Genomic DNA, 57671 nt, shown 5'->3' with positions numbered 1-57671 from the left:
CTGCTGTGATCAAAACTCTTGAAAACCATCAATAAAATTTAATCATAAGGAGAAAATAAAGATGACAGCAAAACATTATCGCTTTGAAACGCTTCAACTCCATGTAGGACAGGAAGAGCCGGATTCCGCAACCGGAGCCCGCGCAGTTCCGATTTATCAGACCGCTTCCTATGTTTTCCGGGACTGTGAGCACGCGGCCGCCCGCTTTGCCCTGGCTGACGAGGGAAATATTTACGGGCGCTTGACCAACCCCACCCAGGAGGTACTGGAAAAGAGGATTGCCGCATTGGAGGGAGGCGCCGCTGCCCTGGCGGTGGCTTCCGGCGCGGCGGCTGTCGCGTATACGTTACAGGGACTGGCCGGCGCGGGGGATCATATTGTAGCAGCTAAGACGCTTTACGGCGGAACCTACAACCTGCTGGCCCATACCCTGCGCAGTTACGGCGTGGAGGCTACCTTTGTGGAGCCCGGCGATCCGGAGAATTTTCGGAAAGCGATCCGGGAAAACACCAAAGCCGTCTATTTTGAGACTCTCGGCAACCCGAACTCCAATCTGACGGATGTGGAGGCGGTTGCGGCTGTGGCGCACGCAGAGGGAATTCCTGTGGTGGTGGATAATACCTTCGCCTCCCCTTATTTGTTCCGCCCGCTGGAGCACGGAGCGGATCTTGTGATTCACTCGGCCACCAAATTTATCGGCGGCCACGGGACCACCCTGGGAGGCGTGATTGTGGAAGGCGGCCGGTTCGACTGGAAGGCCAGCGGAAGATTCCCGCTGTTGACAAAGCCGGATCCCAGCTATCACGGCGTCTGCTTTGCCGATGTGCCGGGCGGATTTGTCACACGGATCCGGGCAGTGCTGCTGCGGGATACGGGAGCGACTTTATCTCCGTTCCACGCTTTTTTACTGCTGCAGGGATTGGAGACGCTTTCCCTTCGGGTGGAGCGCCATGTGGAGAACGCGCTTCGGGTGGTGGAATACCTAAGCCGGCATCCCCAGGTGGAGGCGGTTCATCATCCGTCATTAAAGGAAAGTCCGGATCATGATTTATACCTGCGTTATTTTCCGCACGGAGCCGGTTCGATCTTTACCTTTGAAATCAAAGGCGGAGAGGAGAAGGCCAGACGGTTTATCGATCATCTGGAGCTGTTTTCCCTTCTGGCAAACGTGGCGGATGTGAAATCTCTGGTCATTCATCCGGCCAGCACGACCCATGCCCAGCTCTCGGAGGAAGAATTAAAGGACCAGGGAATCGGGAAAAATACCGTTCGTCTGTCCATCGGAACGGAGCACATTGACGATATCCTGGAAGATTTGGAACAGGCATTTGAAAAAATCAAATAAGGAGGAAATTCCTATGTCATATTATGAATCCGCGGCGGAGCTGATCGGCAAAACTCCGCTGCTGGAGCTTCAGCGATACGGAAAAACCAAAGCGCTGAAAGCAAAACTTCTGGCAAAGGTGGAGGGGCAAAATCCAGCCGGTAGCGTAAAGGACCGGATCGCTCTCGCCATGATCGAAGCGGCAGAACAAGAAGGAAAGCTGAAAGAGGGTTCGGTGATCGTGGAGCCCACCAGCGGAAATACCGGGATCGGGCTGGCGGCTGTGGCCGCCGCCAAGGGATACCGGATCATTCTTGTGATGCCGGATACCATGAGCATGGAACGACGAAATTTAATGAAAGCTTATGGAGCCGAGCTGGTGTTGACCGAGGGGGCAAAAGGCATGAAGGGGGCAATCGCCAAAGCGGAAGAATTAGCTGCCGGGCTGCCGGGAGGCTTTCTCCCTAGGCAGTTTTCCAATCCTGCCAACCCGGAGATTCACCGCAGAACCACCGGACCGGAGATCTGGAAGGATACGGACGGAAAAGTGGATATTCTGGTGGCCGGCGTGGGAACCGGCGGGACAGTCACAGGAACCGGATCATATTTAAAGGAAAAGAACCCGGACTGCCTGGTGGTGGCCGTGGAGCCGGCTGGATCGCCAGTTTTAACCAGCGGGGAAGCGGGGCCTCATAAGATTCAGGGGATTGGGGCCGGGTTTGTCCCGGAAAACCTGGATATTAACATTTGCGACAAAGTTCTGACCGTGACGGACGAGGAGGCCTTTGAGACCGGCCGTTTGATTGCAAGGACCGAAGGGCTGCTGGTGGGTATTTCATCGGGAGCAGCGGTTCACGCCGCGACTCGTCTGGCGCTGCAGCCGGAGCATGAAGGAAAAAATATTGTGGTCATTTTGCCGGACAATGGAGACCGGTATCTGTCCACCCCGATGTTTCAAGAATAACTGAAATTGGCATTCGCCGGATCGAGAGAAAAGTGGGATGATTGGAATCGTCCCGCTTTTTTCTTGCCTTTCCCCAATTTTTTACAGAGCGGAGTAAAGCAAAAAAAGACAAAGTAGCGCAACCTTTGGCTTCGTGCTATAATGGAAAAGATATCAGGGAATCCTTGGATATCTTGCAAATGAAAAGGAAAAGAAAGAGCCTATCAATCCGCAGCGGTGCGGACCGTCAGGCCCGGAAAGGAACGGGTTATGAAACATTCAGAAGAACTTCGCCGCGAGCTCCTTGCGATACACCGGAAGAGCTACCCGGCATATAAATCGCTGAAGGGGGTCTTTGATTTTGGATCCTATCAGCTCTCCATTGATCACGTCCAGGGGGATCCTTTTGCCTCCCCCTCCAAACTGAGCGTCCGGATTGCGCAGGAAAAAGCGGGGTTTCCGGAGTATCTATACCGGGAGCGGCACACCCGTATTGCCTTACAGGACTATCTGACCAGACGCTTCCGGGCGCAGACCGACCGGTTTTGTTTTCAGGCCAAGGGATCGGGGAAAAGCGGAATGATCGCGGTCAGCGGCTGCGGTCAGGAAATTCTGGAGCGGACGGCCTGCGAGATCCGGCCGGACGGCATTTTAGCCCGTTTCGACGTCGGGTTCCCGGCCAACGGGAGAACCATTCAGGCTTTGGAATTGGAGAAAATCCTGTTCGAATTTCTTCCGAAAAGTATCGAACAGACCTTCTTTTACCGCCGTCTACCGGCCGCGGAGGTAGAGCAGGTGTTTTTTCTGGCAGAGGACCAGCAGGCCATCCGAAGAGAACTGACCAGCCGCGGCCTGGTGGCATTTATCGCCAACGGCTCTATTTTGCCCAGGGAGAGCGGCGTGTCCGACCGGCCGATGAAGGGAGCGGTTTTGTTCCAGTCGCCCCCATCCATGGAGGTCACTCTGACTCTTCCTCATAAAGGGGAACTTTCCGGCATGGGAATCCGGGAGGGGATCACTTTGATTGCGGGCGGCGGATACCACGGAAAATCCACGGTATTGCAGGCGCTGGAGAAAGGTGTCTACAACCACATTGCCGGGGATGGGCGGGAATACGTAATCACCGAGGATTCTGCGTGGAAACTCCGGGCGGAGGATGGAAGAAAAATCAGCAGCGTGGATATCTCCCTGTTTATCAACGACTTGCCGAACGGCCGCGATACCAAAGATTTTTCTACTCTGGATGCCAGCGGAAGCACGTCGCAGGCTGCCAATATCATGGAAAGCCTGGAGGCGGGAAGCCGCCTGCTTCTGATCGATGAGGATACCTCGGCGACGAATTTTATGGTGCGGGACGAATTGATGCAAAAGGTGATCACCAGGGAGAAAGAGCCGATCACACCGTTTTTGGAGCGGGCGGCGGAGCTGTATCAGAAAGCAGGCGTCTCCACGATCCTCGTGGTGGGCAGCTGCGGCTCCTATTTCTATATCGCGGACACGGTTTTGCAGATGGATCACTACCGGCCGGTGGACATCACGGCGGAGGCCAAACGGATCATGGCCGGTTATCCGGCTCCCCAGACCGAAGCGCCGAACTTTTGCCTGCCGGAGAGGAAACGCCATTTCCAGCCGGGGACAACCGTACAAAAGAGGAAAAATTACCGCGGGACCGGCATGGTTACCGAGCGCTTGAAAATGAAGCTGCTGGGAAAAGATTCCTTCCTGCTGGGGAAAGACACGGTGGACCTGCGCTATGTGGAACAGTTGGTGGACCGGGAGCAGACCGCGGCACTAGGCTGCATCTTGCAGTACATCAAAGAAAAATCCGAGGGACGGGAACCGGAACTGGCCGGTGTGGTGCGGGAGGTTGCCGCAAAGATTGAAAGGGAGGGGCTGGCCTCCATTAGTGACCTGTCTTATCTCCCGTTCGGATTGGCGATGCCCAGGATCCAGGAGATCTATGCCTGCCTGAACCGGTATTGAAAGACACGGGGAGGGCAGCCGAAAAGACAAAACGGGGAAACCGGGAAAGGCCGATCTGCAAGCCTGGAAAAACGGTTGACAGCCTGTATAAAATCGAGTAAAATAAGGCGATGGCGAATGAATCGCCTTATTTCTTGCCCAGATAGCTCAGTTGGTAGAGCAGAGGACTGAAAATCCTCGTGTCGCTGGTTCGATTCCGGCTCTGGGCAGGCTCTTTTTTTATAGTAACGAGCTGGACAAGCTTCCGGCAGAACCGCCGGAAAAGAGGCAGGGAGGGGAGACTTTGAATTCCGATGAAGCATTTATGAAGAAGGCTCTGCAACAGGCAGAGAAAGCAGCTGCCCTCGGCGAGGTTCCCATCGGCTGCGTCATCGTATGCGGGGATCGGGTCGTGGCCCGCGGATTCAATCAGCGCAACACGAAGAAGACTACCCTGGCCCACGCGGAACTGATCGCGATTGATAAAGCGAGCAAGAAGCTGGGAGACTGGCGCTTGGAGGGCTGTACCATGTACGTGACTTTGGAGCCCTGCCAGATGTGCTCCGGCGCGCTGGTTCAGTCCCGGATCGACCGGGTCGTGATCGGCGCCATGAACCCGAAAGCCGGGTGCGGCGGCTCTGTTTTGAATATTTTGGAAATGCCCCAGTGGAATCATCAGGTACAAGTTGAGACCGGGGTTTTGGAGCCGGAATGTCAGGAAATTCTAAAGCGCTTTTTCCGGGACTTGCGGCGGCGCAATAAGAAGGAAAAGGAAGAACAACGGCAGCGTCTGGAGAGGCCTTCCGACCTATCCGCGCTCAGCGAGTAGGTGTTTAGGGTCAATCTCAGAAAGGTTTCGCATATGTCTCAAATTCAATTTGGAAGAAATTCCCGGAGCTTTGAAAAGTTTTACGATTGGTTTCATATTGGAGCCTGCGTCATCGCTGTTTTGCTGGCGGCGGTTTCCTTTTTGGACCCGGAGCATTCGATGAAGCTGTTTCCCTTGATTTTTCTGGATGCGGCAGCCTTGAACGGCGTGCTGGCTTTTGCCCGTTTCCGGGGGGATGCGCGGAACACCCACCGGATGTCCGGTTTGGCTTTCGCACTGCTTGGTCTGATTTTGTTGGCGTTGGCCTTTGTCTGCGGAAAGGTGGTTTGGGCATAACAATGAAGCGAAAAGTATTGCTGCTGCTGCGCCAGAGCGGGGACTACGTGTCGGGACAGGAGATCTGTGACGCTCTGGGCGTTTCAAGGACCGCGGTCTGGAAGGCAATCAACAGTCTGAAAGAGGAAGGATATCAGATTGAAGCGGTGCAGAACAAAGGGTATCGCCTGGTCAGCGCGCCGGATGTACTGACCGGTGCAGAAATCGGAAGCCTTCTCAAAAGCCGATGGGCCGGACAAGAGCTGGAAACCCATGAACGCATTGCTTTTTCTACCAATTTGCGGGCCAAGCAGTGGGCGGACGACGGCGCCCCCCACGGCGCGCTGGTGGTGGCTGACGTGCAGGAGGGCGGAAAAGGACGCCGCGGGCGGGCTTGGGTGACGCCGCCTCCGGGAGCGGCGATTGCGATGAGCGTGGTGTTGCGGCCGAAATTTTCGCCGTTGAAGGCTTCCATGCTTACCTTATTGGCGGCCCTGGCCGTGCGGGACGGTGTCTTTCAGGTGACCGGCTTATCGCCGGTGATCAAATGGCCCAACGATCTGGTGTTGAGCGGAAAGAAAATCTGCGGGATCCTGACTGAGATGATACTGGAGGAAGAGTATATCCAGTACGTGGTTGTGGGGATCGGCATCAACGTCAATCAAGTGGAATTTCCGGAGGACGTCAGGGAGAAGGCGACTTCTCTTTTCCTGGAAACGGGAAAACATTTTTCCCGTGCGGAGCTGACGGCCCGGACCGCGGAAGCTTTTGAGAGATACTATGAAATATTCCTTCAGACTGAAGATCTGTCCGCGCTGCAGGAAGATTACAACCGGTCTCTCGCCGGGATGAACGGACCGGTGCAGGTGCTTGCCCCTTCCGGCGGATGGGACGGCACATCCCTTGGCATTGATGCGGGAGGCTCACTGTTGGTGAGGGATGCGGAAGGAAAGATTCAGTCCGTGAACGCCGGCGAGGTCAGCGTCCGCGGTTTATATGGATATGTGTAAGGAGAAGCGATGGAAGAAGAACGGATCGTGCTCTGCGGAGCCAATTCCTACAAGCAGAAATATTATTTCAACGAGGACTTTTCCGGCCTTCCGGAGCAGGTCAAGCAGGAGCTGAAAATCCTTTGCGTGCTCTTTACCGAGGAGATCGGCGGAACGCTGACCCTGGAATTTTTGGAGGACGGGACGCTGACTTTAAACGTTTCCCATGAGGATGCGGATTATCTTTTTGACGAGATTGGAAGCGAACTGAAAATCAGGGAAATCCAGCGGGAGCAGTCGGAACTGATGTTAGCCCTGGAACGCTATTTTCAGGTGGTGTTTCTGGGTGAGATCCCGGATGACGATGAGGATGAGGAACCGTGAGGCTGGGTGAGTTTTGCCGGGAGCATCCGGTTTTTCTGGCTCCGATGGCGGGGGTGACGGATCTTCCTTACCGGCTTCTCTGCAAGGAGCAGGGCTGTGACGTAATGTGCACGGAGATGATCAGTGCAAAAGCCCTCTTTTATAAGAGTAAAAATACCAGAGCTCTCCTGATGTCCGAGCCGGAGGAACGGCCGATAGCGGTTCAGCTATTTGGTTCGGAACCGGAGCTGATGGCGGAGATGGCAGCGTCCATCGAGGAAGAGTTTGACTGGATCGATGTGAATATGGGCTGCCCGGTGCCGAAAGTGGTAAACAACGGCGAGGGATCGGCTCTGATGAAAAACCCGTCTCTGGTCAGTCAGATTGTGGAGGCTATGGCGAAGAAACTGAAAAAGCCATTGACCGTGAAGATACGGGCCGGGTTCGACGATTCCTGCCGCAACGCCGTGGAGATCGCCAAAAGGATTGAGGCAGCGGGCGCGGCGGCGGTGGCAGTCCACGGACGGACCAGAGAACAATACTATTCGGGGAAAGCGGATTGGACGATCATCCGCCAGGTAAAGGATGCCGTGTCGATCCCTGTCATCGGAAACGGGGATATTTTTTGCGCTGCGGATGCGCTGCGCATGACGGAGGAGACCGGCTGTGACGGCGTGATGGTGGCCCGCGGGGCAAAGGGAAATCCCTGGCTGTTCCGGGAGATCCGGGCGCTGTTTTCCGGAGAACCGTTGCCGGAGCGTCCGACTCACCTCGAAATTCGGGAGATGATTCTGCGCCATGCCCGGCTGCAGCTTCGCTATAAAGGCGAGTACACCGGAATGAGGGAGATGCGGAAACATCTGGCCTGGTATACGACCGGGTGTCCCCACGCTTCCGCGCTTCGGGGGCGTGCTAATGCGGTGGAGACCATGGAAGATTTGGAGCGTTTGGTGGAAGAATTTTTTCCGGAAAAACCCATTAATATATGAAGGAATACTTCCGGAAAATTTTCATATACTAGCACAGAAATTTGCCTGAAACTTGCGGAATATCAGGGGTTTCGGCTGGTTTCGATAAAATAGGGAATGCAGTTGACAAGGCAAAAGCTTTAGAGTATAATATTTGCCATGTCATCCAGGCTTAGACTGGGAAAGGGTGAAGGAATTATGGCGGAGAAAAAAATACTGACGTATACCGGCTTGAAAAAACTGGAAGATGAGCTGTCAAATCTGAAGGTTGTGAAACGCAGAGAGATCGCAGAAAAGATCAAAGAAGCGAGAGAACAGGGAGACCTTTCGGAGAACGCCGAGTACGATGCGGCGAAGGACGAACAAAGAGATATTGAAGCCCGAATTGAAGAATTAGAAAAAATCCTGAAAAACGCTGAGGTTGTCGTAGAGGACGAGGTGGAACTGGACAAGATCAGCATCGGCTGCCGTGTAAAGGTGCACGATAAAGAGTTTGACGAGACCATGGAGTTTTCGATCGTTGGTTCTACCGAGGCCAACAGCCTGAAAGGGAAAATTTCCAATGAATCCCCGGTGGGCCGCGCGCTGCTCGGCAAAAAGATCGGAGAAGAGGTCGTAGTGGAAACCCAGGCTGGTACGATTACCTACGAGGTTTTGGAAATCGATAGAGGATAATTTTTCGGGCGGCCTTTTGGGGTCGCCTGATTCCTGTAAAAAGAACGCGGAAACGCGAAACGATAAGACGGAGGAAAACCATGGCAGAGAACAAGAATATGCCCCAGGAACAGGACATCGGCCATCTGCGCCAGGTGCGCCGCGAGAAGCTGGCCAATTTGCAGGCAGAGGGCAAGGACCCTTTTGTGATCACGAAATTTGACGCAACCCATCACACAAAGGAGATCAAAGATCATTTTGAGGAGATGGAAGGCAAAGAAGTGACTGTGGCCGGCCGTCTGATGTCCAAACGTGTCATGGGAAAGGCTTCCTTCTGCAATGTGATGGACCGGGACGGCAATGTCCAGTCTTATGTGGCCCGGGACATGATCGGAGAGGAGTCCTACAAGGACTTTAAAAAGTTTGATATCGGCGATGTCGTCGGCATCCGCGGGGAAGTGTTCCGCACCAATGCCGGTGAGATTTCCGTCAAGGCCCACGAGGTGACGCTTCTTTCTAAGAGCCTGCAGATCCTTCCGGAAAAATACCACGGCCTGACCAACACCGATATGCGTTACCGCCAGCGGTACGTGGATCTGATCATGAATCCGGAAGTGAAGGATACCTTCATCAAGCGTTCCCGGATCATCAGCACCATCCGGAAATATCTGGACAGCCAGGGTTTCATGGAGGTGGAGACCCCGATGCTGGTCAGCAATGCCGGCGGCGCTGCGGCCCGCCCTTTTGAGACCCATTTCAATGCCCTGGACGAGGACCTGAAACTGCGGATCTCCCTGGAACTTTATCTGAAGCGCCTGATCGTCGGCGGCTTGGAGCGGGTCTACGAGATCGGCCGGGTTTTCCGGAACGAGGGCTTGGATACGAGACACAATCCGGAATTTACCCTGATGGAACTGTACCAGGCGTACACAGACTATCATGGCATGATGGATTTGACGGAGAATCTGTACCGCCATGTGGCCCAGGAAGTGCTTGGAACCACGAAGATTGTGTACAACGGGATCGAAATGGATCTTGGCAAGCCTTTTGAGAGAATTACCATGGTGGACGCTGTGAAGAAGTATTCCGGCGTGGATTTCCATGAGATTCATACGTTGGAGGAGGCCCGCGCGGCCGCGAAGGACAAGCATATCGAATTTGAGGAGCGCCATAAGAAAGGCGATATCCTGAATCTCTTCTTTGAGGAGTTTGTGGAGGAGCATCTGGTACAGCCTACCTTTGTGATGGACCACCCGGTGGAGATCTCTCCTTTGACCAAGAAGAAACCCGACGATCCGGAATATGTGGAGCGCTTTGAGTTCTTCATGAACGGCTGGGAGCTGGCCAACGCCTACTCGGAGCTGAACGATCCGATTGATCAGAGAGCCCGGTTTGCCGCCCAGGAGGAGCAGTTTGCCCAGGGCGATGAGGAGGCAAACCATACCGACGAAGACTTCCTGAATGCCCTGGAGATCGGTATGCCGCCGACAGGGGGAATTGGTTTTGGGATCGACCGGATGTGTATGCTGCTGACCGACTCCTTGGCAATCCGGGATGTTTTGCTGTTCCCGACAATGAAGTCACTGGGCTCTGACAAGCAGGAAAATAGGGTATCTAAGAGTAATACAACAGCAAATTGCGACCAGATTGCAACCGAATCTGAAAAGATTGATTTCTCAAATGTAAAGATTGAGCCTTTATTTGAAGAAACAGTTGATTTTGAGACATTCTCGAAGTCGGATTTCAGAGCAGTTAAGGTTAAAGAATGTGAAGCAGTTCCGAAGAGTAAAAAGCTGTTGAAGTTCGTTCTTGATGACGGAACAGGTACAGACAGAGTGATTTTAAGTGGTATTCACGAACATTACGAGCCAGAAGAACTGATTGGGAAAACTTGTATTGCAATCACAAACTTACCACCTCGTAAGATGATGGGAATTGATTCTTGTGGAATGCTGATTTCAGCAGTACACGAAGAAGATGGGCATGAAGGACTGAATCTGTTGATAGTAAATGATAGAATTCCTGCTGGTGCAAAATTATACTAATTAGACAACTTCGTGAAGAGAACATGCTCAACAATTTATAATTAAAATATGGGGAGGATGGAAGGCAGCTTCTATCCTCCTTATTTCCAATATAAGCGATATGAGATTGTGAGCGTGAATATGAAAAAATGAAAGAGAAAGAAGGGATAAAAGAAATGGCATTCAATAAGTTTATTACAAGTGATTCTGACTTGGTTACAACGCATCAGGCTACACGAGCAGGTTTTTTTAGTATTGCATTAGAAAAAAATCGTGTTAGCGACCCATATGTTAAAACTGCACTGTCTTTTAAGACAATGGTAAATGGTGTTAAATCTCCAAATGACCTACTTAACATTCCTGCAATACGTCCTTTTTTAATAGCTGCTTCAGGCCTTTCAGATAAGTCGCTAAATTATTTGGATGAAGACGATAGAACAGCAGCGATTAAGGAACTAATAGATAAATTTTTGAAACCAGCAGGACAAGACTTTATTGATGAAGTAGTGTATAGATATCTTCTTATTAAGGGGGATAGTGTTGGCGGAACAATGAGAAATAGGATTGGTGCAATTGGAGAAGAAAAGCTGATAAGATGCATCCTTTCTAATTTGAGCGTTCAAGGAATAACATATGACTGGTGTGATGGTTCGCCTACTTATCGCTGGCAAAGACAGCCACAGAATGATGCGGGCTTAGAGCAATCAATAAAAGCGTTGCATTGGAAAAATTCGAATGGTGAAAGAGTATTAGCGTTTGATATGACAATTCCTCTTGTAGGAAAGAATGTTGATATATGTCTTTTTAGTAGTGATGTAGCTGGTTATGATAAAGGAAGAATAAAAAATCATCCAGATAAAGGATTAATGTTTGGAGAATTAAAATCTGGAATAGACCCTGCTGGAGCAGACGAGCACTGGAAAACAGGAAATACAGCACTCCAAAGAATAAGAAATAGTTTTGGTGATGCTAATTATTCAATTCAAACATCATTTGTTGGTGCGGCGATCGAGAAGAGTATGGCTATAGAAATATATGATCAATTGGTTGATGGAACTTTAAGCAATGCTTCTAATTTGCATGATGTAAATCAGCTTAATGAGTATTGTAATTGGGTTGTATCAATTTGACGGGAGAGATAATGCAAGAAACGTATGAACAGCTTATCTTTATTGAAGGTGTAGATACAGAAAAAAAAGCAGAATATCTTGTGGAGAATTTTTCGGCAGATGAATTCTGTGAGTCTAAAGCAAGAGTATGGCTTGAAACGCATTTTGAACCACTACTTGAAGTAACAGATAAGTTTAATAGACAAAGTGTAAGTTATCAGCTCAGCAAAAAAGATATATTACATAGCTGGTTAAAGTATAAAGAAGGGTTTTCGGCTGATTTAGTAAATACTTTGCTTGATGAAATGAATGTACCAAAGAATGGAACTATCCTTGACCCATTTTTCGGTTCTGGAACTACGGGCCTTGTGTGTCAAATGCGAGGTCTAAACAGCATCGGATATGACATAATGCCAATCTCATCAGTTTCTATTAAAGCAAAATCTTCTGTAATGGACTATGATATAGGTGAGCTAGAGAACTTATTAAGAGAAGTTAGAAACTTGGTCGTGCCTAATAATTACAGTAAGAAAACAGAATATATAAAAATTACAGAGGATGCATATCCACCAGAGAACGAGATTTTTATACAATATATCTCTGACTGGAGGGATGAATCGGATTATTCTGAACAGTCAAAAAATTTGCTTACATTATGTGTTGTCAACTCTTTAGAAAGGTGTAGTTATACGACAAAGACAGGACAATATCTTGGTTGGGACTACCGTTCACCCAAGGTAATAAAGGCGAACAAAGAGCGTGAAGCTAGTGGGAAAAAGTTACTCCCTAAGAAAGTTGTGAGAGAGGTTATAGCAGATGCTCACGAACTAATAACTGAAGAACTAGAACATGTTATTACTGAAATTAAGCTTATTCAGAAGAACAATATGGAAGCTAATACAGCACACATAAATTATGTGCAGAATACGGTTCTAAAAGAATTACCTTTGTTGGAAGATAATTCAATAAATGGAGTTATAACTTCACCTCCTTATTGTAATAGATATGATTATACGCGTACCTATGCATTGGAACTTGTATATTTAGGACTCGGAGAACAAGGCATAAAGGATATGCGCCAGACTCTGATTTCATGTACAGTTGAAAGTAAATCTAAGGTTGAACAATTGGAAGAATATTATAAAAGCATCGGTGAAGAGGACAGGTTTATAAATATAAAAAACATTATTGATAATAATAATGTACTTAATGAAGTAAAAAATGCGCTTAATAAGAGAAAAGATAATGGCGACCTAAATAATAATGGTGTTATTAGAATGGTAGAAGGATATTTTACAGAATTGGCGTTTGTATATGCAGAGATATATCGTGCATGTGTACCTGGATCGTTTGTGGCATTCGTTAATGATAATGTAAGATATGGTGGAGAAGTAATTCCTGTTGACTTCTTAAGTTCTCTTTTCGCAGAACAATTCGGATTCAAAGTAAAAAAAGTGTATTGTCTGCATCAAAAAAAAGGAAATAGTAGTCAACAGATGGCTAAGTTTGGAAAAGTATCACTTCGAAAGAGCATTACTATTTGGGAAAAAGAATAGGTAAATAAGCGAAGCAAAACTTGATATGATATTTTGACTAGAAATAGAAAAGAAAATGGATCTGTGTGGTAATGCCAGATCTATTTCCTTTTTTATTCTGTATCAAGATATTTTATGAATAATTCTGAGAATTTGGTTGAAAGCTTATTTTTCTGGATTTTAATCATCATGCTGTGTGATAACGGTTCGAATGTATGCTCTACAAGGTAGTCAATAAAAGTAGAGTAATTGAATTCTTTGTTTTTAAAGAAATTTACAGTGGTTCGTTCCCCAAACAGAAATCCAAAGATAGGAATTGATTTGGGATGTTTCCCAGGTTATAATAAGAATGTCCGTTCAGGCGGCGAGAAAGATTGATAGCAAGATTAACCATAGTTCTCATCCCAATCATTTTGGCGAGAACTTTTTTCATATTATAATGAGAGCGTATGTTAAAGGATAAAGAGATCAGAGAACCTCTATTTGAATATTTGGAGGAAATGTTTGGCAAAGTCCGTATTATAGAAGAGAAGACCATGGGAAAATCCAGGGCGGATGTGGTGATGGTCGCGGAGGACGCGCTGGTTGGGATTGAGATTAAAAGCGATGCCGACACCTACGAGCGCTTGGAGCGGCAGGTTAAGGATTACAATTCTTTTTTTGACTATAACATTGCCGCAGTGGGGACATCCCATGCCGTCCATATCGCAGAGCACATTCCAAGTTGGTGGGGGATCATCACCGTTGAAGAAATCGATGGGAAAGCGGATCTATATTATTACCGGAAGATGCAGCGAAATCCGAAACCTGTTGATCTAAAAAAACAGTTGAGTTTCCTGTGGCGGCCGGAACTGGCCCATATTCAGGAACTCAATGGGATGGCAAAGTACAAGGAAAAAAGCAAGCGGTTTGCCGCAGAAAAGATTTTGGAAAAGATAGAGCCGGAATTATTAAAGAAGCAGATCTGCAGTGAGCTGTTGGAACGGGATTACAATGAAATTGCTGAAAAAATTGCAGCTTATCGGGCTCTGCAGCCGGTCAGGCCGGTTAGGAAACGGCGGGGGAGAAGACGATGATTGATGACGCCTTATGATATCAGAGAAAATAAGAAGGGAAATCTTGGATAGCCATTGAAAATGAGAAGGCGGGATGCTAGAATCATACCATAAAGTGAGAACAGGAGGGAGACAGCATGAAACGAGCAATTACAGTCAGACTCTGCGTTGCTATTTTGCTGGGGATGCTGTTCACACTCCTGGTAAGTTGTTTTTTTCAAGTTCGAGGGACACAGGAAGGGGCTTATCAGAATTCCGTTTTAAGGATTAAGCAGGTGAAGCAGATCCTAGCTCAAAATGATACGGAGATCGAGCGTCTGAAAAACAATTTGAAAGAAGACTATATTATCCGTGCCAAGGCGGCCGCTTATATCGTAGAAAATCACTCGGAGATCGAGTATGACCTGGAGGAACTGCAGAAGGTTGCTGCGCTGCTTCAAGTGGATGAGCTTCATCTGTTTGATTTGGAGGGAACCATCTATTCCGGCACGGAGCCGAAATATTACGGATACAATTTCGAGTCAGGAGAACAGATGAGCTATTTTCTTCCTCTCCTGAAAGACACTTCGCTCCAGATGTGCCAGGACCTGACGCCCAATACCGCGGAAGGCAAGCTGATGCAGTACACGGCTCTCTGGCGGGACGATCAAAAGGGGATTATCCAGATTGGAATGGAGCCGACCCGGCTGATCGAAGCGTTGGAAAAAAATGAGATCCCCTATATTTTCTCTCATTTAACTACCGACCCTGGACATGCCATCTATGCGGTGGATGGGGAAAGCGGAGAAATTCTGGGGGCGACGGACACGGAGATTGTGGGACGTTTTGCGGAAGAATTGGGAATTCAACTGGGCAAGGCTGCTGTGGGCAGGGGATTTTCCACGGAAATCGGAGGGGAAAAATGTTACTGTGTATTCCAGCAGCAGGATACCGGCCTATGGATCGGTGTAAGCAGCACCCATGAAGTATTATATCGAAAAATTCCTGAAAACATGATGCTTTCCGCCGCCAGCATGGCGTTGATCTCAGTTGTCGTGATTTTGATTATTCTGCGCCATATCGACCGGTATATTTTAAGTGGGATTTCCACTATCATCGGGAAGCTGACACAGATTACCAATGGAAATCTGGACACGCGGATTGAGGTGAACAGTTCCCCGGAATTCACCGAGTTGAGCGATCATGTCAATCAGATGGTGCAAAGTTTGCTGGACACCACTGACAAGCTGTCTTTAATTTTTCAGAATGTAAATATTCCAGTGGCGGCTTTTGAATACAATCAGGATATGGACCGGGTTATGGCGACCAATCGTCTGGGAGATATCTTGGGGCTGTCGGCGGAGGAAGTGGACCGCCTTCTGGCGGACCGCTCCCGTTTTAGCCGGTGGATCGACGAAATCCTTGCACACCCGCTGGATCCAAAGTCACCGGGGGATGTCTATGCCCTACCGGGCAGGAACGGCCATTTTGTCAAGCTAAAGACTTATGTGGAAGGAAACAGTACCCTGGGAGTCCTGATCGATGTCACGGACGATATTGCGGAGCGGCAGAAAATCGTAAATGAAAGGGATATGGATCTTCTGACCGGCCTTACCAGCCGGCGGGCGTTTTTTCATCGAATGGAAGAATTATTCAGCCGTCCGGACGAATTGAAAACAGCTGCGATTTTGATGGCGGATGTAGATAATCTAAAATATGTGAATGATTCCTATGGCCATGAGACGGGGGACCGGCTGCTGCAGGCTGCCGCAGGTTTGCTGTCCGGATGCGAGGCTTCCTTCCAGGTTGCCGCGCGGCTGAGCGGAGATGAATTTGTTCTGGTTCTATATGGCTGTGAAAATGCGGAAGAGGCAGAAGGTTTCCTGCATCGGATCGAGGCGAGGATGCGGGAGAAAATTCTTTGTCTGCCGGATGGAAAAGAGTATCCGGTGCGCATGTCGGCGGGTTACGTCTTTTATCCGGAGCATGGGACGGATTACCACGAGCTCCTTCGCATGGCAGATCAGGCGATGTATCAGGCGAAACGGAGTGGAAAATGCCGTTTTGTCCGGTACGAATAAGGTTAAGAGTTAAGCAGAGGGAGAAGCGATGACAAGAGGAGAGGGAGCCTGCCTGGTATGCGGAAAGCCGCTGATCTATTTGAAAAGAGCGAAAGAGATGGAGTGCAGTTTCTGCCATAAAAAATACAAAAGCTATGCGGCCTGTGAGGATGGCCATTTTGTGTGTGACGATTGTCACGAAGAAAAAGGCATCCGGCTCATTTTAGAAACCTGCGCCGGGAGCACAGCTCAAAATCCGATTGCATTGATGCAGGATCTGATGGAAAATCCATACCTTTATATGCACGGTCCGGAACATCATGTACTGGTGGGAGCCGCACTCCTGACCGCTTACCGGAACTGCGGCGGAGCCATAGATCTCGCCGCGTCCCTTTCGGAAATGCGGGAGAGAGGGAGCAGTTATCCCGGAGGCGCCTGCGGCCTGTGGGGATGCTGCGGGGCTGCGGTCAGCGCGGGAATGTTTTTCAGCATTGTCACCCAGGCCACGCCGCTGACCGGAAAATCATGGGGCCTTTCCAACCAGATCACGGCCCAGGCGCTGGGAGCAATCGCAAAGCTGGGCGGCCCCAGGTGCTGCAAGCGGAATTCATTTACAGCAGTGAGGGAAGCGGTTTTATTTACGGAACATCATCTGGGAATCCGGATGGAGCTTCCTGATCAAATTCAATGCGGATTCTGGGCAGAAAATCAGCAATGCCTGAAACAGCACTGCCCCTATTATCCATACGTTCCGGAGCATCCGTAAACCGAATGCTCTGTAAGGAATGCTTCTCTGGCGGAGTATTCCTGACCGGGTTTATTCTTCTTTTACTTCATTATTCAATCTCATACTTCTTCATTCTTCTCCAAAGCGTGGAGCGGTTGATGCCCAGTTCCTGGGCGGCAGCTCCGATTTTTCCATGGTTGTTTTTGAGAGCTCTCAGGAGCTCTTCTTTTTTATGCTGTTCCCGAATGGTCTGAAAATTTTCACGTTCTTCTTCCCTCCGCGCGGTTTGGGGAAAAATGGTTTCCAGGAGATAGTCTTTGGAAACATAGTGCTGAGGGCAGGTGGCAATGATCCGCTCACAGATGTTTCGGATCTGCCGGATATTGCCGGGCCAGCGGTAAGAGTTCAAAAAATCAATGGCCTCCTCCTCAAATCGATAGGGAAGGCTGTCCGGGTCCAGATCTTTCAGGAAACATTGGGTTAGAAGATAAGGATCATTTCCCCGGTTTCTCAGAGGCGGGAGATGGAAGCGGAGCACATTCAGCCGGTAGAACAAATCTTCACGGAAAAGCTTCTCAGCCACCAACTGTTCCAGGTTCCGGTTGGTGGCGGCGATGACCCGCACGTCGATGGGGATGATCTTGGTGCTGCCCAGCCGGACAATGTATTTTTCTTGGAGCACGCGGAGAAGACGCCCTTGATTGGCATAGTCCATCTCCGAGATCTCGTCCAGAAACAAAGTCCCGCCGTGGGCCGCCTCAAAGACGCCGGCTTTCCCCTTCTTGGATGCTCCGGTGAACGCTCCTTCCACATAGCCGAAAAGCTCGCTTTCCAGCAAGTTGGTGGGGAGGGCGGCGCAGTTGATGGCGATGAAGGGCTGGCTGGACCGCCGGCTGGCGTGATGGATACTCTGGGCGAAGAGTTCCTTGCCGGTGCCGGTCTCCCCGACGATCAGTACGTTGGAATCGGTCTTCGCATAACTCTTGCCGGTGCGGATGGCGGCTTGAAGTTCATCACTGCTGCCGATCAGGCTCTCAAAGCTATACTTCACGGAAGCATTCTTTCCCAGATTTTCTTTTCTTACCATACTCTCCATGTTCTGAATCTTATCCGGCCGGTAGAGAGTGATGGCGGAACCAAGGGTGCTCTTATCCTGAGTGATCAGAGGAACTTTGTTCGCCATAATTTTTTGATCCCCGATTTTTACAATATGCGTGCCGATATCCAGCTTCTCCGGAAAAAGCTCTGCAATGGGCCTCCCAATGTAGTATCCATGGGGGGAACCGGTAATGCTCTCGGCCAGGGCATTCATGGATATGATCTGGTTCTGGTCGTTGGTGGAAATCAGCCCTTCGCCGATGGCGTCCACCAGGTGCCGGATATAGGCGTTTTTGGCGTCCTCTATCTGAAAGATCTGCTGAATATTCTGAAGTTCCCCGATCACCTGGCGCATGCTCTGTTTACCGAGAGGGATCACCTGCGCGGGGACGTCCATGCTACGGGCCAGCTGGCAGGTTTGGGAACTCCCCAGGATCAGCCGGGCCCCTTTGGCGCAGGCGTCCTCGATGGCGCTGGGGAGCTGGGCGGAAGGAACATGCAGATAGGGCAGGATCGTCAGGTCAAAGGCGGTCTTTAAGATTTCCATCCCGTAGATGTCGGCAAAACTGGTCAAAATGGCAATTTTTGCGCTGCGCAGAGGCTGCAGGGCCAGAGAGTCGATGATGTCGTAACCGGTGATGGGGATTTCGATGGTGTGCATATGAGGGCAGCGATCCCGGAAAAAATGCGCAAAGCGGGCCCGTCCGGCTACAATATCATAGTCTACCGAGATCTCGGTAATCTGTTCTTCTGTTAAATCGCTGAGATTGGAGGAGAGAAAGTCAATATCCGGATACTCGGCGGAATAGCTGTCAAAACGTTTTTGACACATGGAGTCGGTAGGTATGATCATCAATGTACTTTTCATTTCCAAGAGTCCCCCTTGATGATGTTGCACAATCGAAATAGATAAGAGAAAGCGCAACATAAATGCAACGTCTACGCAACATATGTTGCAATGGCTATGGATGAGTATAACATGACGGTTCGGGATTTTCAAGAAGGTAGAAAAATAATTTGTTTTATTTTTCACGGATTACCGAATAAAAAACGCCGGATGACAGGAAAATCTGCCGAATCAAGAGGTGCAAGCTGTAATTGGCATGAGAATTGCTTCTTAAATAGGACAGAACAAATACAAAAGGAGCCCTCATGGATTTCTCTTATCACTTACAGGAAATAAATCTGAATGATCCCTGGGACTTAGCGCAGATGACAGACCTTCTGGCAAGGTTCGGGCTGCGGCTGGAACCGGATCTGGAAGGAGCGGCAGGTCTCTTCGAGGGGGAACGGCTGGTGGCATGCGGCGGTTTCGCAGGAAATGTTCTGAAATGTTTTGCCGTGGATGAGAGCCTGCGGGGGGAAAATGCTCTGGGCACCTTACTTTCCAGTCTGATCAAACGCCAGTATGAACGGGGCATTACGCAGCTGTTTGTTTTTACCAAGCCGGAGACGAAAGATTACTTTCGCGGTCTGGGTTTTTCCGTACTGGCGGAGGCAGAAAAAGCGGTTTTGCTGGAAAACTCCAAGCGCGGTCTGGCGGAATACCTGACATCCCTTCGCCCTCTGAAAAAAAATGAATGGAAAAAGGTGGGCGCCATTGTAATGAATGCCAATCCTTTTACCAACGGCCATCTGGCCTTAGTCTGGGAGGCGGCCGTGCGCTGCGATTGGCTTCATATCTTCGTGGTGCAGGAAGACCGGTCCAGCTTTTCCTTTGCCGACCGGTTCCGGCTGGTGCAGGAGGGGATCGGGGAGATCCCCAACGTCAGCGTTCATCCCGGCGGGCCTTATGTCATTTCCTACGCTACCTTTCCCACCTACTTCCTGAAGAAGGAAGAGGAATTTACGAGTACATACGCCGAAATTGACGCAGCTTTGTTCGGCGCTTCCCTCGCCCCTGTCCTTGGAATCAGCGACCGGTTTGTGGGAGAAGAGCCGTTTTGTCCGGTGACCGCAATCTACAATCAAGTGCTGCAGAAACGGATGCCGGAATTCGGGGTGAATTTTCACGTCTGCCCAAGAGTCAGCGAGGATGGGGAACCCATCAGCGCCTCACGGGTCCGGGCCCTGCTGAAGGAGCCGGACGGCCTGAAAGAAATAAAAAGGCTGGTGCCGGAGACCACCTACCGGTATCTGACCAAAAAACTGATAGAGTCCGGTACCATGAAACAGAACGAAACAAGCCCTAGCGCTTTGTTTTGATAGGAAGAGAGAAACAGAGAGGAGTGTATGACATGGAAGTAAAGGAGATCAGTGTCGCCGGGACCTTAGAGTCCAGCGACGTGCAGATTATCCTAAAGCCCAATCCGGGAGGCGGCCTTGCCGTGGATCTCGAAAGCGACGTCAAAGCGATCTTCGGCGACGCCATCCTGGAAACCGTTTATCAGGTTTGCCGGGAGATGGAGGTAACGGAAGCAGCCATAGAGATTCACGATAAAGGCGCTTTTGATCATGTGATCCGGGCGAGACTCATAGCCGCCGTATTGCGGGCGGCAAAGAGAGACCAAGTGGATTGGGAAAGGATGTGAGAAAATGACGGACCGCAATACCCTTCGGAGAACCGGGCTTTATGTCAGCGCCTCCAGTCCGGTCAACATGGCGCAGGCTCCATTTTATAATGAAGATATGCTGATCTATGACCTGGAGGATTCTGTGCCCAAGTCGGAAAAAGACGCGGCGCGCCTCTTGATTTACCATACGGTGAAGTACCACCGCCCGAAAGACAAGGAAGTCGTGATCCGGGTCAATGGGATCGACACCATCTATTTTGACCAAGATATGGAGTGCGCCGTGCGGGCCATGCCGGACACCATCCGGCTGCCTAAGGTGGAATCCGCGGCGGAGGTGGAACAAGTTTCTGCTCTCATGGACCGGCTGGAGAAACAGGCGGGGATTCCTGCCGGAAGCATCAACCTGATCTGTAACATTGAATCGTTTCAGGGCATCCTGAATGCCCAGGAGATTGCGGCGGCCAGTCCCCGGAACGTAGCGCTGGCTTTAAGCGCTGAGGATTTTACCGCCAGCATGAAAATGGAACGCACCAAGGCGGGACTGGAAATCTTCTATGCCAGAAACGTGCTGGTGCTGGCCTGCCGGGCCGCTGGCATCCAGGCCCTTGACGTCGTGTTTTCGGACATCAATGATCTGGACGGCCTGCGGGAAGACAGCCGGATGACAAAAAACATGGGATTTGACGGAAAGACGGTAATCCATCCGAGGCAGATTGATATTGTCAACAGCTTTTTCACCCCTTCGGAAAAGGAGATCCGCCACGCGCTCCGGGTGCTGGCAGCCATCGAGGAGGGACGGCGTCAGGGCAAGGGCGCGGTGAGTCTGGACGGAAACATGATCGACGAGCCCATTGTGCTGCGGGCCCAGAACACGGTGGCCCGTGCCAAGGCGGCGGGAATCAAAGTGGGAGGTGAACGGTAATGGCGATAAATTCCGTGGGAAGAGAAGTTCCGGAGGAGATCAACGGGAGAAAATGGAAGCCGTATCAGGGCCCCTTTGAGACCGTACCGGACCAGCAGGTAAAAACTTGCCGGAGACAGGCCAGACTCATACCGGGGGAGAGTAAGATGCGCTCCGATTTAAAAGCGGCGATTCTGGCAAGTGGATTAAAAGACGGAATGACCATCTCCTTCCATCACCATTTTCGGGAGGGCGACCGGATCATCGGCCAGGTCTTAACCGCCATCCGGGAACTGGGCATTAAAGGCCTGAAGTTTGCCCCCAGCGCAGTGGTCAATATCAAAGAGCCCTCCATCGTGAATTTCGTGAAGGACGGCACGATCAACCGGATCGAAGCCAGCGGGATCAGAGGCCAGCTGGGCGATGCGGTGATCCGGGGACTTCCCTTGGCGGAACCGGTGATTTTGAGGCCCCACGGCGGAAGGCCCAGGGCTATCGAGGCCGGAGAACTTGAGATTGACGTGGCCTTTATCGGCGCGTCTGCGTCGGACTGTTATGGAAATGCCAACGGTACCGGCGGAAAGAACGCCTGCGGCTCCCTAGGGTATGCCAAGATCGATGCCCGCAGCGCAAGGCAGGTGGTGGTGATCACCGACACTCTGGTAGACTTTCCTTGTGTGCCGGCGTCGATCTGTCAGGATCAAGTGGATCATGTGGTGGTTGTGGAGGAGATCGGCGACAGCAGCAAAATCGGAAAAGGCGCGGCGAGACAGACAAAGAGCCCCAGGGATCTGCGGATTGCGGAACTGACCGCAGAAGTCATTGCTCACTCCGGATTTTTTGCGGATGGATTTTCCTTCCAGACCGGAGCAGGCGCCATTGCGATTGCCTGCACCAATTACATAAAAGAGCGGATGAAGGAACAGAATATTCGCGCCAGCTTTGTCCTGGGAGGGGTGCCGGCGGCGGTCAGCAGCCTGTTGGAAGAAGGGCTGGTGGACTGCATTCAGGCGGTACAGTCCTTTGACGCAGTGGCGGCCATGGCTATGGCACATCAGCCCCGCATGGTGGAATGTGACAACTCCACCTATTCCAACCCCCACAACAAGGGATGCTTTGTAAACCAGGTGAATATCGGGGTTCTGGGAGCCTTGGAGGTGGACACGGACTTTAACGTCAACATTCTGACCGGTTCCAGCGGGGAGATGATGGGCGGACTGGGAGGCGGTCCAGATGTGGCTGCCGGAGCAGATGTCTCCATCGTTACGCTTCCTCTGTTCCGGGGGCGGACCCCTTCGGTGGTGGATCGGGTCTTTACCCTCTGTACACCGGGAGAGACAGTGGCCGTGGTGGTGACGGACGCAGGAATTGCGCTGAACCCGAAACACCGGAACTATCCGGTTTTAAAAGAAAATCTGGAGAAGACCAGTTTAAAGCTGGTCAGCATCGAAGAACTCCGGGATATGGCTCTGGGAATCACCGGGGTGCCGAAGCCGATGGAATGCACGGACCAGATCGTGGCCGTGGTGGAGTACCGGGACGGAACGCTGATCGACGTAATCCGCCAAATCCGCGAATGAAACAGATCTGCGGAGCAGATCTGTTTGCCCAAACACAGCGAAGGAGCGCAATGAATCATGAGAAAGGGAATGAGTCAGGATTTTACTCTCCTGGGGCTCCTGAATGCAAGGGAAGAACGGGTAGCCAGACAGGAAGAGCTGACCCGCCGGTATATGGCAAGTCTCCTGTGCCTCCGAGTCAACTGTCCTGGCGCGAAGAAGGACACCCCCCAGACCAGAGCCGTTGTCCGGACGCTGAATGAGCGGATTCTCCGGGAATTCGGCGGAAGTATTCTCCACCGGGAATCGATGGTGACAGAGGAGGGACCGGTGGTCCTGTACTGCATGGGAACGGAGGCAACGGAGATCAAAATTGCCAGCATGGAGATCGAGGACCATCATCCTTTAGGCCGTTTCGTGGATTTGGATGTCTATGATCACCACTGCCGGGCGTTGAGCCGCCGGGATTTCGGCCGCCGCCCCAGGCGCTGCTACCTCTGCGAGAGGGATGCGAAGCTCTGCGCCAGAGAGGGAGGCCACTCCCAGGAAGAGCTGATCCGCTATATGAATCAACAGATTGAAGCCTACCTGGACGCGGATCAACCATAAAGCGTCCCAGGCGGCGGAACCAGGCGGCAAAGGGGAGGGAAAATGTCCGCTTTGCCCATATCGAAAGGAAAAGGAGGAGGAACATTGAAGGTAACCATGCCTGTAGATGATGCAGTGATCCAAAAGCTTCAAGTCAACGATACGCTGGAAATCAGCGGGGTGATCTACTGCGGGCGGGACGCCGTGCTCCCGAAAATCGTGAAGACTTTAGAGGAGGGCGCCTGGGATTCGGAAAAAATTCCGCTGGAAGGCTATGCGGTCTTCCACACTGCGGTCAGTCCGGCCGGAATCGGACCGACTTCCAGCAACAAGCTGGACATCGAGGGATCCATACCGGGTCTGTCCAAAGCAGGGATCCGTTTTCATATCGGAAAGGGAAGCCTGAAAAAAGAGACCGTGGAGGCGCTGAAAGAAAACAATTCCGTCTTCCTGGTGACGCCGCCGAACACGGCGCTGCTGACCTCCAAGATTCAAAGCCAGGAAATCGCGGCCTACCCGGAGGAAGGCATGGAGGCCTTTACCCGGCTTATCGTGACGGATTTCCCCGCGATCGTAGCCATCGCCCACGGAAAATCTATCTTTGACAAAGAAGGAGGAAAGCCGCAATGACCTATGAGGAGATTGTCAGGAAAACATCGGACACCTTGATTCAGGCCAGCACGGTGTTCCGGCCGGACCAGGAAGAAGCCTACCGGATGGCGGTGAAAAAGGAGAGAAACCCGAACGCCAAATGGGTTTTGGAGAGTATCTTAGAAAACGCCGCAGTGGCGGAAAAAACAAAATTTCCCCTCTGCGATGACACGGGAATTCCCCATGTTTTTTTGGAGGTGGGAGATCGGGCATCACTGCCCGGAGGATTTCAAAGCGCAATTCGAGAGGGGATTGCAGACGGACTTCGCAGGCTTCCCGGCCGCCCGATGGGCGTCAAAGGCGGCGACGCCGAACGGCTCAGCCAATGCTGCGGCCTGTCTGAGGATTCCGGCGCGGTTGCACTGGCCCCGATCCAGATCCGCGAGCTTCCGGACAGCGACCGGGTACGCCTCACCGTGATCATGATGGGCGGCGGACCGGAAATCCGAGGAAAGACGCTGCGGGTGTTCCACAAACATTCCGCGGAGGTAGTGATAGACGAGATGGTGCAGTGGGCCACCGAAGGCTGCGACAAATTAGGCTGCCTTCCCGCAGTTCTTGGCTTTGGCATCGGCCGCAGCAACCTGGAAGCCGCTTCCCTTTCTTTGGAGGCAATGTGCCGCGGAGACTTCTCCCGCCAGTCCCCGATGGAACAGGAAATCACAAGACGGGTCAACGAGAGCGGGATCGGCCCGCTGGGGCTGGGCGGCAGGACGACGGCGCTTGCCACTTTCCTGAAGGTTGGACCCCAGAGAGCCAGCGGCGTGCGCATCGTTTCCATGCGGGTCGGCTGCTGCTTTGATCCAAGAAGAGCCACCGTGGAGCTGTAGGCCTTCCACACAAGGCGTAACCAAGCAATAAAATATCCTTCGGATATTTTATCCCCTCTGGGGCATACCGCAGCACAGATGCTTCGCATAGGCGCGCTTCGCGCGGTATGGATAGTAACCAAATGGTCGAACAATCACAGACAGGAGGAAATGGAATGTTTATCTTGAAAGACGGCACAGTGGTGACCGGCGACGGCAAAACTTTGTTGGAGAAGGGCAGCGTCCTGATCCGCGACGGAGAAATTTTGGGCGTCACGGAGCATGTGGCTCCGGAGATCGAGCAGTATGCGGAGGAGGTCATTGACTGTACCGGCAAGTGCATCATGCCTGGCATGATCAACCATCACAACCATGGCGTAACCTTCGGCCCGATCTTTGCCAGCGGTCTGACCAACTACGGCAAGGAAAGAATCATGGAGCTTTTGGACCGGAACTTCCTGCAGGGCTGCACCACCGTGCTGAACGTAGACGGTTTCGTCACCATGGATGAGGTAAAAGAGACCCAGAAATGCCATCCGATGCGGATTAAGACAGCCACCACCCACGGCCCCCTTAACCTGGAAGCCTGCATGGCCTGCGACGGCAGAGGGATTTCCGAGAAGCATAAAATCATGTCCATGGAACGCATGATGGCGGACGGCGCGGTTTGTATCGGCGAAGTCGGCGGCGGCCATACCTTGGGCGGCGGCGGACAGGATTACCTTTACATTCCGAGAGCCGTAAAGGCGGCCAAGGGCGTGGATATCGACTATCTGCAAGCCCGCGCCATGAAGCTTTCCGTGCTGGGAAGATACATAGAGAAATCTTATTATGACAGAGATACCGTGGCGGCGGCTTTGAAGGAAAACAACCTGGATTCCATCATGACGCCGGAAGAGTGCCGGGATATCGTGTACGCCACCACCTATGCTTCCGTACAGGTCGCTCTGAACGGCTATGAAGAGGCGGCACGGGTGGCAAAGGCCCTGGATGTCCCGCTGATGTGCCACAATGCTCCCACCTCCATGAAGAAGGTGCAGGAGGTGGCAAAGATGGGCTTGAACCACTTCATTGCCTGCCACTCCAACTATCTGTTCACCAGAGATGAGGCTGTGGTTAACACCATGGAGCTGAAACAGAATTACGGCGTTATTATTGACGCGGCGGTTCATGATCCCTGGGGAGCCAAGCGCCTGGTGGCCAGCCCGGAGAACCTGCTGGAGTTCTATAAGCTGGATCTGATGGATGTGGTCTCCACGGACTTCGCCAATGGAACCTTCGACTCCATGCTGGAATCCGTAGAGCACGCTCTGGAGGAGGGGCTGACAACTCTGCCCAGAGCCATCGCCTACTGCACCAAGAACGTAGCGGATGCCATCCCGCTTTTGGCCCCGAACCTTGGCCTGCTGAAAGAGGGTTATACCGCTGATGTGCTGGTTACTTCTTACCCTCACATTTCCCAGGTAGAGCGGATCTATGTCAACGGGAAACTGGTGGCGAAGGACGGCGTTCGTTTGGTAGATCATTCCGTCATTTAAACGTATGTTGTCGGAAAAGTGAAAAAACTTAATGAGATGTCTGCCGCGGTAGACATCTCGACCTTAAAAATGTATGATATTGATATCTGTTTCCCTTGTAAAAATTTTCCAAATGTCTTTTTAAAACTCTCAAAATAAATGGAGGAAAAAACAATGATTATCAAAAAAGTGCTGTGCTCAAAGGCCATGACCGGTTTCTACATGGACGACAAGGAAGCCATCAAACGGGGCGCTGAAGAAGACGGTTTCGTCTACAAAGGTGATCCGGTTACTCCTGGATTCCACTCCATCCGCCAGCCTGGCGTAGCGGTATCGGTCATGTTCGTTCTGGAGGACGGACAGATTGCTTTCGGCGACTGTGCGGTAGCTCAGTACGCGGCCAGCGGCGGACGGGAAGTGCCGAACACGGCCGAGGCTCTGATCAAGGTGATTGAGAAGTACGTGGTTCCTTATTTTGAGGGCATGGACCTGACAGAATTCAAATCCACGGCCGAACGTTTCGACCGCTATGAGTTTGACGGCGAGCGTCTCCCTGCTTCCATTCGTTACGGCGTTACCCAGGCAATCCTGGAGGCTGTTGCCAAGATGGAGAAGACCACGATGGCGGAGGTTGTTTTAAAAGAGTACCATCTGCCTGTAGACCTGACTCCGGTCCGCATCAACGCTCAGTCCGGCGACGACCGTTATAACAATGTAGACAAGATGATCCTGAAAAAAGTCGGCATGATGCCTCACGGCCTGATTAACAACGTAAAGAGCAAGCTGGGCGAGGACGGACAGATCTTCTTGGATTGGGTAAAATGGGTCAAGAATCGTATCGTCCAGATCGGCGAGCCCGACTACAATCCGGTGATGCGCTATGATGTATACGGCTGCATGGGCTACGCTTTCCACGATGATCTGGATCAGGTCTTCGAGTATCTGCTGAAGGTGGAAGACGCCTGCAAACCTTACCAGGTATTTGTGGAGATGCCCATTGACCTGAAGTCCAACGAGAAGCAAAAAGACGGCTTCCTGTACTTGAAGAAGCGTCTGAAAGAGGCGGGATCCACGTTAAAGCTGATCATCGATGAGTACGCCAATACCTATGAAGAAATCAAAGAGTGGGTGGACGCAGGAGCCTGCGATATGGTTCAGGTTAAGACCATTGACCTCGGCGGCATCAACAATATCATCGATGCGGTCCTGTACTGCAAGGAGCACGGCGTGCTGGCGTATCAGGGCGGAACCTGCAATGAGACCGACCACTCGGCGCTGGTCTGCGTAAACCTGGCGGTTGCCACCAAGCCTTTCGCCATGGCCGGAAAGCCTGGCATGGGTGTAGATGAAGGCGTCATGATCGTGAACAATGAGCAGCAGAGACTGCTGAAGATCCTGGAAGCAAAGCAGAATCACATTATCTAAGGTAACAGGAGGAAGTATGATAGGTGTCGTAACGGAGAAATGCCGGGGATGCAGGGCCTGTGAAAAGGTATGTCCCATGGGCGCGATAAAGATCGTGGAAAAAAAGGCAGTGATCAGTGAGGAATGTGTCAACTGTAAATCCTGCTTGAAGGAATGTAAATTTGACGCTCTGCGGGAGCAGGAAAGGCCGGATCCGGATTTTGTCATCTGCAAAAATTGCGGTGTAAAGTGTGAAATTCCGAACGGACAGATGGGAGCCTGCAAGCGGTTTACGAACCAGGACGGAGAGCTGTATCGAAACCGTCCGCTCCAGATTCCGGATAACCTGAAAAAGGATCCGGAGAAGATTGCAATCAGCACGCCGCTGATCACTGCGGTAGGAGCAGGAGCTGCGTACCCGGATTATCACCCGGCACCGTATATCGTAGAAGAAAAGATTGATGGATTTGACGTGATCACGGCCGTGACGGAGGCGCCGATCTCCTACAGTTCCATGATGGTAAAGATCGACAGTAACATTCATATCGGCGATGAAGGCGCGGCCGTGAGATGTCAGGGCCACGAAGTGGGAACGGTGAGCACCGAGCAGTATGGCTCTCAGATTTTGATTCTGGGAGGTGTGAACCGGGTGAAAGGTCCCCACGGCATGACGGTGGTAAAAGTCATGGCGGATCTGGGAAACCGGAAGCCTGTGGACTTTGTGGTGGACGGCGGCTGTAAAATGACGCTGACCGTGGGCAAGGCTCCCATTATCAACGGAGAACCGGACACGAAGATGCGTGTGGGATGCGGAGGAGCCTGCTGCGGCCTTTTTGCCAAGCATCTGGGAAAACTGGTGGATGAAGCCATTATCCTGGATCATCATATCACCGGGCTGTTTACCAAGCATCCGGCCGGAGCGGAGCAGCTTCCTTACAGCGGCGTGACGCCTTTAGGCAGGCTTGCCACGGAAGGCAGATACTTTTTTGAGCATGGAGACGGATGGGGCGGAACCAACATCAAGGATCCGGTGGAGGCGATCAAGGACATCGATATGACCATCGCCAGGCCCGGAATGAAAATCCTGGTGGCGGAGACGACCTGGAGAAAAATTGCTTTCTTCGAAGTCGGGGAGGACGGCAAGCCGCATTCCATCCCGATTCCGGAGGAACTGGAGGCGTTCCGCAGGATGGCGGCCGACAACTGCGAGGACAGCAAAGTTTCGGCTATGTATTATGCGGGCGTCGGCGGAAGCGCGCGGGCCGGAGTGACGGTTGACCCGGTGAAGCTGACCCGTGCCGTACATGCCGGAGACGCGGTGCTCAGCATCGCAGGAGCGGAGACTTTTGTTATGCCCGGAGGCGGCATTACGTTTTTGGCGGATGTGGAGAAGATGGTCGAGGAACCATTCAACTATACGGCATCCCCGGCGGTGATTGCGCCGATCGAGTATACCATAACGAAGGAAAAATATGAAGCCATCGGAGGGCATATGCAGGCCATACGCCCCCGTGAGGAGGTCCTCAGGGAGGGAAGGACGGAATGTGTGAAGCTGAAAAGGTGACGGAGGGAAGTGGATAAATGAAACAGACGTTTTCAAATTTTTGGGCCGGCGGAAAAAGACGCCGGCTCGAAGGAACCGAGAAGAGGATTCTAGGGGTCATTGCAGTGATCATGTCGCTGTATCAGATCATACAGAGTACCTTTTTTTCCATACAGCCGGTGATGCACTATTGTATTCATCTGACATTCATCATGGTGCTTTGTTATCTGCTGTATACCCCACAGCGGGAAAGTAAGAGGGATCATATCGGCAAGGTGGACTATGTGGTGGCCGCCGTGGTGGCTGTGGCAGGGATTTACTATGCCACCCAGGTATCCCGGTATCTCCTGCGCTGGCCTCAGGTGGATCCCCTGAGCGTGCCCGACATCATTGTGGGCATTATTTTCGCCGTCCTGGTCATCGACGGAACCAGACGGACCATGGGCATGGTTCTGCCGACCATTGCCATTGTCTTTACCCTGTATACCTTCTTCGGGCATCTGCTTCCCGGACTTTTGAACCACCGGGAACTGATTCCCATCGACATTCTGGACCAATTGGTATTCACGACCAACGGCATTTTCACCTCGCCGATAGCCGTGTCTTCCACCTACGTTTTTTTGTTTTGCCTCTTTGGCTCGTTTTTCAACTACTCCGGAGCAGGCGACTTTTTTTACAACTTCTCCATGGCGGTGGCCGGCCGTTACACCGGCGGCGCCGGCAAGGTTTCCATCGTATCCAGCGCGCTCTTTGGGATGATCAACGGCAGCCCCACCGCCAATGTGGCGACCACAGGCTCCTTCACCATTCCGATGATGAAAAAGGTCGGCTATGACACGGATTTTTCCGGCGCTGTCTGCGCGGTGGCTTCCACGGGCGGCGGCGTCATGCCTCCGATCATGGGGACTGCGGCCTTCCTGATGGTGGAGATGGCCGGTATTCCCTATAAAGATATTGCCATTGCGGCCTTAGTACCCGGCGTTCTTTATTACCTGGCTTTGATGCTGATGGTTCACTTTAGAGCCAAAAAGCTGGGGTTAAAAGGAATGAGCAAAGAAGAACTCCCCGACATGAAGGAAACGTTGAAAAAAGGCTTTCAATTCATCCTGCCGCTGGTGGTTCTGGTGGTAATGATCATGCAGGGGTATACGCCTTCCATGGCGGCTGTCGCCGGTATTGTCTGCGTGATTCTGGCCAGTTTCCTTCGGAAAGAGACCCGCATGACACCGAAGAAAATCTGGATGGCACTGGAAGACGGCGCGCTCCAGGCAGTAATCATCTCCATGTCCTGCGCAATCGCCGGTATGGTGATCTGCGGCCTGATGACCACAGGTTTAAGCGGCAAACTTGCCAGCTTGGTGCTCAGTCTCGGCGGGAAGAACGTCCTGATTGCCTTGGCTATCACCGCAGTCCTTTGTATCCTGCTTGGCATGGGAATGCCTGTGGCGGCGGCTTATGCGCTGACGGCTTCTCTGGCAATTCCCTCGCTCTATGAGCTGGGCGTGGCGCCCATGTCCGCTCACATGTTTGTTGTATACTTCTCCACCATGTCGGCCATCACACCGCCCGTCGCTGTGGCCAGCTACGCGGCCGCCGGTATCGCGGAAGGGAATGCGACAAAGATTGGGTGGAGCGCCTGCCTCCTCGGCAGCGTGTCCTTCATTGTACCGTTTATGTTTGTGCTGCAGCCGAAGCTTTTGGTGACGGCGGATAACTTTACGCTGGGCACCATCTGGATCATCTTTACGGCCCTGGCGGGCGTGTATGCCATCAGCGCCGGGATTGAGGGCTGGCTGTTCCGCAAAGTCAATCCGCTTGTCCGCGTGCTTTTGCTTATCAGCGGCCTGCTGATGATGTATCCGGAGACCATCACCGATTATATCGGGCTTGCAATTTTTGCTGTATTGGCTCTGATCTCTATCCTGGAAAACAAGAAAGAAAAGAATCATGTAAACCCCGCATCAGCCTAAGGGCAAGGAGGAAAATATGAAAAAAATGAAAAAGGCGTTATGTTGTCTGTTCGCTGCGATTCTTTGTATCGGTGCATTTTCCGGGTGCAGTACGGAGACCGGAACCACCACCGGAAATGCTTCCGGGGAATCCACGGCCGAAAAGGGAGATACCGCGCCGGTTTCCGGCGGGGCGGCCATGAACCTGACGATCTGCGGCGGTTCCATCGGCGGCGCTTGGGCGTCCATCGGCGAAGGCACCGGCGAAGTCATCCGGCGCAGCTTCCCCGGCTCCAACGTGGCTTACGAGGTCGGCCAGGAAGCGGCCAACGTGGCCCTGGTCAGCAGCGGTAAAGTGGATCTCGGCATCGCCCACACCGGTCTTTTGAAGCTGGCCGGAGACGGGGCGGCCCCCTTTAACAAAGAGATGGATAATCTCCGCGCCATCACCGTTCTGTACGGCGAAGCGGCCCAGCAGTTTATCATAAAGAATGACCTGGGCTTTCAGACGCTGGAAGATATCAAAAACGCTCAGTACGGGCTGAAAATTAACTTTAACACCAAGGATTCCTTCATGGAGCTGGTGGGAAAAGCTTGTCTGGAAGCCGCAGGTATCACCTATGATGATCTGGCTTCTTGGGGCGGCGCAGTGGATTTCATTTCCATGGGCAGTTCTTTGGACCTGATGCGCGACGGTAAGATCGAGGCTTACAGCAATGTGATCCAGGTTCCGTCCAGCAACGTGGTGGACGCGGCGACCTCGGTGGATCTGACCCTCTTGAATTTGTCCGATGACGTCATCCAGAAGGTAAACGATCAGCTTGGCACCTACAAAGTAACCATTCCGGCAGGGGCTTATTCTTTCCTGAAAAATGATGTCAACACAGTGGCGGCTACGGTGGTTCTGTTTGCCAGCGCCGACATGCCGGATGAGACGGCTTACAATATTGTAAAGGCCATCGATGAGAATATGGAATATTTCAAAGGCATCCATAGTTCTCTGTCCACGCTGGATTTGGCTGCCATGCAGGAAGTATCGCCTGTAGAGCTTCATCCTGGCGCGGTAAAATATTATGAGGAACACAAATAGCAGGTAGTTTTCATGAGATTTGGAAATCGATTTGGCGAGGAGGAAGGGAACATGTATGAGTGTAAATACGGAATTCTGCCGGACGGAAGAGTCCTGGTGGACTATGGGCCCGTCACCATGTCGATTCTGGCGGAGCAGGCGGGAAAGGCAGCCATAGAAGCGGCGGCGGCAGGAGCCAGGGAGGCTTTGCGGCAGCTGGACATTCTGATTCCTTCCCTTCCCTTGGCCAGACGCCGGATTCCGGATCTCTCGGAAGAAATGCTAAAAGACTGCCCGGAAATTCTCCGCCGGATGGCTGAGGCCGTCCGGCGGCTGGATCGGGACGACTTTACCCCGATGGCCGCTGTGGCGGGAACGTTTTCCGAGATGGTCAGAGACCATATTCTTGCCGCCACAAAGGCGGATATGGTGGTGGTCAACAATGGAGGAGATATCGCGCTGGGAAGCAAAGACGGAACAAGAGAATGGTCCATCGGGATCGTCAGCGATTTGAACCGGCGGGATGTGACCCACCGTCTGAAGCTTCCCGGAGGCTATCAGAGCGCAGGGCTTGCTACCAGCGGATTCGGCGGCCGCAGCCTGTCAAAGGGAATCGCCTCGGCGGTGACGGTGATCGCGGAAAAGCCCTCCTGGGCGGATGCCGCCGCCACGGACATTGCCAACGCCACTTATGTGGAGGACCCGCAGGTTGTCCGCTGCCTGGCGGAAGAGCTGGAATACGGGACCGATATCCGGGGAGATCTCGTGGTGAAAGAGGTAGGGCCCCTTGGCGGTGCGGTGATCGATCAGGCCCTTCGCCAGGGAACCGGCCGGGCCAGAGAGCTTGTCCGGGCGGGGGTCATCCGGGGGGCCGTACTGTTTCTGGGAGGAAAAACAGCACGTTACCCCTTGGAGAAAGCAGCCTTTGAATTGACTGAGATATAGGAGACAAGAAAAGATGGAGTATAAGTATATCGGCAACAAGCAGTGTTTTGTGGATGCAAAGGAAAAAGTGTCCGGAACAGCCAAATATCTGGACGATATGACGGTTCCCAACATGCTGTACGCCAAATTCCTGCGCTCCCCTCACCCTCATGCTAGGATTGTCCGGATCGACACCGGGGAGGCGGAGGCTCTGCCCGGCGTGCGCGCCGTGCTGACCGGGAAGGATTGTCCGAAGAACCGCTTCGGCCTGGAAATTGCGGACGTGGAAATGTTGAATTCGGAAAAAGTCCGCTATGTGGGGGATGAGATTGCCGCGGTGGCGGCAGAGAGCGAGGAGATCGCGGAGGAAGCGATCCGGCGGATTCACGTGGAATATGAGCTTCTCCCGGTCATTGATACTTTGGAGAAGGCTATGGCTCCCGGAGCCCCGCTGGTGCACGAAGACTGCCCCGGCGGCAATATTGCAAAAGAATACCATTTTTCTGAGGGAAATCTGGAGGAAGATTTTGCGTCCTGCGACTATGTATTTGAAAAGACATTCTGCACCCACCGGGTGCAGGGGTTATATATGGAACCCTTCGGCTGTATTGCCCAGTGGGAGCCCAACGGGCGCCTGACCATGTGGACCGGCCTCCAGTCGGCCTTCCAGGGCAGAAACGAGATTGCCAAGGCGCTGGGGATCGACCCCACCCGGATTACCATTAAGTCGCCGGTCATCGGCGGCGGTTTCGGAGCCAAAATCTGGATTCGGAACTTTCATCCGGTGGTGGCCGTGCTGGCCAGGGCCACGGGACGTCCGGTCAAGTATGTGATGAGCCGCGAGGAGGAGATGCTGACCACCAGACCACGCGTGGCTCCGCAGATTCATTTGAAGCTGGGAATGATGAAGGATGGGACCATGGTGGCAAAGGAGGCAAAGATTCTGGCCGACAACGGCGCCTACAGCTGGGCGGCCACCAAGATTTTGCTGAATATGTCGGTGCGGACGGACTGCCTGTACCGGTTCCGCTCCTGCAAGACAGATTCCTACCTGATTTATACCAACCTGATCCCGACCAGCGGCTTCCGCGGCTACGGCAACAGCCAGGCCCACTATGCGCTGGAATCCATGATCGATTGGTGCTGCAAGCAGATTGGGCTGGATCCGGTCCAGGTCCGCCTGAAAAACTGCGTCCGCACCGGAGACTTGACGCTCCACGGCTGGAAGATCAAAAGCTGCGGCCTTTCGGAGTGTCTGGAAGCGGCGGACCGAAAAATCCGGGAAAAACGCCTGCCTCAATCGGCGGAGGGAGGGCGGATCCGCCGGGGGATTGCCACGGCCTGTATGACCCATGTATCCGGCAACCGGGGCGGCGACAAGTACGACGGATCTTCTGCCATGATTAGGATTCACGAAGACGGAAAGGTCTTTGTCTTCTCCGGAGAATCCAACCTCGGACAGGGAGCCTACACGGTATTTGCGGAGATCGCGGCCGAGGTTTTGGGCGTATCCATCGACCAGGTGGTAGTGATGCCATTGGACACGGACGTCAGTCCGTTTGGCCTTGGAACCTATTCCAGCCGGGTTACCACTGTGGCGGGAAAAGCGATCTATAACTGTGCGCTTAAGGTGAAGGATCAGATTCTAAATGTGGCCTCGGAGGCGCTGAAGCGGCCAAAGGGGGCCATCGATATCAAGGACGGCGTGGCCTATTACACGGCGGACCCCAGAGACTGCATCAGCTTAAAGAAACTCTGCGCCCTGGCGATCCGGACCAACCGGTCGGTGCCTTTTACCGAGTATATCAGCTATGATCCGCCCACCATCGGCGCGGATTCCAGAGGCTACGGCGACTATTCCAGCGCTTATACCTATGCGGCTCAGAGCGTGGAGGTGGAAGTGGATACGGTGACCGGCTTTGTCAAGGTCCTCCGGGTGGTGGCGGCTCATGACGTGGGCAAGGTCATCAATCCCGGCGGCGTGATCGGTCAGATCAACGGAGGCGTAGCCCAGGGAATCGGCTGGACCCTCTACGAGAATATGCAGTTTCAGGATGGGATCCCTCAGAGTACGGGTCTGCACAAGTATACATTGATGACCATCAAGGATATGCCGGAGGTGGAAAGTGTGATCGTGGAATCCAACGATCCCATCGGCCCCTTTGGAGCCAAGGGAATCGGCGAACCGACCCTGATCCCCACCGGACCCGCCATTGCAAACGCCATTGAGGACGCGGTGGGCGTCCGGATCACCGATCTTCCGATCACACCGGAAAAGGTTTACCGGGCATTGAAGGAAAAGGAGGCTTCCAAATGAGAATCGAGAAATATCTGTATCCCACATCCGCTGAAGAAGCCGTCCGGATGCTGGAGGATTATCAGGGGGAAGCCATGATCATGGCAGGCGGCACGGATCTGGTTCTCTGGATCAAAGAAGGAAAACGGGAACCGTCGGCCCTGGTCGATATCGACGGGATCAAGGAGCTGCACAGCGTCTTGATCCAGGAAAATGAAATCATCCTCGGCGCAGGTGTCACCCATGCGGAGGTGGCGGAAAACCGAGAGCTGAAAAAACGGGTGAAATGCCTGACCGACGGCTGCCGGAGCGTGGGATCTCCTCAGATCCGGAATATCGCTACGGTGGGCGGTAATATTGTCAGCGCCCAGCCGGCCGCTGACTCCACGGTGAATTTCGTGGCTCTCGGCGCAGAATGCGAGATCGTTTCCGCCGAAGGGCGGCGCAGAGTGCCGGTGGAGCAACTGTTTCTGGGCGTGGGGAAAAGCGCCCTGAATCCAGGACGGGAGCTTATGACGAAAATTTATATCCCGCTTCCGGCCTGCCCTTACGCTACCTCGTTCCAGCGGCTGGCGCCCAGAAATTCTCTGGCGCTTCCCATAGTCAATGTGGCGGCGTATCTGGCGGAAAAGGACGGACGGATCGCGGAAGCTCGCATCGTTGCATCCCCGGTGGCGGTGACCCCTTTCCGCCTTCGGCAGGCAGAGCAGTATTTGACGGGAAAACAGGTAAGTGAAAAAGGGCTGGCCGCTGCGGCGGGACAACTGGCCCACGACGAGGCAAACCCGCGGGACAGCCTGCTGCGCGGATCCGGCGAGTACCGGAAGGTGCTGGTTCAGGATCTGGTCACTAAGGCGGTGGAGGAAATCCTGGGCAAACTTCTGAGAGGAGGTGCAGAACATGCAGGAAATAACGTTTAACCTGAATGGAGAAGAGGTAACCGTCGAGGTGGAACCGAAGGACACGCTGCTGCGCGTTCTGCGGGAAAAGCTGTTTCTGACCGGCACCAAGATGGGCTGCGAGGAGAGTGAATGCGGCGCCTGCACGGTGATCCTTGATTCCAGGCCGGTGAATTCCTGTACGGTTCCTGCGGCTAAGGTTCACGGAAAAACAGTGGTTACGATTGAGGGGATCAGCAAGAACGGCGAGCTGGACCCGCTGCAGGAGGCGTTCATTGAGGCTGGAGCGGTTCAGTGCGGTTTCTGTACTCCCGGCGTGATCCTCTCTGCCAAGGCAATCCTGGACCGCTGTGAGAATCCGGATGAGGAACAGATCCGGGATGAGTTGTCAGGCCACCTGTGCCGCTGCACCGGGTATCTCCAATTTTACGATGCGATCCGCATCGCCGTAAAAAAACTTCAAGAGCAAAAAACAGAAAAATAGCAGAATCAGGGAGGAAAACGATATGGAACAAGCAGGCTTATTCAGCCCCATTAAAATCAATTCACTGGAAATGCCCAACCGTGTCATCATGTCACCCATGTTCTCCAATTCAGCCGGAGAAAAAGGCGAAGTCACGCAGAACACGATAAAGCATTATGTGGACCGGGCGCGGTCGGGCGTAGGCTTGATTATGACAGAGCATACCAGCGTATGTTCCTACTACATTCATCCGGGAAAACGCCTGCAGATCAGCGAGGATTTCCATATTGCAGGGCTGAAACAGCTGGTGGACGCGGTTCACAGGGAAAATTGCAAAATCGGCCTGCAGATTGCTCATTCCATCCACGGAAAAGGAAAAGTGCCCGCTGATTTGACACGGGAAGAGTGCTACCATATCATTGATCAGTTTGTGGACGGCGCCAGGAGGGCAAAAGAGGCCGGGTTCGATGCCATTGAACTCCATTATGCCCATACATACACCATGGCGGATTTCATCTCGCGGAGGACCAACACGCGGACCGATGAATTCGGCGGCGATATCTATGGACGGATGTTCATCCATATCGAAATCCTAAAGAGGATTCGTGCCTTGCTGGGGCCGGACTTTCCGATCTTTGTCCGCATCAGCGCCGAGGAATTCATCGTGGGCGGAAATACACTGGTGCAGAGCCGGATATTTGCCAAAGAGCTGGAGAAATACGGCGCGGACTGCATCGACGTATCCGCAGGTGTCCGCTTTGACGACGGCGGTCTGAAGGGCTACAGCGATCAGAGAGGAAAACCGACCTACGAATACCCCGACGGCCCCAATGTATACCTGGCCGAGGACATCAAAAAGCAGGTCAAGGTACCGGTGGTGACAGTGGGAAAACTGGGAAATCCCGATGTGGCCAAAGCCGTGATCGCAGAGGGGCGGGCCGATATGGTGGCCCTGGCCCGGCCGCTGATCGCGGATCCCATGTGGGTGAAAAAGGTGCAGTCCGGCCGCGACGACCTGGTGAATCCCTGTCTGTACTGCACCGAATGCCTCTATGACCGCTGGGATCCGGAAGCCTATGTCCACTGCATGCGCTATACTTGCCAGAATGCCTGTCCGGCGGGTGTGGCGGTTCCGGTCTACATCAACCAGGCGTATCACGGAGATCTGGAAGGCGCGTACCGGACGATCCAGAGAGAGAACCCGTTCCCCCTGGCCTGCGGTAGAATCTGCAATCATGTCTGTGAGACTTTGTGCAACCGGACCAAGATTGACGAGCCTGTGGCGATCCGCAACATCAAGCGCTACGTTACCGACCGGCTGATGGAGGAAGGAAAGGATTTCCCGGTTCCGGAGGTAAAACCGGCAAACGGAAAGCGGGTGGCCGTAGTCGGCTCCGGCCCTTCCGGCCTGTCCTGCGCCTTCTATCTGAAAAAGAACGGCTACGACGTGACGGTGTATGAGGCCAAGGACTACATCGGCGGCATGATGGCGGCGGGGATTCCAGAGTACCGTCTGCCCGAAAAAGCCCTGGAAAAGGAGCTGAATGTATTCCGCAGCATGGGGATCCGGTTTGTGACCGGTACCCGCCTGGGGCGCGACATCACCCTGGAAAGCCTAAAGGCGGACGGTTTTGACGCTGTCTACCTGGGACTCGGCGCCGGCGGCAGCCGGAAGCTGGGTATCCCTGGCGAGGACACCGGCAATGTGCTTTCCGGCATCGGCTTCCTCGGAAGCGTCCGGGAAAAGAGGCAGCCTGATTTCAAGGGAAAACGGATCGTCGTGGTGGGAGGCGGAAATGTGGCCATGGATGCCGCCCGCACCGCCCTGCGCCTGGGCGCTGCCAGCGTGCAGCTGTTCTGCCTGGAAGCCCGCAGTGAAATGCCCGCCAACTCTTGGGAGATCGCGGAAGCTATGGAGGACGGCATTTTCATCAACAACAGCTGGGGCCCGAAGGAGGTATTCAGCGAGGACGGTCACGTGTCCAGAATTCTGTTCAAGGAATGCAGCTCTGTATTCCAGAACGGACGCTTCTCTCCCCAATACAATGAGGACAATGTGATCGGCATCGAAGCAGACTTCCTGATCGTGGCTATCGGCCAGAGTGTGGTGACGGAAGGGCTGACCGGCGAGATCGAGGCGATCTTGAATCCCCGCGGTGTCACAGTGGCCTTTGCCGGAACGACGAAGCTGCCCTACGTCTTCTCCGGCGGAGACTGCACCGCCGTGCCCGCTACCGTGGTGAAATGCGCCAACGACGGCAAACTGGCCGCCGGGTCCATCGATCTCTATCTGGGCGGAACCGGCCAGGTGGTGGATATCAATACCATCGAGCGGGTGAAGACCCACGAGAACGATGAGACGCCTCAAAAGAGAGAACATCCGGTGCAAAAGACTCTCCATGAGACGGAAGATCCCTTTGAAGAGAGCGAGAAGACCATCACCGAGGAGCAGATGAAGCATGAGGCCTGCCGGTGCCTGCGGTGTGATGTGTTGAAGTGTAAACTCTCCTGACAAGGAGCTACAAAACAGATTTTGGATTCCTCCGTGTTGTAACGCGGAAATCTGAAAGATTTCAAAGCCGAACCTGGCAGAGGTTGCAGCTCCCACCGGGCGCGCGGCGAAGCGGATGTCGGAGGCAACCGGGATGGAGGCCAGGACCATTCACCTCCTTTTGGAATTCAAACCACCGGAGGGCTATCAGAAAAAGGAAGATAATCCTCTGGAGGGCGATGTCCTGATCCTGGATGAGTGCTCGATGATTGATCTGATGCTGATGAACAGTCTGTTGAAGGCGGTTCCGGAGCATATGACCTTGATCTTGGTGGGAGATACGGACCAGCTTCCCAGCGTAGGGGCTGGAAATGTTTTAAAGGATATCCTTTCCTCTGGGCAGATTCCGGTGGTTCGGCTGATTCGGATTTTCCGCCAGGCCCAGGGCAGCAGAATCATCATGAATGCCCATCGGATCAACAAGGGCGAGCCCATTGACATGCGGGGTGGGAAGGATTCTGATTTCTTTTTCGCCGCAAGGGAAACCAATGAAGAGACGGTGGAGTTGCTGGTGCGGTATTGTACGAAAAATCTGCCTCGCTATTATCATGTAGATCCGCAAAAGGACATTCAGGTGCTGACGCCTATGCAAAAAGGGGTCTGCGGTGCCGCGAATTTGAATCAGATCCTGCAGGAAGCGATGAACCCGTCCGAAATTTTCCTAAAGAGAGGCGCCGTACAATACCGCCTGAAGGATAAGGTCATGCAGATCCGAAATAATTATGACAAGGAAGTATTCAACGGGGATATCGGGACCATCACCAGGGTAGATCTGGAGGACCGGGAGCTGACCGTCGATTTTGACGGGCGGGATGTGGTCTATGACGTGACGGAGCTGGATGAGCTGGTGCTTTCTTGCCACCACCATTCACAAATCCCAGGGTTCGGAATATCCCATCGTGGTCATGCCGGTTACCATGAGCCATTTTGTCATGCTGCAGAGAAATCTGCTCTACACCGGCGTGACCAGGGCCAAGAAGATCCTGGTCTTGATCGGGGAAAAGAGGGCTGTTTCCTATGCCATAAAAAATGAGACCACCACAGCCAGAAATACGAAGCTGGCGGAGCGGATTCAAAACGGCGCAGCGCAGGGGAGTAAGAAGGGAAATCCGGCGGAGACAGGGACGGCGGCGCAGCAGAAAATGAAAATGATTCCTTACAAAGGCGGCGCGCAGCCGTCCATGGCCATGGAGGAGCCGGCTTTGTATGGAGGGGATCTGTTTCAGCGCCTATCCCAGTCCAAGTTCCGGAGCAGTTTTTCCTTGAAGACAAATGACCGGCATTATGTGAATGAAAAAGGCATGGATACCGTCCGGTCCCATGCGTTTGAATTCATTGAAAAGAGGCTGGCCCCGGCTGTGATCCCAAATGATGGAAAGCAGACCCCCATGCGGGGCCATCCGGTTTTTGTGGCACAACACGCCACCGCCACTTGCTGCCAGGGATGCCTGCAAAAGTGGCATTCGATCCCAGCCGGAACCGAGCTGACGGCCCAGCAGAAAGAATATGTCGTGGACATCATTATGGAATGGATCGGCAGGCAGATGAAACCGTGAAGAAGCGTTCTACCCATGGAACGATCCGAGCCAGGAGTGTTCGTCGCTTTTATGGTGGAAGCTTTTGGGCTATTTTCGTATAATTCCAGTCTGATACCCAAAGATATTGGTGCGGCGCGTGCCGGATAGATCGTCCTTCGAAATCTGAAGTCGTTCGATCAGCTCCTCCTCTTCTTTTAGCGGCACGCGCGACAGGATCACCTTAAAAGCACCGGGATCGCCGGTGGCGTAGCCGTTTTGCATCATCATTCCGTAGCAGGCGTTGGGAGAATTCATATGAATTCCCGCAAAGATTGCCGTGTGGTCCGAGGCATCCGAGTGATTGACCAGGAGGATGACCGCGTTGGTGGGGTGGCAGAGCATTTCCCCGGAATAGACGGTGGAGCAGCTGTAGCAGTCGGAAAAATCAGGAACGCCCAGGTAAAAGGTGGTGGAAATTCTGTCGTCAGGCGTGTCGAAAAAGGTCAGGTATCCTTTTAGGATCTGTTTTTTTCTGCCTTTCACCAGAGTATAAAAGTACAGGGCCGGGGCGCTGAATATTCCATAGCGCATCCCGGCAATTTTTTGCGCAGGCGGCTCAATGTGGTCGAAAAACTGCCGGATATCCACATCCAGAGCCGCAGCAATTTCGCAGAGGGTCGGAAGATCCACGGAAGCCTCGCCCAGCTCATATTTGGATAAAATGGACTTGCTCTTATAGATCCTGGCCGCGAGCTCTTCCAGCGTATAGTTCTTGGCGTTTCGGTACATGCGGATTTTCGCGCCGACGGTCTTTTCAATTTCATCCATGGGGAATCCCTCCTTTTCTCCCATTTTAACATTGACGGAAAAAAAAGCAAGACACAATGGTAACTGCTGCGCTTCCCTTAGAAAGAGATTTTCCTGCGAACCCGGAAACGGGTTTTTTATTTGCGCAAAAATTCCCTCGATGGCCCTGACAAATTCCATTTAGAGTGGAAATGAGAGGGAAAAATTCCACTTTTGCTCCATTTTGGCGATTTGAAATATAAAAAATATATCGCTATAATAAAAGCAATCAAAGGATACAAAGCAATCCAGAGATACAAGGCAATCCGCCATCCAAGTGTTGTCAAAAAAAGGAGGAGAAACCATGGGATTTCACGAAGCCGTACACGCACATCTGGCAGCCAAGTTTTATACCTATTTGAAAGAAGACTTTGGGGAGAGAGGAAAAGCCGCTTTTGTTCTCGCGGTTCAGCACTATGGACTGCAGAGAGGGCAGCGAATGGCTCAGAAGGCGATCCGGGACGGCAAGGAGCTGAACCACCCTACTTTCATGGAGTACAATGAACTGCTCGCCACCTCGGAGGTGGTTCCGGCGGACGGGGACCTGGAAAGCCTTTCTCCGGACTATGAGCTTCATATTACCAACTGCCCCTGGCATGACCGGTTCCTGGAAATGGGATGTTTAGAGGCCGGGGACGTATATTGCTCCCTGATCGATAAGGCAGTCTGCCGGGGATTCAATCCGGAGCTGATTTTTGAGGCGGAGACAAATCTGAACAGCAGCTCCTACTGCCTGCACCGGGTCAAAAATACTTTTTATGAAGCGTTTCCGGATGTTGCGCAAAAAACGGAAGATGCCTATGGATTTGATTATCATTGCGCGCATCTTTACTGGTCTATCAGTGAGGTGGTGGCCGCCGTCTTTCAGGCGGACGGGAAGGCTGTGAACGCAGCCGTCTTAAAGGATTTCACGGAAACCTATGGAACCGAGATGACGGACCGCCTGGTCAGCTTCCGCCACACCAATTTTAATGTGTTTCGCTAGAACAGAATGGAGTTGTCGGAATAGGAACTGTTTGACCAGAACATGACAGAAAGGAAGACAAGGGAATGAATCAAACATGTTTGCTGTCCTGGGAGGAGGGCAGCGGCGGGAATGTCCAGGTGGATCAACTGCTTTTAACACCCGAAGAACGCCTTTTCCTGAAAGGAGAGCCGGAGGAGCGGTTGTACTTTGTCCAGGAGGGACACGGCGCGGTGAGTGTGTACGACAGGATCCCAAAAGGCGATTTGTATCTGGCCAGACCAGATATCACCTTGTATTTTACCCCTGGGCTTCCCCATGAGATCGTCAATACCGGCGGCGGAACCATGAAGCTGATTGTTTTTCGGGTGAAAGGGGGATTGGCTCCTGTCGGTGCGTCCGAGGGAATTCAGACTTGGACCAGCACCGGTGCGTCCGAAAATGTTGGCTGCGGTTTCTGGTATACGGATATTTTCAACTTGGCGGAGAATGAGACAGCCAGGGAGGGACTGAATTTGCAGCTTTGGGGGATCGGACTGCGGCGGCCCCAGAAAATTGATTTTGCCGAGCTTTTGACGGAGGCGCCGAAAGGAGCCATCCGCAGACATTCCCACGCGGATACTCATGAGTATTATTATGTGATCCAAGGACATGGACGGCTGGAAATCGGCGGTCAGACCAAGGTGCTGGAAAGCGGGTCCGTTGCCTGCGTTCCGGCGAAAACTGTTCACTGCCTGGAAAATACCGGCGATACCTCCATCATGTGGATCGACATCAATGTGAAGGCAGAGTGAGGAAAGGAGCAGAAAATGAAAACGAATGTAGAGACGAAGAATGCGCCCGCGGCCATCGGCCCTTATTCCCAGGCAGTCCGGGCCGGCGGTACGCTTTATATTTCCGGACAGATTCCGGTCAATCCGGCGGATGGATCGATCGGCAGCACCTTGGAGGAACAGGCGGCCCAAGTTCTCCAAAACGTGGAAGCGATTCTAAAAGCAGCGGGGATGACGAAAGAACAGGTGGTCAAGACAACCATCTTCATGAAAGACTTGAGCGGCTTCGGCCTGGTGAATGATCTGTACGGAAAATTTTTTGAGGGAACCGTCTTTCCGGCCAGGGCCTGCGTGGAGGTCTCTGCTCTGCCCAAAGGAGTGCTGCTGGAGATGGAAGCCGTCGCCGTAGAGTGAGACGAAATCATTGCCGCAAAACGAGACGAAGTAACGGGAAATGGTCAAGATAAATAAGACATTGGTAGCCTTCATGGCGCGTGCTTTTTATGGACCGTGAATGGAAACAAGTTTTTATAAAAAGGAGAAGAGAAATGATTGATTGGGAAAAAGTGAGAGAAGAAGAGTATCCGTGGTTGGCATCGGCCGATAAGACCTTTTTGGATGCGGCCTGTGTAGGGATCGCGCCGAGACGAGTGGTCCGGGCCGTCCAGGATTACGCGGAATATGCCGCCCGCAATGACGAGGAGAGCTCCGGCCTGCATCATGGCGGCCTGGATGCCAAGCGGGCCAAGGCATATCAGGAAGCGGCAAAGCTCCTGAACGCAGATATCGAGGAGATTGCCCTGGTGGAAAATACCTCCCATGGCCTGAATATTGCCGCCACCTCCATTCCTCTGGAACCCGGTGACAATATCGTAACCACCAACTGCGAGTTTATTCAGGTAGCCCTTCCCTGGTGTGCGGTCCGCCGGAAAAAGGAAATTGAAATCCGCGAGGTGGTTAAGGAGGACTACCGTTTTGAGGTGGAGGATTTTGCCGCGGTGTGCGACGAGCATACCAAGGCAATCGTTTTGTCTTCCGTGGAATGGAGCACCGGCTGGAAGATGGATCTGAAATCCATCGGCGATTTCTGTAAGGAAAAAGGTATCTTCCTGGTGGTGGATATGGTGCAGCAGTTCGGCACCATGAAGATCGACACCAAGGAAATTCATGTGGATTTCATGGCGTCCGGCTGCCACAAGTGGCTGAATTCTCCCTTTGGCGCGGGGGTTTTGTACATTAATAAGGAAACCCAGAAAAAAGTGGATCCAGTATATTGGGGATATGCAAACACCGTAAAACCGGCTCCCGGTCAGCCTTCCCGCTGGGAAAATCCGGCTGCCCTGGCGGTCAATGACTGGGTGTTTGAGAGAACCGCGAAGCTGTACGAGACCGGCGGCACCGCCAATTACCCCGGCGCTGTGGCCCTGGGAGAGACCTTGGGGCTGATCAACGAGCTGGGTATTGAAAACGTGGAAAAGAAGGTGATGGAGAACGTCCGCCTGTGTATCGACGGCTTCCGGTCGGTGGGAGGAACCCTGATCACCCACGACGAGCCGGAGCATCTGTCCGCCATCGTGGTCGGACGTCTGTACCAGGATTTGGAGACGGAACGGCTGGTTATGAACCGTCTGCTGGAAAGAAAGATCTTCATCTCCCTGCGGTTCACCAACTGGATGGGCGGTTTCCGGGTGTCCTGCCACTACTTTAACAACAAAAAGGACTTTGACGTTCTCTTCCAGGCAATCCGGGAGATCATTGCGGAGATTGGCAGAGAGCCCGATTTTGGAAAGTAAAGGAGAGGCGGCATGAAGAAAATGCACCCAGCCTGGCGGATGCTGGCGGGATGCTGCGCCATGACCTTTGTCGGGCTTGGCATTGTAAACAGCTGCGCCGGTATCTTTCTGACGCCGGTCTCGGAGGAGTTGGGGGTCGGGGTGGGAAGCCTTTCCCTCTATATGACCGTGCAGGGAGTGACGAATGTCTTGTCCGTTCTGCTTGTCAGCCGGGTACTGGCCCGCTTCCGGTTGTCCGTGGTGGCCAGCCTTTCGGCGCTTGCCATCTGCACAGCCTTCGGAGCCATGGCCTGTTATCACCATGTGTTTCTCTGGTATGTCAGCGGTGCGGTGATCGGATTTGCCATGCCGTACTGCGGCGTACCCGTCGCGCCCATCATTATCAGCAACTGGTTCCGAAAAAAAGAGGGGATGGCCATGGGAGTCGTCATGGCCTTCTCCGGAGTCGGGGGAACCATTTTAAATCCTGTTATCAGCGCCATCATGGAGCACTTCGGATGGCGGCAGGCCTACCTGGCCGTGGGAGTGATCGGAGCAGCTGTCGTTCTGCCCTTCACCCTTTTCGTGCTGCGGCTGAAGCCGGAGGAGAAGGGGCTGCTGCCCTATGGAGCAGAGAAAGAGGCGGGGAAAAGGGCGGTGGATATCCGGATTCCTACAGGGGAGTTTTTCCGGCAGAAAAACCGCAGAGCCCGCTTCGGCGCTTTGTTCCTGGCGGTCCTTTTTATGGGCGGATACAATGCCATCGTGCAGCACATGTCCGGCTTTAATTTAAACAGCGGACTGTCCTATGCCAGCGCGGGAATGATTTTGTCCATACTGATGTTTGCTATGATGATTGGCAAGGTGCTTCTGGGAGTGGTGATCGACCGTTTTGGCCTGAAACCGGCCATGCTGTCGACTGCGTCGATCTGTATCGGCGGCCTTTTGATTCTCATGGCAAGCGCTGCCTTATCCGTCCGACTGATCGGAGCAGCGCTGTTCGGCCTTACCGCGGCGCTGGTGACCGTTTTGCCCGCTATAGCCACCAAGCAGGCGTTCGGCGCGGCCAACTATGATTCCATTTACCCTGCGGTGACCATTGCCTCCTGCATCGGCTGCAATTTTTCCGTGCCTTTGCTGGGCTTTCTCTATGACGCCACCGGTTCCTATGGGTTGGGATTTGGTTTGCTGGCCGGATTGATTGGGGCGGCGGTAGTCTTTTATCTGATTGCCCTGCGGCAGGATGAAAACAAAAGCCAGACGATTCAGGCTGAAACAGGATGAAAGCAAAAGTCAGACAATTCAGGCGGAAAAGGAGAGAAAAAATGGCCAAGATTGAGATTGACCGCCGGTACTGCAAAAGCTGCGGCCTATGTATCGGGGTCTGCCCGAAGCATTTAATCCGGTGGAGCGAAGAGGCCGGGGAAACAGGCTTTTTTGTGGAACAGGTGGAAGAAGAAACATGCAGTGGATGCCGTCTGTGCGGGATTATGTGTCCGGACGCAGCCATTCGCGTCTACCGGTAGGAGGAAAATCAATGGAAAAGAGTGTGTGGAAGGGAAACCATGCCATGGCGGAGGCGGCGGTCCGGGCCGGTTTTCGGTTCTTCGGCGGCTATCCGATTACGCCGGCCAGTCCCTTCTTGGAGTATATGAGCGACCGGATGCCGGAAGCAGGAGGCGTCTTTCTTCAAGGGTCCGCTGAGGTGGAAATCCCCTGTATGCTGATGGGGGCCGCCTTTGCCGGCCGTCTGGCCGTGACCGCGACCTCCGGCCCCGGTTTTGCGCTGATGGGAGAGGGATTGAGCGCCATGGGAGGAGGCCGGATCCCCGCGCTGATCGTGTTCGTCAACCGGACCGGCGCCGAAGCCGGGAGTCTGCCCGGAACCCAGGACTGCTACGAGGTGTCCACCGGTTCTCTGGGAAACGGCGGCATGCACGCCTTTGTCTTTGGCCCTGGTTCCATGCAGGAAGCGGTGGATATGATCTACGAGGCTCCCCAGATCATGTTGCAGTACCGGACGCCGGTGATCGTGCTGGCCGATGCCATGATCGCCCAGATGGCGGAGGCGGGAATCCGGATGCCGGAGTTTCGAAAATTGCCGGAACATATGCACGAGTACCCTTTTGTCATCGACAGAGCCAGGCAAAAAGGGGAGCTGAGAGAGGTCTCGGCAACTCCCCGCTGGGGTCCCTTCCCCAGAGAAGGATTCGATGCCCAGGCCAATATCGAGTATAACTACCAGCAAAATGAAGCCATGTACCGGACCTGGGAGGAGCAGGAGGTTCGCTTTGAGACCTACCGTTTGGAGGATGCAGAGTTTGTTATCGCAGCCTGGGGAAGTCCGGCGAGATTTGCCCACGACGCGGTGGATTTACTGCGGAATCGGGGGATCCGAGCCGGTTTGTTCCGGCCGCAGACTCTTTATCCCTTCCCCAAAAAGCAACTGGCCGCTTTGAATCCCAGGCAGGTCAAAGGCGTGCTGTGCGTGGAGATGGCGGTGCCGGCCCAATTCTATTACGATGTCAAGGCGGCGGTTCATCCGGAAATCCCTGTGAAGAGCTATCACAGAATTCACGGGATTCCCTATGCGTCAGTCATTGAGGAACAAATGTCCGCTTTGATGAGGGAGGTGGAATAGCAGTGGAAGAAATTTATGGAAGAAGCGCGGGGCAGGGCGACATGCCCAACAGCTTTTGCCCCGGATGCTCCTACGGCAATGTCATGAAACTCACCTGCGAAGCAGCCACGGAGCTAAAGCTTCTCGATCGCCTCGTCCTGTGCGACGGCGTGGGATGCTTCAATAATCTGCCGGATTTGGACCGGTTTCCTAAATTTGGATCCCAGCACGGCAGACTGGCGGCCACAGCCACAGGATTTAAGCGCTGTCAGCCGGGAACCCCGCTGCTTGCCTTCCAGGGGGATGGCGACTGCGCCGGGATCGGCCTGATGGAGACCGTGACCGCCGCCAACCGCGGTGAAAACTTCACGGTTTTGATGCTGAATAATCTGAACTTTGGCATGACCGGAGGTCAGATGGCTCCCACCACCCTGGTGGGAATGAAAACGCCCACCTGCAAGCAGGGACGCAATCCGGAGGAGAGAGGTTATCCCCTGCGCATGGCGGAAATCATCGCCACCCTGGATGCTCCGAAGCTGGTGGCCCGTGTGGCTTTGTATGATCCAAAGCACATCTTGGAATTCAAACGCTTGCTGAAACAGGCATTGCAAATCCAGGAACAGGGCGGCGGCTACAGTTTCATCGAAATTCTGTCCGCCTGTCCGACCAACTGGCACATGAAGCCGCAGCAGGCCTGCGATCATGTCCGGGATGTGGTGACGCGGACATTCCCTCTGGGCGTATTCAAATCCATATGTTAAGAGAGGATGGTAGGATATGAAGACAAGTTTTTTTCTGCGCGGCTCCGGAGGCCAGGGCGTGCAGGTAGTCGGCATGATGCTCCTTCATGCCATCAATGAGCAGGATGGCTACGCCAGCTTTTTTCCGGAATACGGCTCCAACAAGCGCGGCGGTTTTTCCCAGTGCGCTGTGATGACAAGTGGGGAGCCGATCTATAGTTTTGCTGCTGCAACCTATGATGCCGAAGTCCTTTTGAACCAGGATTCCTATGACAAATTTGGAGACTCCGTGAAAAAGGGCGGAATCCTGATCTTAAATTCCAGCCTGATTTCCCATCCAAAGGAACATCCGGATATCACCGTCCTTTCCGTGCCCTTTGATGAGCTGGCCCGGCAGGTGGGAGATCGAAAGGTCATGAACACGCTGGTCTTCGGTTTTCTCACCTGCTGCATGGATGTGGCGACGGAAGAGGAGGCCGGGAAGATTGTAGAAAAGATGATGGCGGAAAAACCAGCTTACCTCAAATGGAACCTGACGGCCCTGAAAGCCGGATTTGCCGAGGCTAAAAAGAGAGGATACGGGGAGAGGGGGAAAGAGAATTGAACTGGCGGGAGACTTACGAGAAGAAGAAAACAACCATGGAAGGACTGCTGTCCTACATTCAGGACGGCGACGGCATCGTGGTTCAAAACGGCGACGCCGCTACCTATGAGGTGCTGGACGCCCTCTATGAACACCGGGACGATTTTAAAAATGTGACCGTGTACACAGTGGTCATGTCAAAACCGTTAAAGATTTCCCTGCCGGAGTGCAATGGAAAAGTGAATCAGGTATCCTGTTTCCTTTCCAGGGGGGAGAGGGAGGCCATCGCCCAGGGCTCTCAGGTGGGCGTGCAGCTGGTTCATCTGAACCGGCTGATCGCCTCCCGCCTTCGGGACTGGAAGCCAAACTGCGCGCTGGTGCACGTGTCGCCGCCGGATGAAAATGGATACGTCAGCCTGGGAACCAACGCCACGGGAATCCCGGAGACCAAGCACACCTACGAGCGGATTCTGGCCCATGTGAACCGGAATGTTCCTTATATCCAAGGCCCCTGTTCGATGCTCCACGTGGATGAACTGACGGCTCTTGTGGAGCTGGACGCTACCATGCCGGTAGAAGAAAACCGGCCGCCCACGGAAAAGGATAAGATTGTGGCCGGACATATCATGGAGCGGGTGAAGGATGGAGCCTGTCTGCAGATTGGCACCGGCGGAATTCCCACTGCCGTCGGCATTTATCTGAAGGACAAAAAGCATCTGGGGATTCACACGGAAATGTTTGCGGAGACCATGGTGGATTTGATTCGCTGCGGCGCTGTGGACAATAGCCAGAAAAAGCTGATTCCCGGAAAAAGTGTGTTTGTGTTCAGCGGTCTGACGGAAAAGCACCGTTGGATCTTTCAAAACTGTCCGGAAATCATGGAGACCCGGTCCTTCGAGTGGGTGAACAATCCCTATGTGATCGCGCAAAATGACAATGCCCTGTCCATCAATTCCTGCCTGGCGGTGGACCTGACGGGACAGGTGTGCGCGGAGAGCATCGGAACCAGGCAGTATACGGGAACCGGCGGCCAGCTGGATTTCGTCCGCGGGGCTCAGATGAGCAAGGGAGGCCAGTCCTATATCACCATGTTCTCCACCTATACGGATCATGAGGGAAAAGAGCGGTCCAAGATTGACCTGACGCTGCCCCTTGGCTCCGCCGTCACCACACCGCGTACCGACGTGCAGTATATTGTCACGGAGTACGGAGTAGCGGATCTCCAGGATCAGACCATCGAAAACCGGGCCAAGCGGCTGATTGCCATCGCCCATCCGGATTTCCGGGATGAGCTGACCTTCAAGGCGAAAAAGGCAGGATGGATGTATTGATGTTACGGTTCCCCATACAGCGGAAGGGGGACCGGAAAGGAGAAAAAATGTCAGTTGAATCATTAATCGGATATGGGATCCATACGAAGCCCACTTATATCTTTGGTAGGTCCATTGAGCAGACCCAAAAAGAGAGCGGTACAGGAGACATCCTGGCCCTGGGATCCAATGAGAATGCTTACGGCCCTTCCCCTAAGGCGGTGGAGGCCATTGTGGAGGCGGCGGTTCAGGCCCACCGCTACCCGGACCCGGTGAATTTGAAGCTGAAACAGAAGCTGGCGGACCGGTACGGCTTTACTATCGAGGAGGTGGCCATCGCCAACGGTTCCGCCGACATCATGGGCGTGATTTCCCGCATTTTTGTGTGTCCGGGGGATGAGGTTGTGGTTGCCAATCCTACATTTTCCGAATACCGGGATAAGGCGGTCTTCAACCAGGGGACGCCTGTGGTGGTGGACCTCCCGGAGGATACCTATGAGTTGGATTTGGATCGGATGTACGAGGCGGTCACGGACCGGACGAAGCTGGTATGGGTCTGCAATCCCAACAATCCCACCGGGGTCCCGGTGAACGGAGACGAACTGGAGGCATTCATCCGCCGGCTGCCGGAACATGTGGTGGCGATTGTGGATGAAGCTTACATAGAATTTGCAGACGATCCCTCGGTCCGCACCATGCTTCCCCTGGTGAGAGATCACAATCTGATTATTCTGAGAACCTTTTCCAAGATCTATGGACTGGGAGCCATGCGGGTCGGTTACTCCATCGCCCGCCGGGAGATCTCTGACTGCATCAATTCCACTGTCACATCCTTTGCGGTGGCGACGCCAGCCGTCGAAGCAGCCTGCGCCGCTTTTGACGACCAGGAATATTTGCAGATGGTGAGAGATGGCATTTCAGAGGGACGCCGCTATCTCCGCCGGGAATTTGAGGCTCTGGGCTGGAAGGTCTACCCATCCCAGACCAATTTCCTTTTTGTGGACGCCCACATGCCTTCCGCTGAGCTGGCTGACCGGCTGGCCGCCCAGGGCATCGTCATCCGCGGAAATTTCCGATATCCCCGCATCACTGTCGGCACGAAGGAAGACAACAGGCGGCTGGCGGAGGCTTGCCGGAAAATTGCAGAAGAGGAGAAATAGCAGAAGGAATAGAAGACGGTGAAGGTTGTTTTTAAAAAAGGCACGCAGGGGTTCTGAGAAGGGATCCCGCGTGCCTTTTCATGTGGAGTGCCAATCACTGCAATATCCGGGTGATATCCTGCAAGAGAATCTTCTTTGCCTTCTCGGCATCCCGTTCCAGCAGAGCGGCTACGATTTCCTCATGTTCCGAATCACTGTAATTTTGCGCACTGGCCTTGGATTCGTAATCGCGGAGGGTCAGCCGCTGACTGACGGCCGAGGGGCGGATCAGCATGAACAGCAGATTCTCCAGCATCTGATAGAGATGATCATTTCCGGTCAGCCGGGCCATGTTCAGATGGAAGGCCAGACTCCGCTTGATAAGTGTTCCGGGAAAATTCTCTTTGTGTTTCATGTAGTCCAGCAATCCCCGGATTTCCTCATCCGAAGCATTTTCAGCGATCCGGTCAATGATTCCACATTCCAGGATACACCGGCATTCCACCATTTCTTTGATTTCCTTCTCATTGTTGCAGCGGATGGTATACCCCTTTTTCGGATACTTTTTCAAATATCCCTCATGGACCAGCCGGGTGGCGGCGTCCCGCACAGGAGTTCTGCTGGCGCCATATCGATCCACCAGTGTCTGTTCGATAATCAGCTCGTTCAGTGGATATTTATCGTCCATTAAATCCTGTTTGAATTTCTGATAAACTTGTTCCGTCAGGTCGCTCATAATCGATCCCTTTCTGTGTAGGATGAGGTTTTTGTCATAGGCTTCCACTGTAATCGATACATAAAAATATTTTTACATGTGTTTATTATAGCGGAGAAAACTGGTTCATGCAAGCGGTTTCCTCCGCCCTTTCGGGGGCTTGGCCGGGTGCGGCTTGGGTTTATAGATGATGTGGTTCACATGGTAGACCGTGACAAAGGCATCCGGGTCCGCCTGCGACAGATAATTCATCAGCTGGTGATATTCGGACTTGTCCACGATGGCCACGATCTCTTGCTGAATCCGGCGATCGTAAGCACCGATGGCCTCATAGACCGTGGCTCCGCTGTGCAGCCGGTTCAGAATAAAATTCAGGATCTCCTCCTGTTTCCGGGAAAGAATGCACACCCGCCTCTTGATGGTGGAACCAAAGATAAAATAGTCCAGCACGATTCCGTTCAGGTAAGTGCCCAGGATACTGAGCACCACGGTTTTCGAGTCATAGACCAAAGCCGAAGAAACGGCGATGCACATTCCGGCTATGGAGATGGAACGGCCGATGTCCATGTGGAGGTACCGGTTCATTAGTTTCCCTACGATATCCAGTCCACCGGAGGAAGCGTTGGAGGCAAAGAGGATGGACTGCCCCAGACTGACCACGAATAGATAGCAGATCATATCGGTGAAAGCGTCCTTCGTCAGGGAAGGGTTCCCCGGAAAGAGAAGCTCCAGCAGACTTAGCATGGCGGGCAGGAGCAGGGAGGTGTAGACCGTTTTCACACCAAATTCCCTGCCCACCAGGAGAAAGCCCAAAACCAAAAGGCTGGCGTTGACGATCATGGCAATGGCGGACACCTTGAGGGGAAGGAAGTTTTGAAGGACAATCGATAGTCCGGCCACGCTCCCCAAAGACATGTGGCTTGGCATCATGAAAAAATAGACGGCCACGGCGATGATGGCAGTTCCCAAGGTGATGATGAAAAACTCCTTGCAGGTTTTCCAGGCGTTCATATCGCGTTCCTTTCTATTCCATGTATTTCCCCTCCCATTTTCAGGCGGGGCGGGAGAGGATCCGGCCGCTTCGGACATGGGTGTGGACTTGATGGTCCACGGCGATTTTCCCGTTGACGATGACGTAATCAAGTCCCGCGGGCTTCTGGCGAGGGTCGATCTCCCCGTAGCAAGGATCCAGCCGTTCCGGGTCCAACATGACCAGATCGGCGCAAAAGCCAGGCTTTAAAAGGCCGCGGTCTCTAAGCCCAAGCAGAGCGGCGGCATTTCCGGTCAGTTTCCGAATGGTCTGTTCCATCGGAAGGTCCTGGCTCCTTTTTAGAAAGTGGACAATGCCTCCGTAGGCTTCCGGCGTGCTGCGGAAAGCGGGAAGGTCCTTGGGGCGTCCTTCATAGTCGTAGGGAAACGCGCAGTTGTCCGTTCCAATGACCGCATCCTCCCGGCGCCAGAATAATTCACTGCCGGGCGCCTGCTCAAAGGCGCGAAGGGGGCGGATGCAGGTATCCATATCTTTCATGATAATTTGCAGTACCTGCTCCTCCGGAGAGCACCCGGAGTCCTCGGCCAGGTTCTCCACCGTCTTTCCCAGCGCCTGCGGATTCTGGCATCGGGTGATGGGACGGTCCTTGGGGAACCGGGGAAAGAGGATATGATTTCCCTGGCGAATCTGCCCGGCCAGAAAAGACCGGTAGGAGGGCTCCGTCAGCTTTTCCCGGAAACGGCTTTTTCCGCCGCACTCCATGATGTAATAGGTCAAAAAGCTGCACAGCTCCGGAAAATAGTAGATGGAGGAGGCATCCGGATGGAGCGCGTCCCAGGTAACACGGACTCCCTGATTTCGGTACTCGTCCAGCACCTCCAAGGTTCGGCGGGCGCTTTCATCCTGGAGAGACTGATCCAAAAGAGGGGCGCGGAAACCGGGCTGAATATGGCTGATGTGGACCCGGACGCCGGTCTTTTGTCCAAGCGCAAGGAACTCCCGGATGCCATCGATCCCCTGCCAGTCAGGACAGCCGGATTTTCCGTTTCTCGTGTGGGCACTGACAATGCCGTCGTATTGCTTGACTAAGGCAGCCAGGCGAAGAAGCTCTTCCTCACCGGCATACATGTCGGGCGTGTAGTCATAGCCGATGGAAAGTCCGAAGGCACCGGCCTCCATGGCCTCCTGAACCAGCTCTTCCATGCGAAGAATTTCCTGCCTGTCGGCGGGGCGGTTACAGGTAAGCCCCAGCGTCTGCTGGCGGATCTGCTGGAGGCCGACCTCCATGGCCAGATTGACGCCCACTCCCATCCGGGTCAGCTTTTCCTGATAACTGCGGAAGGTAGTCCAGTCCATCTCCACGCCGAACCGCTTTCGGTAGGCGGGGCGGAGCTTTTCCGTCTCACAGGCCGGCGTCATGCCGGGATAGGAGGAGACGGAGGCAAAGGGCAGAATATCGTCCATGGCAAAAAGGTCGTCGTTCTGGCTCTTCCAGTACGGCCCCACCGGCGCCATTCCCATGCCGCAATGTCCGCAGAAAACCGTGGTGATGCCCTGTCCTAGGAGGCTCTCGGCATCGGGATATTGGACGATGCTCAGGTCGGCGTGGGAGTGCATGTCGATGAAGCCGGGAGTGACGCACCGCCCGGCAGCGTCGATGGTCCGTCTCGCTGGACTGGGAAGGGAGGGGCCGATCTGCGAAATGATTCCGCCGGTTACACCAATGTCGCCGGGGAAGGGAGGTTTTCCGCTCCCATCGTAGATGCGTGCGTTTTGAATCAAAAGATCAAACATAGGAGGTCTCCTTCTAATCATAGGCTTTGTAGTGGTTTGCTTTTCTTAGAGATCGCATGTTCCACGGGCTTCAGCCGCAGAGATCCACAATGACCTGGGCAAAAATCATTGCGCTGACCACCAATTCTTCCACCACGGCAAATTCGTCGGCTCCGTGCATCCGGTTGTCCGTGCCCGGAAAAGAGCAGCCGAAGGCGACGCCGTTTTTGAAACCGTGTACATAGCTTCCGCCGCCGATTGCCATGGGTTTATTATCCCGGCCGGTATATTCCCGGTAGCACTTCATCAGCGTCCGGACAAAGGGGGCGTCCTCCGGAATGTGGTGGGCCGGATACTGAAAGGCTCCGGATACAGAAAGGCCGATGGCTTCTAGCTGCCGGAGCAGCACGTCCTGAACCAGCTCTTTGGTGGCGCAGACCGGCGACCGGCAGTCAAAGGAACCGGTCAAACAGTCGGGTTCATAGTGCAAAACATTGCAGCAGAGGGTCAGATCCCCGGAGATGGGATCTGACATGGCGACATGGGCTGCCACTCCCTTCCAGTCGCCGTGAGGGAATAGGCTCTGGATGGCGCAAAGGGTCCGAAATCCCATGGAATCGGCGGCGGGAAGCCGGGAGATTAACTCTAAGAGGGCCGTCAGAGCATTGATTCCGTCCGTGGGGAGGGAGGAGTGGGAGCTCCTGCCTGTGACCGTCACGGTCAGGAATCCGTTCCCCTTTCCTGTGCCGCCCGGCGCATCCGCGTCCTTTACCTGAAAAGAAGCCCCGGTTTTTTCAGCCGTCCGCTTTGCAAGCCATAAAACCTCCTCTCTTGGAAATCCTTCCAGAAGAGCACTCGCTGAATCCGGAATGATGTTGCCGCGAAGGCCTGCGTCCAGTTTTCGCACCCGCGGCAAAGCGGCTCCTTCTTCCAGTTTTCCCGTAAAGCAGCCTTGGAGGCCGCCTTTTTCCACATTGATCACGGGGAAAGAGGCGTCCGGGGTGAAGGTCATGGGAGCTTCCGCCTCCTGCTGATAGTAATGTCGGATGTCCTCGCAGCCGCTTTCCTCATCGGTGCCCAGAATCAGTCTTACGTTCTTTTTCAGGGGGATTTTCAGATCTTTTATTGCTTTCATGGCATGAAGGGCCGCCACAGCCGGGCCTTTATCATCGGAGGCTCCGCGTCCGTACAACCTGCCGTCTATCACGACAGGCTGATAGGGAGTTGTTTTCGTCCAATCCTCCCCGGCGGGAACCACGTCCAGGTGGGCCAGGATATCCAACTGTTTTTCCTTATCATTGAAATCAACGGCTCCGGCGTAATTGTCATAATTTTTTGTCTGAAACCCCATTTCCGCAGCTATGTCCAGTGCCTCGGCCAGCGCTTCGGCAGGGCCGGGGCCGAAGGGTTTTCCGGAAAGGGCGGGACCTTTGACGCTTTTAACGCGGATCAGGCGGCACGCATCCTGAATCAAATCTTCCTGGCGAGTTTGAAAATAGGCTTGGATTTCCTTCTTATACATTAAGATACCTCCTGATGGATCCGATGGGAACTGCATCTTTCAGGAAAGACAAAAAACACCGGTGGGCTTCATATAGATCCGCCTTGCTGATCAGCTCCCAGGGAGCGTGCATGCTGAGGACCGGAATTCCGCAGTCGATCACCTGCATACCATAACGGGAAAAATACATGGCGATGGTGCCGCCGCCACCGGCGTCCACCCGTCCCAGTTCCGTGAATTGATAGCTTACATCCGCCTGATCCAGGATACGCCGAAGTTGTGCGATCAGCTCCGGTTCGGCGTCGTTGGCGCCGGATTTGCCGCGGGATCCGGTATATTTGCAAAATGCGACTCCACGGCCTAAATAAGCAGCCGTTCGTTTTTCGTATACGTCGGCATACAAAGGGTCATAGGCAGCCGTCACGTCGGCGCTGAGCATCACGCTGTTGCGCAGGCAGAAAAGCAGATTCCACTCGGAGAACTCTCCGGCGGATTTTAATAGCTCCGCCACCGCCAATGGGAAAAAATTTGATTGTGCGCCGGAAGCTCCAACGCTTCCGATTTCTTCCTTATCGCTGAGAAAACAGCAGGAGGTGCGGCGAGGGCTTTCCGTCTGGAATAAGGCGTGAAGGGAAGTATAGGCGCAGGAGCGGTCATCGTGTCCATAGGCGAGCAGCATGCTGCGGTCGAACCCGGCTTCCCGGCTGCGGCCGGCCGGAACCACTTCCAGTTCGGCCGAGAGAAAATCATCTGCTTCCATGCCGTAAGTATCCTTGAGGATCCGCATGATCGCCGCGCATACTACGTCCTTCTCACAATCGGATACAGGAATCGTTCCGGCCAATAGATCCAGGGCT

51 protein-coding genes, 1 tRNA gene and 1 pseudogene (1 of these 53 only partly in view) are annotated in these 57671 nt (G+C 53.4%); 46 read left to right on the top strand and 7 right to left on the bottom strand.

Going from position 1 to position 57671, the window contains the following annotated elements:
- Nucleotides 1–61 precede the first annotated feature (61 nt).
- From MUB23_RS19480 to MUB23_RS19405, 16 genes are all read left to right on the top strand, one after another.
- Nucleotides 62–1345 carry an O-acetylhomoserine aminocarboxypropyltransferase/cysteine synthase family protein gene (locus MUB23_RS19480; protein ID WP_244802417.1) on the top strand — a complete coding sequence of 428 codons (1284 nt, stop codon included), beginning with the start codon at nt 62–64 and terminating at the stop codon, nt 1343–1345.
- A 13-nt stretch (nt 1346–1358) separates the two neighbouring features.
- Entirely contained in the window at nt 1359–2288 is a 930-nt protein-coding gene (gene cysK / locus MUB23_RS19475; protein ID WP_244802416.1) for a cysteine synthase A, read from the top strand.
- A gap of 249 nt (nt 2289–2537) precedes the next feature.
- Complete coding sequence (locus MUB23_RS19470; protein WP_244802415.1) at nt 2538–4250, top strand: ABC-ATPase domain-containing protein; 1713 nt, start codon at nt 2538–2540, stop codon at nt 4248–4250.
- Nucleotides 4251–4386: 136 nt separating this feature from the next.
- Nucleotides 4387–4459 (top strand) — tRNA-Phe (locus MUB23_RS19465).
- A gap of 74 nt (nt 4460–4533) precedes the next feature.
- Nucleotides 4534–5058 (top strand): tRNA adenosine(34) deaminase TadA, encoded by a 525-nt coding sequence (gene tadA / locus MUB23_RS19460; RefSeq protein ID WP_244802414.1) that lies wholly within the window; start codon nt 4534–4536, stop codon nt 5056–5058.
- A gap of 33 nt (nt 5059–5091) precedes the next feature.
- Complete coding sequence (locus tag MUB23_RS19455) at nt 5092–5394, top strand: DUF6637 family protein (RefSeq protein ID WP_244802413.1); 303 nt, start codon at nt 5092–5094, stop codon at nt 5392–5394.
- 2 nt (nt 5395–5396) lie between these two features.
- The gene (locus tag MUB23_RS19450; RefSeq protein WP_244802412.1) at nt 5397–6383 is read left to right on the top strand and encodes a biotin--[acetyl-CoA-carboxylase] ligase; all 987 of its coding nucleotides are present in this window, start codon (nt 5397–5399) and stop codon (nt 6381–6383) included.
- Nucleotides 6384–6392: 9 nt separating this feature from the next.
- Entirely contained in the window at nt 6393–6746 is a 354-nt protein-coding gene (locus tag MUB23_RS19445) for a DUF6145 family protein (protein WP_244802411.1), read from the top strand.
- A complete protein-coding gene (dusB, locus tag MUB23_RS19440) occupies nt 6743–7714 on the top strand; it encodes a tRNA dihydrouridine synthase DusB (protein ID WP_330641948.1) in 972 nt (323 codons plus the stop codon). Before MUB23_RS19445 ends, dusB begins: the two co-directional genes overlap by 4 nt.
- Nucleotides 7715–7891: 177 nt before the next feature.
- Entirely contained in the window at nt 7892–8368 is a 477-nt protein-coding gene (gene greA, locus MUB23_RS19435) for a transcription elongation factor GreA (protein WP_244802410.1), read from the top strand.
- A gap of 80 nt (nt 8369–8448) precedes the next feature.
- Nucleotides 8449–10392, top strand: a complete 1944-nt coding sequence (gene lysS / locus MUB23_RS19430; RefSeq protein ID WP_244802409.1) for a lysine--tRNA ligase — start codon at nt 8449–8451, stop codon at nt 10390–10392.
- A 128-nt stretch (nt 10393–10520) separates the two neighbouring features.
- A complete protein-coding gene (locus MUB23_RS19425; RefSeq protein ID WP_244802408.1) occupies nt 10521–11501 on the top strand; it encodes an AvaI/BsoBI family type II restriction endonuclease in 981 nt (326 codons plus the stop codon).
- An 11-nt stretch (nt 11502–11512) separates the two neighbouring features.
- On the top strand, nt 11513–13036 hold the full coding sequence (locus tag MUB23_RS19420) for a DNA methyltransferase (RefSeq protein ID WP_244802407.1): 1524 nt from the start codon (nt 11513–11515) through the stop codon (nt 13034–13036).
- Between the two features lie 428 nt (nt 13037–13464).
- On the top strand, nt 13465–14091 hold the full coding sequence (locus tag MUB23_RS19415; protein ID WP_244802406.1) for a sce7726 family protein: 627 nt from the start codon (nt 13465–13467) through the stop codon (nt 14089–14091).
- Between the two features lie 116 nt (nt 14092–14207).
- The gene (locus tag MUB23_RS19410; protein WP_244802405.1) at nt 14208–16130 is read left to right on the top strand and encodes a diguanylate cyclase domain-containing protein; all 1923 of its coding nucleotides are present in this window, start codon (nt 14208–14210) and stop codon (nt 16128–16130) included.
- A 28-nt stretch (nt 16131–16158) separates the two neighbouring features.
- Nucleotides 16159–16875, top strand: coding sequence for a DUF5714 domain-containing protein (locus MUB23_RS19405; RefSeq protein ID WP_244802404.1), 717 nt, complete (start codon nt 16159–16161; stop codon nt 16873–16875).
- A gap of 70 nt (nt 16876–16945) precedes the next feature.
- Here the strand turns inward: MUB23_RS19405 and MUB23_RS19400 are convergent, their stop codons facing one another.
- Entirely contained in the window at nt 16946–18802 is a 1857-nt protein-coding gene (locus tag MUB23_RS19400; RefSeq protein ID WP_244802403.1) for a sigma 54-interacting transcriptional regulator, read from the bottom strand.
- Between the two features lie 284 nt (nt 18803–19086).
- On the opposite strand from MUB23_RS19400, the gene citC reads away from it, so the two are divergent.
- The 19 genes and pseudogenes from citC (at nt 19087) to MUB23_RS19940 (ending at nt 41126) form a co-directional block, all read left to right on the top strand.
- Nucleotides 19087–20139, top strand: a complete 1053-nt coding sequence (gene citC / locus MUB23_RS19395; RefSeq protein ID WP_244802402.1) for a [citrate (pro-3S)-lyase] ligase — start codon at nt 19087–19089, stop codon at nt 20137–20139.
- A 32-nt stretch (nt 20140–20171) separates the two neighbouring features.
- Nucleotides 20172–20465 (top strand): citrate lyase acyl carrier protein, encoded by a 294-nt coding sequence (gene citD, locus MUB23_RS19390; RefSeq protein ID WP_244802401.1) that lies wholly within the window; start codon nt 20172–20174, stop codon nt 20463–20465.
- Between the two features lie 4 nt (nt 20466–20469).
- Complete coding sequence (locus tag MUB23_RS19385; protein WP_244802400.1) at nt 20470–21369, top strand: HpcH/HpaI aldolase/citrate lyase family protein; 900 nt, start codon at nt 20470–20472, stop codon at nt 21367–21369.
- Complete coding sequence (gene citF / locus MUB23_RS19380; RefSeq protein ID WP_244802399.1) at nt 21369–22928, top strand: citrate lyase subunit alpha; 1560 nt, start codon at nt 21369–21371, stop codon at nt 22926–22928. The genes MUB23_RS19385 and citF overlap by 1 nt, the downstream gene beginning before the upstream one ends.
- Nucleotides 22929–22985: 57 nt before the next feature.
- Complete coding sequence (gene citX, locus MUB23_RS19375; RefSeq protein WP_244802398.1) at nt 22986–23516, top strand: citrate lyase holo-[acyl-carrier protein] synthase; 531 nt, start codon at nt 22986–22988, stop codon at nt 23514–23516.
- An 84-nt stretch (nt 23517–23600) separates the two neighbouring features.
- Nucleotides 23601–24125, top strand: coding sequence for a fumarate hydratase C-terminal domain-containing protein (locus tag MUB23_RS19370; RefSeq protein WP_244802397.1), 525 nt, complete (start codon nt 23601–23603; stop codon nt 24123–24125).
- Entirely contained in the window at nt 24122–24976 is an 855-nt protein-coding gene (locus MUB23_RS19365) for a fumarate hydratase (RefSeq protein WP_244802396.1), read from the top strand. Before MUB23_RS19370 ends, MUB23_RS19365 begins: the two co-directional genes overlap by 4 nt.
- 155 nt (nt 24977–25131) lie before the next feature.
- A complete protein-coding gene (locus MUB23_RS19360; protein WP_244802395.1) occupies nt 25132–26493 on the top strand; it encodes a hypothetical protein in 1362 nt (453 codons plus the stop codon).
- 153 nt (nt 26494–26646) lie between these two features.
- Entirely contained in the window at nt 26647–27897 is a 1251-nt protein-coding gene (locus tag MUB23_RS19355; protein ID WP_244802394.1) for a methylaspartate ammonia-lyase, read from the top strand.
- 16 nt (nt 27898–27913) lie between these two features.
- Nucleotides 27914–29440 (top strand): DUF362 domain-containing protein, encoded by a 1527-nt coding sequence (locus MUB23_RS19350; RefSeq protein WP_244802393.1) that lies wholly within the window; start codon nt 27914–27916, stop codon nt 29438–29440.
- Nucleotides 29441–29457: 17 nt separating this feature from the next.
- The gene (locus MUB23_RS19345) at nt 29458–31389 is read left to right on the top strand and encodes a TRAP transporter permease (protein ID WP_244802392.1); all 1932 of its coding nucleotides are present in this window, start codon (nt 29458–29460) and stop codon (nt 31387–31389) included.
- A gap of 16 nt (nt 31390–31405) precedes the next feature.
- Nucleotides 31406–32458 (top strand): TAXI family TRAP transporter solute-binding subunit, encoded by a 1053-nt coding sequence (locus MUB23_RS19340; RefSeq protein ID WP_244802391.1) that lies wholly within the window; start codon nt 31406–31408, stop codon nt 32456–32458.
- Nucleotides 32459–32509: 51 nt separating this feature from the next.
- Entirely contained in the window at nt 32510–33382 is an 873-nt protein-coding gene (locus MUB23_RS19335) for a UPF0280 family protein (protein WP_244802390.1), read from the top strand.
- 13 nt (nt 33383–33395) lie between these two features.
- Nucleotides 33396–35678 (top strand): xanthine dehydrogenase family protein molybdopterin-binding subunit, encoded by a 2283-nt coding sequence (locus MUB23_RS19330; protein ID WP_244802389.1) that lies wholly within the window; start codon nt 33396–33398, stop codon nt 35676–35678.
- Nucleotides 35675–36577: an FAD binding domain-containing protein gene (locus tag MUB23_RS19325; protein WP_244802388.1), complete on the top strand. Its 903-nt coding sequence runs from the start codon at nt 35675–35677 to the stop codon at nt 36575–36577. The genes MUB23_RS19330 and MUB23_RS19325 overlap by 4 nt, the downstream gene beginning before the upstream one ends.
- On the top strand, nt 36558–37040 hold the full coding sequence (locus MUB23_RS19320) for a (2Fe-2S)-binding protein (protein ID WP_244802387.1): 483 nt from the start codon (nt 36558–36560) through the stop codon (nt 37038–37040). Before MUB23_RS19325 ends, MUB23_RS19320 begins: the two co-directional genes overlap by 20 nt.
- 22 nt (nt 37041–37062) lie before the next feature.
- Nucleotides 37063–39531: an FAD-dependent oxidoreductase gene (locus MUB23_RS19315; RefSeq protein WP_244802386.1), complete on the top strand. Its 2469-nt coding sequence runs from the start codon at nt 37063–37065 to the stop codon at nt 39529–39531.
- Between the two features lie 115 nt (nt 39532–39646).
- A pseudogene (locus MUB23_RS19310) lies at nt 39647–40312 on the top strand (ATP-dependent DNA helicase); the annotation flags it as partial.
- A gap of 97 nt (nt 40313–40409) precedes the next feature.
- Nucleotides 40410–41126 (top strand): DUF4186 domain-containing protein, encoded by a 717-nt coding sequence (locus MUB23_RS19940; protein WP_330641947.1) that lies wholly within the window; start codon nt 40410–40412, stop codon nt 41124–41126.
- 69 nt (nt 41127–41195) lie between these two features.
- Here the strand turns inward: MUB23_RS19940 and MUB23_RS19295 are convergent, their stop codons facing one another.
- Complete coding sequence (locus tag MUB23_RS19295; RefSeq protein ID WP_244802385.1) at nt 41196–41915, bottom strand: helix-turn-helix domain-containing protein; 720 nt, start codon at nt 41913–41915, stop codon at nt 41196–41198.
- Nucleotides 41916–42237: 322 nt separating this feature from the next.
- Between MUB23_RS19295 and MUB23_RS19290 the strand changes: the two genes are divergently transcribed.
- From MUB23_RS19290 to hisC, 11 genes are all read left to right on the top strand, one after another.
- A complete protein-coding gene (locus tag MUB23_RS19290) occupies nt 42238–42918 on the top strand; it encodes an L-2-amino-thiazoline-4-carboxylic acid hydrolase (protein WP_244802384.1) in 681 nt (226 codons plus the stop codon).
- A 65-nt stretch (nt 42919–42983) separates the two neighbouring features.
- Nucleotides 42984–43691 (top strand): cupin domain-containing protein, encoded by a 708-nt coding sequence (locus MUB23_RS19285; RefSeq protein ID WP_244802383.1) that lies wholly within the window; start codon nt 42984–42986, stop codon nt 43689–43691.
- A 15-nt stretch (nt 43692–43706) separates the two neighbouring features.
- On the top strand, nt 43707–44084 hold the full coding sequence (locus tag MUB23_RS19280) for a RidA family protein (RefSeq protein WP_244802382.1): 378 nt from the start codon (nt 43707–43709) through the stop codon (nt 44082–44084).
- 134 nt (nt 44085–44218) lie between these two features.
- Complete coding sequence (locus tag MUB23_RS19275) at nt 44219–45463, top strand: aminotransferase class V-fold PLP-dependent enzyme (protein ID WP_244802381.1); 1245 nt, start codon at nt 44219–44221, stop codon at nt 45461–45463.
- A gap of 12 nt (nt 45464–45475) precedes the next feature.
- Nucleotides 45476–46726, top strand: coding sequence for an MFS transporter (locus MUB23_RS19270; protein ID WP_244802380.1), 1251 nt, complete (start codon nt 45476–45478; stop codon nt 46724–46726).
- A gap of 41 nt (nt 46727–46767) precedes the next feature.
- Nucleotides 46768–46968: a 4Fe-4S dicluster domain-containing protein gene (locus MUB23_RS19265; protein ID WP_244802379.1), complete on the top strand. Its 201-nt coding sequence runs from the start codon at nt 46768–46770 to the stop codon at nt 46966–46968.
- 11 nt (nt 46969–46979) lie between these two features.
- Nucleotides 46980–48083, top strand: coding sequence for a 3-methyl-2-oxobutanoate dehydrogenase subunit beta (locus tag MUB23_RS19260; protein ID WP_244802378.1), 1104 nt, complete (start codon nt 46980–46982; stop codon nt 48081–48083).
- A gap of 2 nt (nt 48084–48085) precedes the next feature.
- A complete protein-coding gene (locus MUB23_RS19255) occupies nt 48086–48823 on the top strand; it encodes a thiamine pyrophosphate-dependent enzyme (protein WP_244802377.1) in 738 nt (245 codons plus the stop codon).
- Between the two features lie 16 nt (nt 48824–48839).
- Nucleotides 48840–49406, top strand: a complete 567-nt coding sequence (locus MUB23_RS19250) for a 2-oxoacid:acceptor oxidoreductase family protein (protein ID WP_244802376.1) — start codon at nt 48840–48842, stop codon at nt 49404–49406.
- A complete protein-coding gene (locus MUB23_RS19245) occupies nt 49403–50716 on the top strand; it encodes an acetyl-CoA hydrolase/transferase family protein (RefSeq protein ID WP_244802375.1) in 1314 nt (437 codons plus the stop codon). Before MUB23_RS19250 ends, MUB23_RS19245 begins: the two co-directional genes overlap by 4 nt.
- A 47-nt stretch (nt 50717–50763) precedes the next feature.
- On the top strand, nt 50764–51855 hold the full coding sequence (gene hisC, locus MUB23_RS19240; RefSeq protein ID WP_244802374.1) for a histidinol-phosphate transaminase: 1092 nt from the start codon (nt 50764–50766) through the stop codon (nt 51853–51855).
- A gap of 94 nt (nt 51856–51949) precedes the next feature.
- Here hisC and MUB23_RS19235 read toward each other — a convergent pair whose 3' ends face one another.
- From MUB23_RS19235 to MUB23_RS19215, 5 genes are all read right to left on the bottom strand, one after another.
- On the bottom strand, nt 51950–52570 hold the full coding sequence (locus MUB23_RS19235) for a GntR family transcriptional regulator (protein ID WP_244802373.1): 621 nt from the start codon (nt 52568–52570) through the stop codon (nt 51950–51952).
- A 105-nt stretch (nt 52571–52675) separates the two neighbouring features.
- Nucleotides 52676–53560 (bottom strand): YitT family protein, encoded by an 885-nt coding sequence (locus MUB23_RS19230; RefSeq protein WP_244802372.1) that lies wholly within the window; start codon nt 53558–53560, stop codon nt 52676–52678.
- 40 nt (nt 53561–53600) lie between these two features.
- On the bottom strand, nt 53601–55334 hold the full coding sequence (locus MUB23_RS19225; protein WP_244802371.1) for an N-acyl-D-amino-acid deacylase family protein: 1734 nt from the start codon (nt 55332–55334) through the stop codon (nt 53601–53603).
- Nucleotides 55335–55404: 70 nt separating this feature from the next.
- Entirely contained in the window at nt 55405–56835 is a 1431-nt protein-coding gene (locus MUB23_RS19220; protein ID WP_244802370.1) for a Sapep family Mn(2+)-dependent dipeptidase, read from the bottom strand.
- Nucleotides 56828–57671 carry the 3' portion of an aminopeptidase gene (locus tag MUB23_RS19215; protein ID WP_244802369.1) on the bottom strand. The gene runs 557 nt beyond the window's last position, so the window shows 844 of its 1401 coding nt (coding positions 558–1401); the start codon falls outside the window, past its right edge; it ends in the stop codon at nt 56828–56830. Before MUB23_RS19215 ends, MUB23_RS19220 begins: the two co-directional genes overlap by 8 nt.

It is taken from the genome of Cuneatibacter sp. NSJ-177 (genome assembly GCF_022867805.1).
Classification (GTDB): domain Bacteria; phylum Bacillota; class Clostridia; order Lachnospirales; family Lachnospiraceae; genus Pseudolachnospira.
Note: the sequence above shows the minus strand (reverse complement) of the source record. Positions and strands in the feature narration are given on the sequence as shown.

Coding starts and splice junctions, on each gene's coding strand:
- MUB23_RS19400 (WP_244802403.1), bottom strand. CDS start 18,802: ATGAAAAGTACATTGATGATCATACCTACCGACTCCATGTGTCAAAAA.
- MUB23_RS19385 (WP_244802400.1), top strand. CDS start 20,470: ATGACGGACCGCAATACCCTTCGGAGAACCGGGCTTTATGTCAGCGCC.
- MUB23_RS19230 (WP_244802372.1), bottom strand. CDS start 53,560: ATGAACGCCTGGAAAACCTGCAAGGAGTTTTTCATCATCACCTTGGGA.
- MUB23_RS19260 (WP_244802378.1), top strand. CDS start 46,980: ATGGAAAAGAGTGTGTGGAAGGGAAACCATGCCATGGCGGAGGCGGCG.
- MUB23_RS19325 (WP_244802388.1), top strand. CDS start 35,675: ATGAGAATCGAGAAATATCTGTATCCCACATCCGCTGAAGAAGCCGTC.
- MUB23_RS19425 (WP_244802408.1), top strand. CDS start 10,521: ATGAAAGAGAAAGAAGGGATAAAAGAAATGGCATTCAATAAGTTTATT.
- MUB23_RS19415 (WP_244802406.1), top strand. CDS start 13,465: ATGTTAAAGGATAAAGAGATCAGAGAACCTCTATTTGAATATTTGGAG.
- hisC (WP_244802374.1), top strand. CDS start 50,764: ATGTCAGTTGAATCATTAATCGGATATGGGATCCATACGAAGCCCACT.
- MUB23_RS19280 (WP_244802382.1), top strand. CDS start 43,707: ATGAAAACGAATGTAGAGACGAAGAATGCGCCCGCGGCCATCGGCCCT.
- MUB23_RS19470 (WP_244802415.1), top strand. CDS start 2,538: ATGAAACATTCAGAAGAACTTCGCCGCGAGCTCCTTGCGATACACCGG.
- MUB23_RS19405 (WP_244802404.1), top strand. CDS start 16,159: ATGACAAGAGGAGAGGGAGCCTGCCTGGTATGCGGAAAGCCGCTGATC.
- MUB23_RS19360 (WP_244802395.1), top strand. CDS start 25,132: ATGTTTATCTTGAAAGACGGCACAGTGGTGACCGGCGACGGCAAAACT.
- MUB23_RS19335 (WP_244802390.1), top strand. CDS start 32,510: ATGTATGAGTGTAAATACGGAATTCTGCCGGACGGAAGAGTCCTGGTG.
- MUB23_RS19480 (WP_244802417.1), top strand. CDS start 62: ATGACAGCAAAACATTATCGCTTTGAAACGCTTCAACTCCATGTAGGA.
- lysS (WP_244802409.1), top strand. CDS start 8,449: ATGGCAGAGAACAAGAATATGCCCCAGGAACAGGACATCGGCCATCTG.
- MUB23_RS19340 (WP_244802391.1), top strand. CDS start 31,406: ATGAAAAAAATGAAAAAGGCGTTATGTTGTCTGTTCGCTGCGATTCTT.
- MUB23_RS19450 (WP_244802412.1), top strand. CDS start 5,397: ATGAAGCGAAAAGTATTGCTGCTGCTGCGCCAGAGCGGGGACTACGTG.
- MUB23_RS19420 (WP_244802407.1), top strand. CDS start 11,513: ATGCAAGAAACGTATGAACAGCTTATCTTTATTGAAGGTGTAGATACA.
- citF (WP_244802399.1), top strand. CDS start 21,369: ATGGCGATAAATTCCGTGGGAAGAGAAGTTCCGGAGGAGATCAACGGG.
- MUB23_RS19220 (WP_244802370.1), bottom strand. CDS start 56,835: ATGTATAAGAAGGAAATCCAAGCCTATTTTCAAACTCGCCAGGAAGAT.
- MUB23_RS19355 (WP_244802394.1), top strand. CDS start 26,647: ATGATTATCAAAAAAGTGCTGTGCTCAAAGGCCATGACCGGTTTCTAC.
- MUB23_RS19295 (WP_244802385.1), bottom strand. CDS start 41,915: ATGGATGAAATTGAAAAGACCGTCGGCGCGAAAATCCGCATGTACCGA.
- MUB23_RS19445 (WP_244802411.1), top strand. CDS start 6,393: ATGGAAGAAGAACGGATCGTGCTCTGCGGAGCCAATTCCTACAAGCAG.
- MUB23_RS19225 (WP_244802371.1), bottom strand. CDS start 55,334: ATGTTTGATCTTTTGATTCAAAACGCACGCATCTACGATGGGAGCGGA.
- MUB23_RS19320 (WP_244802387.1), top strand. CDS start 36,558: ATGCAGGAAATAACGTTTAACCTGAATGGAGAAGAGGTAACCGTCGAG.
- MUB23_RS19455 (WP_244802413.1), top strand. CDS start 5,092: ATGTCTCAAATTCAATTTGGAAGAAATTCCCGGAGCTTTGAAAAGTTT.
- greA (WP_244802410.1), top strand. CDS start 7,892: ATGGCGGAGAAAAAAATACTGACGTATACCGGCTTGAAAAAACTGGAA.
- citD (WP_244802401.1), top strand. CDS start 20,172: ATGGAAGTAAAGGAGATCAGTGTCGCCGGGACCTTAGAGTCCAGCGAC.
- MUB23_RS19235 (WP_244802373.1), bottom strand. CDS start 52,570: ATGAGCGACCTGACGGAACAAGTTTATCAGAAATTCAAACAGGATTTA.
- MUB23_RS19410 (WP_244802405.1), top strand. CDS start 14,208: ATGAAACGAGCAATTACAGTCAGACTCTGCGTTGCTATTTTGCTGGGG.
- citX (WP_244802398.1), top strand. CDS start 22,986: ATGAGAAAGGGAATGAGTCAGGATTTTACTCTCCTGGGGCTCCTGAAT.
- MUB23_RS19940 (WP_330641947.1), top strand. CDS start 40,410: ATGAGCTGGTGCTTTCTTGCCACCACCATTCACAAATCCCAGGGTTCG.
- MUB23_RS19265 (WP_244802379.1), top strand. CDS start 46,768: ATGGCCAAGATTGAGATTGACCGCCGGTACTGCAAAAGCTGCGGCCTA.
- MUB23_RS19275 (WP_244802381.1), top strand. CDS start 44,219: ATGATTGATTGGGAAAAAGTGAGAGAAGAAGAGTATCCGTGGTTGGCA.
- MUB23_RS19285 (WP_244802383.1), top strand. CDS start 42,984: ATGAATCAAACATGTTTGCTGTCCTGGGAGGAGGGCAGCGGCGGGAAT.
- MUB23_RS19350 (WP_244802393.1), top strand. CDS start 27,914: ATGATAGGTGTCGTAACGGAGAAATGCCGGGGATGCAGGGCCTGTGAA.
- MUB23_RS19290 (WP_244802384.1), top strand. CDS start 42,238: ATGGGATTTCACGAAGCCGTACACGCACATCTGGCAGCCAAGTTTTAT.
- MUB23_RS19365 (WP_244802396.1), top strand. CDS start 24,122: ATGACCTATGAGGAGATTGTCAGGAAAACATCGGACACCTTGATTCAG.
- MUB23_RS19345 (WP_244802392.1), top strand. CDS start 29,458: ATGAAACAGACGTTTTCAAATTTTTGGGCCGGCGGAAAAAGACGCCGG.
- MUB23_RS19250 (WP_244802376.1), top strand. CDS start 48,840: ATGAAGACAAGTTTTTTTCTGCGCGGCTCCGGAGGCCAGGGCGTGCAG.
- MUB23_RS19270 (WP_244802380.1), top strand. CDS start 45,476: ATGAAGAAAATGCACCCAGCCTGGCGGATGCTGGCGGGATGCTGCGCC.
- cysK (WP_244802416.1), top strand. CDS start 1,359: ATGTCATATTATGAATCCGCGGCGGAGCTGATCGGCAAAACTCCGCTG.
- MUB23_RS19330 (WP_244802389.1), top strand. CDS start 33,396: ATGGAGTATAAGTATATCGGCAACAAGCAGTGTTTTGTGGATGCAAAG.
- citC (WP_244802402.1), top strand. CDS start 19,087: ATGGATTTCTCTTATCACTTACAGGAAATAAATCTGAATGATCCCTGG.
- MUB23_RS19315 (WP_244802386.1), top strand. CDS start 37,063: ATGGAACAAGCAGGCTTATTCAGCCCCATTAAAATCAATTCACTGGAA.